Origin of the sequence: Mesorhizobium sp. Root552 (assembly GCF_001427285.1) — a bacterium.
Lineage (GTDB): Bacteria > Pseudomonadota > Alphaproteobacteria > Rhizobiales > Rhizobiaceae > Mesorhizobium.
The window spans coordinates 1-44567 of the sequence record NZ_LMFV01000016.1; the positions used below are offsets into that span (position 1 = coordinate 1).

Sequence of the window (44567 nt, forward strand, 5' to 3'; positions counted from 1 at the left end):
TCGGCTGTCGGCGCTTACGACAGCAACTGGGAAGAGTTCACCGGCAAGGTTCGCTTGGACGTGAACGCTTCCGAGCAGCTCTCGCTCTTCGTGATGGGTGGCTGGGGTACGTCGGACGCTGTGACCGACGCTCTGAACGGCGGCCAGAACTTCTACAAGAACTGGGGCGGCGATTGGGCTGTCTGGGGCGGCGGCTCCTACCAGATCAACGAGAAGACCGCGTTCAACGTTCAGGCTTCGTATGACGATTTCGAGACTCTCGGCATCGTTGCCAACGTTGCTTACACGGTTGTCCCGGGCTTCGTCGTTACGGCTGAAGTTGACTACTACGACACGCCTGTTGATGACGGTATCGGCGGCATCCTGCGCTTCCAGCGCTCGTTCTAATCAGCTGACAAGCTGATCTGAGTTGCGGCCCGTGATCTTCGGATCACGGGCCGTTTCCATTTGCGCTACACATCATGAAATTTCTCTACCTCGATTTACCTGCTGCGCGGATGCAAGCTCAAACCCTTTCTGACTTCGTCTTCGCAGTGCCGTGCAGGGATGGTCGTGCGTGACGCACTTGGAGCCAAGGGAGGCGACCTGTTAGATAACTTCGAAGCCGCTTAATGCGCGCGATACATACTTCAAGCCGGATAGCTGCGCCTGGTATGAGGTGTTCCAACTAACACGGAGCTCCCAGAAGGCGGTGGAACGGTCATGACGACGCTGATCCAGATGAGCGAATGGATGGCGAAGCTGTCGTGTTATTTGTCGCGACGCATAAGATGCGGCGCGCAGTCGCATGTACTATCGTTAGCAAGATAGCCACCGTAGCTCCGAGACAGATTTTGTTTTGTTGGTATTTTTGTTGGTATTTGAAACAAGTCGTCAAAAAAATATCTTGTAATATCAGTATATTAATTCGTACGTTCGATGCCTCTTCTGGCACCATCTGATCCCGACTGCCAACGGGGTCGACAAGGCAAATCCTTTCACTCCGTCCTGTTCACCCCGCATTTGTCGGGCCTCCTGCAGGCGCGTTCGGCTCTTGCCCGCTCCAGCCAACCGATCGTTTACCATAGGTGAAGCGAAACCAGACGGGTAACGCATGATTGTCTCTCGCCCCTTATGCTAGGCGCGACCTTTCAATGTGAAACGCCGGGTGAAGCGCTCGAAGCATGTGCGGATTTGCTGGTTACGTCGGCCATGTGCATGACGCGGACACGCTGCTGACGCAGATGACCGCGGCGATTGCGCATCGCGGCCCCGACGAGCAAGGCAAATTCATAGCTCCCGGCGCAGGGCTCGGCCATGCGCGGCTCTCCATCGTCGGGCTGGGCGATGGCCAGCAGCCGATGTCGGACCAGACCGGGCAATTGACCATCGCCTTCAACGGCGAAATCTTCAACTATGTCGAGTTGCGCGACGAGCTGCGGGCCAGGGGCCGGCGCTTCCGCACATCCAGTGATACCGAAGTCATCCTGCACCTCTATGACGAGATGGGTGAAGACTGCCTGTCGCTTCTCAACGGCGATTTCGCCTTCGCGCTGTGGGACCAGCGGCAACGGCGCATGATGCTGGCCCGCGACCGCATGGGCGTGCGACCGCTCTTCCATACGCAGCGGGACGGAACGCTCTATTTCGCCTCGGAGATAAAGGCGCTTCTCAAGGTGCCGGGGGTTACGGCCGAAATCGATCCGATCGCGCTCGACCAGGTTTTCACGCTGTGGGCGCCCATCGCGCCGCGCACCGCCTTCCGCAACATCGATGAACTCGAGCCCGGCAGGCTGATGACCGTCGAGCAGGGCCGCACCCGCATCAGGACCTACTGGCAGCTCGACTTTCCGCATCGCGATGCTTCGCCGCGGATCGCCAGCGAAGCCGAGGCGGCAGAGGAATTGCGCGCGCTTTTGACCGACGCGGTAAAACTGCGCATGCGCGCCGACGTGCCCGTCGGCTCCTACCTTTCGGGCGGGCTGGACTCCTCGCTGGTCTCGGCACTTGCCGCCGGCATGACGCCGCAGGGTCTCAAGACGTTCTCGGTCACCTTCGACAGCGCCGAACACGACGAAAGCGCCTACCAGCAGGAGATGGCCGCCGCCCTTGGCGCTCAACATCGAATGGTTGCCTGTCACGAAGGCGACATAGCGCGCGTCTTTCCAGAGGTGATCCGCTTCACCGAACGGCCGATCATCCGCACCGCCCCTGCTCCGCTTTTTCAACTGTCCGGGCTGGTCCGCGACGCCGGGCTGAAAGTGGTCCTGACGGGCGAAGGAGCAGACGAGGTCTTCGCCGGCTACGATGTCTTCAAGGAAGCGCGCGTGCGCCGCTTCTGCGCCCGCCAGCCGGCCTCGCAGATCAGGCCGCACCTGTTCCGCAAACTCTACCCTTACCTGCCGGGCTTGCAGCAGCAGTCGGTCGAGTATCTCGCCGCATTCTTCGGCGCCAACGACGCCGCACCCGACGATCCGCTGTTTTCGCACCGGCCACGGTTCAAGACCACATCCGCCGCCAAGATCTTTTTCTCGGGCGACCTGCGCGAGACGCTGCAAGGCTACGACGCGGCGGACGACCTTGTTGGCCGGCTGCCCGATGCCTTCGCGCATTGGCATCCGCTCAACCAGGCGCAGTATCTGGAAAGCCGCTTCCTCCTGCCGGGCTACATCCTCTCCAGCCAGGGCGACCGCATGGCTATGGCGCACGGCATCGAAGGCCGCTTCCCCTTCCTCGATCACCGTCTCGTCGAGTTCGCCTCGCGGCTCCCGCCCGAAATGAAGCTGAAAGGGCTGGTGGAAAAGCACATACTGCGCAAGGCGGCAGGCGGCCTGCTTCCGCCCCGGATACTCGATCGCACCAAGCAACCCTACCGCGCGCCGGACAGCCAGGCATTCATGGGCAGTGGCGAGCTCGACTATGTGCGCGATTGCCTGAACGAGAAAAGTATCGCGGCAGATGGCCTGTTCAACGCCAAGGCCGTGGCAAAGCTTCATCAAAAATGCAGCACACAGCCGGTGTCGGGCTTCCGCGACAATGCGGCCTTCGTCGGCATCCTGTCGACGCAGCTGTGGCAACGGAATTTCGCCGAAAACGGCAAACGGGCCGAACAGGCGGCCTGAAGCACAAAAGAAGGGAAACGCATGGCCGAGGCAATCAAGGACAGGGTCCGCAATTTCATCGTCGAGAATTTTCTGTTCGGCGACACGTCCTACCAACTGGCGGATGACGCATCGCTGATCGAGAACGACATCATCGATTCGACCGCCGTGCTGGAACTGGTCGCCTTCATCGAGGACAATTTCGGCATCACCATGAGCGATACCGACATCGTTCCTGCCAATCTCGACTCGCTTGCACGCATCTCGTCCTTCATCGAGACGCGCGCAGGGTCGGTCGCGGCATAGTCGGACAGCGATGAGGGCAGGTCGTTGCGCATCGAGCAGTTTCTAACCGACAAGGCCGCAAGCCATCCGCGCAAGGTGGCTCTCGTCACCGATCGCAAACGGCTGTGCTACGAGGAGCTCGACAACCTTTCCAGCCGATTGGCGGGCGCTCTCGCCAAAAATGGCGTGAAACGCAACGATCGTGTCCTGATCTTCATGGACAATTGCTGGGAAGCCGCCGTCTCGATCTTCGCGGTTCTGAAGGCCGGCGCCACCTTCAGCCCGATCAACGCCTCCACCAAGGCCGACAAGCTGGCTTTCATCCTGACCGACTGCGAAGCCTCCGCCATCCTCACCCAGGCAAAGCTGATGCCGGTGGTTGCCGAAGCGGTTGCCGGAAAAGCTCCAATCTTCGTGGCGTCCACGCTCGGGCCCAACGGCCAGTGTCCGGCCGGCGCGGCTTCCTTCACGGACTGCCTCGCAAACGAGCCGCGGGAGATCGACCATCATGGCATAGATGTCGATCTTGCCATGCTGATCTACACTTCGGGCTCAACTGGCCGACCCAAGGGCGTGATGATGTCCCACCGCAATTGTGATGCGGCTTCGGACTCAATCACCACCTATCTGAGAAACACGCCGGACGATATCATCCTCAACGTCCTGCCGTTGGCCTTCGACTACGGCCTCTACCAGCTTTTGATGGCGGTCCGGATGGGTGCAACGCTGGTTCTGGAAAAGTCCTTCGCATTTCCGCAAGCGATCTTCGACCGCATCCGGGAAGAGGGCGTCACCGGCCTGCCGCTGGTGCCTACCATGGCGGCTATGATCTTGCAGATGCGTGACCTTCAGCCGGGCTTCCTGCCCAGCCTGCGCTACATCACCAACACCGCCGCTGCCCTGCCCATTGCCCACATTGAGCGTATGCGGTCGCTTTTCCCCGGCGTGCAGCTCTATTCGATGTACGGCCTGACTGAGTGCAAGCGCTGTACCTACCTGCCGCCGGAAGAACTGGATCGGCGGCCGGGATCGGTCGGGATCGCCATTCCCAACACGGAAGCCTTCGTCGTCGATGAAGACGGCAAGCGGGCCGCACCGGACGTTGCGGGCGAGTTGGTCATTCGCGGACCGCATGTGATGCAGGGCTATTGGCGCAACGAAGCAGCCACGCAACGAATGTTGCGGCCCGGCCCCAATGCTTGGGAAAAGGTTCTCTACACCGGAGATCTGTTCAAGGCCGACAAGGATGGCTTTCTCTATTTCGTCGGACGCAAGGACGACATCATCAAGACGCGCGGGGAAAAGGTCGCTCCAAAGGAAGTGGAGGCGGTGCTGCATATGCATCCAGGCGTCGCGGAGGCAGTCGTCGTCGGGTTGCCCGATCCGGTGCTTGGACAGGCAATCAGCGCCCTTGTCGTGCTGTCGGATCCGGCGCTGACCGAAAAAGACATCATTCGCCACTGCGCTCACCACCTCGAGGATTTCATGGTGCCCAAGTCCATCGAATTCCGGTCGGAGTTACCGAAAACGGAAACCGGGAAGATCAGCCGGCGGCTGGCGGCGGAATCCGTAGGGGCTGCACAATGAGCGTCGATTCATCCGCATTGCTGGCGCTCGACGCGGAAGCCGAAATCGACCGCATCGCGACCGGCCTGCGTGAGCAGTTGCGTGGCATGCGCAAGCGCGGCCTGGTGCTCGGGTTATCTGGCGGCATCGATTCAAGCGTGTCGCTTGCCCTCGCGGTCCGCGCCGTCGGCGCCAGGAACGTGTTCTGCGTTTTCATGCCGGAAGACGATTCCGACCCTGACAGCCTTCGTCTAGGGCGGCTCGTTTCAAAAACCTTCGGTGTCGAGGCGGCGGTGGAAGATATCGGCCCGACCTTGCGCGCGATGGGGTGCTACGAACGCCGCGATACATTCATCCGGGAGCTTGTTCCGGACTACGGTCCGGGCTGGGCGTCAAAGATCGTCATCGCGAATGCGCTCGAAAGCGAGGGCTACAATATTTCTTCCCTCGTCGTGCAGGACCCACAAGGCCGCCAGACAAGACTGCGCATGCCGCCTGCCGTCTATCTCGGCATCGTCGCGGCGACAAACATGAAACAGCGTACACGCAAGCAGATCGAATATTTCCATGCCGATCGCCTGAACTTCGCAGTCGTCGGCACGCCGAACCGGCTTGAGTACGATCAGGGTTTCTTCGTCAAGAACGGCGATGGCGCGGCCGACGTGAAACCTATTGCCCACCTTTACAAGACGCAGGTCTATGCCCTTGCCGCCCACCTCGGCATCCCGGAAGAAATCCGAAAGCGCCCACCTACGACCGACACCTATTCGCTCGCGCAGACGCAAGAGGAATTCTATTTCTCGCTGCCCTACGATCGCATGGACCTATGCCTCTACGGTCTCAACAACGGCATGGCCGCTGAGGTAGTCGGACAGGCAGCAGGACTGACCGCCGAGCAAGTCGAACGGGTCTGGGCGGATATCACTGCAAAGCGCAAGGCGACGCGGTATCTGCATCTCGGCCCGCAACTGATTTCAAAGGTCGAGGAGATCGGAGGATGATCCCAGCCGGTCTATGACTGGCGCGTGTCAGGCAAAACGCCCGCCGATCAGCCTGCTCCACTGTTCACCTGCAATACCGTTCAGGAAGGCTTGCGACCCCGTCATTACCTTCAGCAGTTCTTCATCACGCGAATGGACGACCGTGGAGGCAACCGGCACAAAGGCGATGCGTTTTGACAGCATCGCCTCCATGAGTACCGGCTGCGTACGGCCACGCAGGCCGCACACACCACGCGCCGCTGCATGATCTACAAGGCAATCGATGACATGGCCCGCCTGACCGGGGCGCGCCAGAAGCTGAAGAACGCGGCCGATTCCCCCCGGCTTCGCATAGTAAGCAAAAGCGCCCACCACACTTCCCGACGGCGAAGCTACCGATGCAAAAACAAGTTCGCCGAGATCCGGCTTCTGCCCGGCATCGGCGAGAATCCAGTCGAGGGCGCTTGCTTCCCAGTCCGGCCTGAGAGCGAAGTGGCCGGTCAGAGGTTCCAGAAGCCGGGCAAACTCCATGCTCCCGATTTGCGAGACCTGCAGCGGCAGCGGCGGGCTCTGCTGACCGGCGGCTACCCCTGACCATTTGCGCGTGCCAGGCTTTATGCGTCGGTTGTGGAGCCCATCGACGACTGCTGTCAGTGGAGAAAACATCCGCAGCATGCCGATGCGGCTGGAGGCAAGGCTCGCGGCAAAACCTAGAGGTCGGATCACACGAACCCAGTCGAGGCTGTACTGCGACAGCACGGAACCGCGCAATCGAGTCCATAGCTGCGTGGCAACGTCGTTCGCAGTTTCGCTGAACGAGAGGTCTTGCGGCCCGTCGAGAAACGCCTTGAGCAACCGTGCGCCTGCCATTGGGTCTGTTTCGGGATTCGCGACCATCAGTGACCCGCAGATGGCGGCGCGCAGTTTTCGACCGTTGAACGTCATCGGCAGGACATGCGCACCAACAAAACCAGATACGCTGCTCGCATCATCGACATGGACAAGCGAATTGATCCCTTCCCCGCACCCCGGAGCGTCCAGGTAGAAGCGGCGCATGTAATCGGTGAGCGAGGCTGGCGCAGGCGACGACTTTTTACGCAGCACGCGTTGAAACATCTCAGCGACTGCTGGAAGGTCGGCTTCTTCAAACGCGCGAACCCGGCTCAAGCCACCGTCTCCGAAGACCTGGAAACCCCAAGTTTTCGCGCAATGGCAACGCGTGGCTTGCCATCCGCAAAAGCAAATTCGGGCTCGCCATATGCCTTGGTGCGCGCCAGCAGCGCGGCAACCTGACGATCCTGCCCTGCGCCAAATTCGAACAGCAGCCATCCATCCGGTTTAAGGTAATCAAGGGCCTCCCTGATCATGCGCTGCAGGATGGATATTCCGTATGGGCCGCCGTCGAACGCCTCGCGTGGCTCGCTGCTCAGCAGGTGGGCGCTTTCATTCTCAAGGCGTGACGAAGATATGTAAGGGGGGTTGCAGACGACCATATCAACTGCGCTCTTCAGCCCGTCAGCCCCGATTGCCGCAAACAGGTCCCCTTGGCGTATCGTCACCCGATCGGCAAGCGAATGGCGCAGGACGTTCGAGCGCGCCAAAGCGACGGTACTGTCGGTGAGGTCGGCCGCCCATATGCGCGCTTCAACGCAATGGCAGGCGACGGCAACGGCCAGATTTCCAGACCCACAGCACATATCTACAACGACAGGCGCGCCCTCCATCGAACCAAGGATCGAGACCGCATTCTTGCCGAGTAGTTCGGTCTCTTCGCGTGGAACCAGCACATCAGGCGCCAGTTCAATCTCGACGCCCATGAAACGGTGCAACCTCACCTGCGCGGGCATGGCATCATGGGATAGATCGGCGATATCCGGCACTGACAGCCCCATGGTCCTTGGGTGAATCTTTCACGCTTTACCAGTTCGAGGTAAATGGAAGCTGACATTGCCCAATTGCATGCGACGGCCATCGGGTTCCTTCGCGGGCAAGGATATTAGCTGCTCCTTCCAATGCTCGCTCGTATCCATTCACGGACGATTTCCGCTTCTCCGGGAACAAGCTCGTGCCCTGCGTCGATCTTGCGATCATCCAGATCGGCGCCGCATTCGGCAAACCAGTTCGCCAATACCGGCGCCCGCTTGCCGAAAGGATCCTGCGACCCTGTAACCATCAAAACGCGAGCGCCGGCGAGATCCGCCTTTGGCAGCTCGTCCAGCACCGGTATGGCACGCAGCAGGATCGCGCAGCGGATCGTATCGGGATGAAGCGCCATCACCGCTGCGGCGAAATTGGCTCCATTGGAAAATCCGAGAAAGGCAATGCGGGCCGCATCAATACCATAGCCCGCAATCGCGCCTTCGATAAATGCCACGAAGGCCTCAGCCTCGGAACGAATGTCGGCCTGATCGAAGGTCGTCGCAGTGTACCGGCGAAACCAGCGGGCAATGCCTTCCTCATGACTTCGTCCGCGAACGCCCAGCAGCGTCGCTCGGGGCGAGATGCGATGCGCAAGCGGCATGAGGTCGGCCTCATTGCCTCCACTGCCATGTAAAAGCACAATCGTGCTGCCATCCGGATCATCCGGCATATGGAAACGATGCACAAACGGCAGGTCGCGCTGCGGCAGGCGCGGCTTCCCCGGCATGGCAAACTGCGGCAGCATTACCTCGAGATCTTCAGCGTGTCCCCTGTCATGCGGTGGAACAATCAACTTTTCGCCAAGCCGCTCCGGAGCTTCATCGATGGCAAAGCCCGGCCCGTCCGTTGCCAGTTCGAACAGCGTTCCTCCCGGCTCCCGCACATAGAGTGAAATGAAGTAGTTGCGGTCATGGAAATTCGTCGGCGAAGAATTGAGCTTGGAAAACTCCGCTTGGGCAGACCGGACAGCCGCCACATCCGCAGCACGAAATGCGATATGATCGGCTGTGCCACTTCCGGGAATCCCCGCGACATATCCGGTCGCATCCCGTATATCGACCGCATCGGTGTCGGAAAGCATCCGCTGCGTATTTTCCGAACGCGGTCCCGGTCGATAGCCAAATCGCGCGACGAAAGAGCCCGTCTGCTCGGGCGTCTCGGTCAGAATTGTCACCGCCCGCAGCCGTCGCGGCGCGATTGCTGCATCGCCCCACGGCTCGGCTGAGGGCAGGTCGATACCGACCAGCTTTACAATGATGCCGTCTGGATCTTTCAACCGCAACAGCGGTTCGCCAAACTCGCGCGACGGCCCCTCGAAGGATACGCCGTGGTTCAAGGCGCGCGTCATCCATTCGCCAAGGCTTGTCTGCGGCACCGCAAAGGCGACTTCCGAAACCTGGCCATTGCCAACGCGCCCAGGCGCTCCGTCTTCCCAGACCAGAAAGGTAACTAGCGAACCGGGCGATCCCAGGCGGTCACCATAAAAGAGGTGCAGCTGCGTAGCATCCTCGTAGCCGCCCGTCCGCTTGACGAGGCGCAGACCTAGAAACCCCGCATAAAAATCGACATTCCTTTGGACATCCCGCGTGATCAGCGTGACGTGATGGATGCCATGCGCGACGGGATCGTTCATGCGAGGAACCTCGAATATTCGGACGTCAAGTTAACGGGTTCAGGCAGAGCGGCAATCCGCGCCGCGGCTACCAATACAGCAATCGCATCCAATGGCGACAAAACGAACCACAAATAGTATGATCGCCCACGGGGCAGGTTGCGGTTTGGCGTGACCAGTCACGCCGAATGATCCATATGCCGCGACCGGCCCGAAACCGATCGGAGGAATGGTCATGGCAAATTTCCATGTCTACGCGGCTGGTACCGGCAGCACCATACAAGACCCGGCTATCCGCAGGATTGGCATATCGGATGTTTTCGACGCACTCAATCGCGGCATCGAGGATTTCTGGGACAAGCCCTCGCACTATGTCTTCTTGTGCCTGATTTATCCGATCGTTGGCGGATTCCTAATAAGCTGGACCTCCGGCGGTGATGCCCTTCAACTTATCTACCCGTTGATGACCGGCTTTGCCTTGCTCGGCCCCATTGCCGCGATCGGTCTCTATGAGATCAGCCGCCGCCGCGAACAGAACCTCGACACTTCCTGGCGCCGCGCCTTCGATGTCAGGAAATCCCCCGCCATGCCGGCCATTGTCGTGATCGGCATAATGTTGGTGGTACTTTTCGCAGTCTGGATGATGACGGCCCAGGCGCTCTACACCCACCTCTATGGCAACACCGCCCCAGCTTCCTTCATGGGTTTTGTCGAAGACGTGCTGACGACACAGCGCGGATGGGCCCTTATTATCCTTGGCAACGGCCTTGGTTTGATTTTCGCGCTGATCGTCCTCAGCACAACGGTCGTTGCCTTTCCGCTGCTGCTCGACCGGGATGTCGGCGCCTATGCCGCCATCACCACTTCTGCCCGAGCGATGATGATGAATCCGGGACCCATGCTGCTCTGGGGTGTGATCGTTGCCGCCGGACTGGTCATTGGCGCCATCCCGCTTCTGGTCGGGCTTGCCGTGGTCCTGCCGGTTCTGGGCCACTCCACCTGGCACCTCTATCGCAAGCTGGTGGGGCCAATGCCGGAGGCGAACAGAACAAGGCAGCGGATGTAAGTTTAAGTTCGCACGAACCCTTCGCTCGCCTTGAGCAAACGGCGCGTGTAATCCTGGCTGACATCGCGCGTGCCCAGTGCAGACGCGGCGAGGCTCTCAACCGCCTCGCCGTTCTGCATCACCATCAACCGTTCGCACATATGAGCGATGACGGCGAGGTCGTGACTGACCATCAGGAAAGTCAATTTGCGGTCGCGACGCACCTGTTCCAGAAGGTTGAGGACCTCCGCCTGCACCGAGGCATCGAGGGCCGAAGTCGGCTCATCGAGCAAAAGGATCGAGGGTTCCACGATCAGCGCACGCGCAATCGCCACGCGCTGGCGTTGGCCGCCTGACAGCTGATGCGAATAACGGAAGCGAAAACCGGAGCCGAGACCAACCTCGTCCAGCGCCCGGCGGATGCGCTGCTCGCCATCGGGGAAGCCGTGAATGGCCAGCGGTTCCTGCAGCAGGCGGTCGACCGTCTGGCGCGGATGCAGGGAACCGTAAGGGTCTTGGAACACCATCTGCACCTTGCGATAAAATTCCTTGTCACGCTTTCTGCCGAGCACCTGGCCGCCAACGGCAATCTTGCCGGAGGCAACCGGAACAAGCCCGGCAATTGCACGCAGAAGGGTCGATTTGCCAGAACCCGATTCCCCTACGAGTCCAAAAGATTCCCCTTGGGCAACGTCCAGGCTGACGCCCCGCAACGCCCGGAAATGGTCGAACACCACTTTCACTTGGTCGACGCGCAGCATGGATGTCATGCCGCCCACTCCGGTTTGCGATCCAGTACCGGCAATGGGTGACGATCGGCATCGATCCTCGGCATGCAGTCAAGCAGGCCGCGCGTATAGGGATGTTCGGCGCGGCCAAGGTCGGAGGCTTTCAGTTCCTCGACCACCTTGCCGGCATACATGACGATGACCCGGTCGCAGAAGGATGAAACCAGGCGCAGGTCGTGCGAGATGAAGATCAGGCCCATGCCGCGGTCGGCAACCAGCCGGTCGAGAATATTGAGGACATCGAGCTGGACGGTGACGTCGAGCGCCGAAGTCGGCTCGTCGGCAATCATCAATTCCGGATTGGCAATGAGCATCATGGCGATCATCGCGCGCTGGCCCATGCCGCCCGATACTTCATGCGGATGCAGATCGAATACGCGCTTCGGATCACGGATCTGCACCGCTTCAAGCATCTGGAGCGTTCGCTCGCGCGCCTCCGCATTGCCTACCTTCTCATGCGTGCGCAAAGTTTCCACGATCTGCCGTCCGATCGTCATGACAGGGTCGAGGGAATATTTCGGATCCTGCAGGATCATGGCGATGCGGTTGCCGCGCAAAGCGCGCCGCTGCTTCGCGGGCAGCGACCTCAGGTCGACGCCATCGAAGGAAAGCTTGGCGGCAGAAATGCGCGCCTGCGGCGGGGTGAGGCCCATGATGGCCCGGCCCGTCTGCGATTTGCCCGAACCCGACTCCCCAACGATGCCCAACCGCTCCCGCCCGAGCGAGAACGAAACGCCCCGCACCGCTTCAATCACGCCGGTTCGGGTCGGGAAGGTCACGCGCAGGTCTTCGATCTCAAGGAGCGCACTCATTGGTCGCCGCTCCTTGGATCGAGCGCATCGCGAAGGCCGTCACCCAAAAGATTGAAACCGAGGCTGACAATCAGGATCGCGAAACCGGGAGCACCGGCCACCCACCATTGGTCGAGGATGAAACGCCGACCCGAGGCGATCATCGCACCCCACTCAGGCAAGGGCGGCTGCGCGCCAAGACCGAGAAAGCCAAGGCCGGCGGCAGTCAGGATGATGCCCGCCATGTCGAGCGTAACCCTGACGATCAGCGAGGAGATGCACATCGGCATGATGTGTCGCAACACGATGCGCATCGGCGACGCGCCCATCAACTGCACTGCCTTGATGTAGTCGGAATTGCGCACGGTCAAAGTTTCGGCCCGGGCAATGCGTGCATAAGGCGGCCAAGACGTGACAGCAATTGCCAGCACCGCATTCTCGATGCCCGGCCCCAGGGCGGCCACAAAGGCCAATGCAAGCACAAGCTTCGGAAAGGCAAGGTAGATATCGGTGACGCGCATCAGGACTGCATCGATCCAGCCGCCGGCATATCCGGCCACCGTTCCAACCAAAAGTCCGATCGGTGCCGCGATCACGGCAACCAGCACCACCACGAACAATGTCCAGCGCGAACCGTGGATGACGCGCGAAAGGATATCGCGGCCGAGGTCGTCCGTACCGAACCAGTGCTGCGCACTGGGCGGAAGCAACCGCGCATTCTTCAGATCGCCGATGGTCGGCGAATAAGGCGCCAGCACATCGGCCAGCGCCGCGACGACCAGCAGGGCTATGATGATGAAGAGGCCGACCATGGCGAGCCGGTTGGCTGAGAACCGACGCCATGTGACGTAGGCGCGTCCGAGCCTGGCCTGCATCCGCGACGCGGGGCGTTCCGACAAGAGCCATTCGCGTCGTGTTTCGGCAACGGTGCTCATTCGTCCTTCGTCCTTGGATCGAGCATACGGTAGAGCAAGTCCGACAGGAGGTTGATGCCGATGAAGACCGAGCCAATGACGATTGTGCCGCCAAGCACGGCGTTCATGTCGGCATTCTGGAGCGAATTGGTGATGTACAGTCCGATGCCGGGCCAGGAAAATACCGTTTCGGTCAGCACCGAACCTTCCAGAAGGCCTGCGTATGACAAGGCGATGACCGTCACCATTGGAACGGCGGCATTACGCAGCGCGTGGCCCCAGATGATGCGGGTTTCCGACAGTCCCTTGGCGCGCGCGGCGACGATGTATTCCTGCGACAGTTCATTGAGCATGAAGGAGCGGGTCATGCGGCTGATGTAGGCGAGCGAGAAATAGCCAAGCAGCGAAGCCGGCAGGATGATGTGACGCAACAGGTCCCAGAACACATCCCACTGCCCCTGCCATGCCGCGTCGAACAGATAAAAGCCGGTGATCGGCGAGAACGTATATTCGAAGACGATGTCTATGCGCCCGGGATAGGCCACCCACTGCAATTGCGCATAAAACAGCACCAATCCGAGCAGGCCGAGCCAGAAGATCGGCACCGAGTACCCAACCAGACCGATGATGCGCACGATCTGGTCGACAAGGCTGCCGCGCTTGACGGCCGCCAGAACGCCAAGCGGAATGCCGATGACCGAGCCGATAAGCGTTCCCAAAGTCGCTAGTTCAATGGTCGCGGGGAAGACCCGGCGTATATCCGTCATCACCGGATTGGTCGTGAGCACGGACGTGCCGAAATCACCGCTCAGGGCGCTTTTCAGATAAATGTAGAATTGCTGGATCAGCGGCAGGTCGAGACCCATTTCACGCCGCACCCGCTCGACCACGTTAGAAGGCGCCCGGTCACCGAGCACCGCCAGAACAGGGTCGATCGGGATAACCCGGCCAATGAAAAATGTCACCGCAAGCAGACCGAGATAGGTGGTCGCCGCAATGACCAGGAAGCGGCCGATCGACATCCCAATGCCAACGGCGCGCCGTCGACGCGCCGTCGCTTCAAATTCGGCCACGCTCACGCGAAGCGTCCTTTTCAGTTATTCCTTCGAGATCTGGCCGACGAAGTTGGTGTCGAAACTCGGGCCAAGCTTGAAGTCCTTGAGATTGGCCCTCAAGCCGGCAACCTCCGTCTGCTGGAAGATGATGACAAACGGGCCTTCGTCCAGGATCGTCTTCTGGAGTTCCTTGTAGAGCTCGGCCCGCTTGCCCGAATCCTTTTCGAGCAGCGCTGCCTCTGTCTTCTTGGTCAGTTCCGGCACGTCCCAGGCATTTCGCCATGCCAGCGTCTTGCTTTTGCCTTCATCCGAATTGTCCGGGTTGCTGGCGAAGGTCTGGGCGTTCGAGTTGGGATCGAAATAGTCCTGCCCCCACTGACCGATATAGATATCGTGGTTGCGGGCACGGTACTTGGTCAGCGTCTGCTTGCCGTCGCCGGGGATGATCTCAAGCTTGATGCCGGCTTGGCCAACCGTTTGCTGGATAGACTCGGCGATACCCGTCACGGGTTGCGTGTTGCGCACGTCCATAGTGACATTGAACCCGTCCTTCAGCCCGGCCTTCTCGAGCAGTTCCTTGGCTTTGGCCACATCAAACTTGAACGGGTTCTCGTCGACTGCGCCCAAATCGCCCTTGGGCAGAAACGATTGATGGATTTCGCCGATGCCCTTGATCAGGGTAGAACCGATCGCATCGTAGTCGACCAGATACTTGAATGCCTGCCGCACCTCCGGCTTGGCGAGATTCGGATTCTTCTGGTTGAGGCTGATGTAATAAACCGTGCCCTTCGGCGCGCTGGTCGTCTTGAGATCAGTGTTCTTGGCCACCGCGTCAAGATCGTTCGGCTCGAGGTTGCGCGCCACGTCGATGTCACCGGCCTCCAGCGCCAGGCGCTGGCCGGAGCTTTCCTTCATATGACGATAGATGACGCGGGCGAGCTTGGCCTTTTCGCCGTGGTAGTTGTCGTTACGCTCCATCACAACGGCTTCGTTGGCGCGCCATTCGCGCAGCTTGTAAGCGCCCGAACCCGCGGAATTGGTCTTCAGCCAGTCGTTGCCGAAGTCGTTGTCGAACTTGTAGTCGTCGCTTGGCGTCACCGGCTTGACGTGCTCGAGAACAGCCTTCTTGTCGACCACGGAAGCAACTGTCGCCGACAGGCAGTTGAGCACGAAGCTCGGCGCATAGGCTTTGTCCACGGTGAAAACAAAAGTCGTCTCGTCGGCAGCCTTGGCCTTTTCGGCGACATTGTCACCGGTCAAGCCGAACTGCGACAATATGAATGCGGGGCTCTTGTCGAGCTTGACGGCCCGCTCGAACGACCATGCAACATCCTCGGCGGTGATCGGGTTGCCGGAGGCGAACTTCATGCCCGGCTTCAACTTGAAAGTATAGGTCAGGCCGTCGTCGGAAACCGTCCAGCTTTCAGCCAGGTCGCCATTGACCTTTGACGTGTCGGTCAGGTCGAGGCGGACCAGAAGGTCGTAAGTGTTTCCGGTGACTTCCGCAGTCGAAAGCTCGAAAGCTTCGCCGGGGTCCATGGTGATGATATCGTCAATTGCAAAACCTTCGACCAGCGTGTCGGCAGGTGTGACCGCGAAAGCCGGCATTGCACCAACCAGAACTGCCGACATGGCCGCACCGGCCAGCCACAGACGAGAGCGGAGCGCAATCTTTTCCATCATCATGTTCGTGTTCCCTGTTTTTTGTTGGCCTGGATTGCTGAGGTAGCAAAGTGGCATCGAGGTGCAGTCGCGCAGCGCCACAACCTCGATTTCGGTCAACCATATCCGCCCGTTTTCGACGCGGCAACGGGGATTTTGCGAATAGCGTTCGACTGGGTTCAGATCGGTTTCGAACCGCTGTCGATGAGGCGATTTGCAGCCGTTCGGGCGATCGCTTCAGGCAGAGCAAGGTGCCATTGAGTGCCGCAATAGGAGCGAAAATCGAAGCAGGGCAAGCCTGGGCAAACCTCAAATTCAATCAGGTGCAAGGTGTCGTCTGGCTCAACACGGAGATCGAGTGAGAAAACATCGTGCAGGCCCAGGCTGCGCATCAACTTACCCGTCAGTTCCCGTATTTTCCGGTCGGCGCCGGGCTGGCTGTCGATAACCGCCTCAAGTAACGGCTCGGCATAGATGCCTTGCGTTTTGGCCGCTTCGCCCGTTTCACCGTAGAGGGCAAGGCTGTCATCCATTGTCTGGAAATCCGACCCTGAGTCGACAAAGGAAATGCCGAGAGCTTCAACCCCGGCACGCCGTTCCAGACCCAGGAAGCTTGCCCTGACATTTCGACCGGGAACATAAGGCTGGACCAGCGCGTCGTCGCGGTAAGCGCCAAAAATGCGCCGGCTAATCTCAAGTGCGGAGCCAAGATCGTGGCAACGAGAATCCGGCCAGATACCGATCTTCGCTCCCAACCGATTAGGCTTGACGAACCAGCCGCTTCCAGACGACGGCGGCTCAACTAGCCACTCGCCGTTACGGGCCAACCCGGCCGACGGCACGGGCAAGCCGTGCGCGCCAAGAACCGCGCCGGAGCGAAACTTGTCCTGACAAAGGGCAAAAAGGGTGTCGTCTGCGCCGATGGTTCGCAATCCATTGAGACGCGCCAGAGCAGGCGCGGCACCGCCTCGAAAATATGCAATGCCGTCGGTCAGCGTCCAAACCAAAGTCCGCTCCGGGTTCTGGCCAGCCAGCGCCGCTGAGGCATCATCGAGTTCGACCGGCCGGAAAGTGAGCCCATGCGCCTTGCAGGCTTGCGACAGGTCATCGAACTCGACGGCAAGATCGGTCGATTGCGCCAGATAGGACGCGATTTCCGCCGCGTGTCCTTTGTCAAATCCCTCGGCCAACAAGCGGCCCAAGCATGCGGCCTCCGGCTCATGGACCAGGATGAGGGTGGGAACCGGCATGGCTAGCAATCCTGGATGGCTGTTCGATTTCGCCTCGCAGTTTGGCATCCGCAAAGGTGGATGTTTGCAACGAAACCGACACCGCTTCGACGCCGGAGCGACAAGCTCAGATCAGGACACGCGGTTCGAAACGGCCCCGCACCGGCAGATCGAGGAGGAAGGTCTTGCCGGCATCCGGTTGTGCGGCGCGCTGTGTTTCATCCAGTCCTGCCCAGGCAGAGGTCACGGCCAGCCGGTCGGCATTTTTACCGACAAAGGCCGGGCATGTCGGCTGGCCCACCGGCATTGCGATCGAGCGCAGCAGCCTGCCGTCCGGGGCATAGGCGGTGACGCGGCCCTCGCCCCACCGGGCGTTCCACAGCGTGCCGTCGAGGTCCACGACCGAACCGTCATGGTCGCCGGTTCCCCCGCCTCGGTCAGCAAAAACCATTGGCTCGCCAAGCGGCAGACCGGTCCCAGGATCACAGGCTGTTCGCATTATCAAGCCTGTCGCGGAATCGGTGAAATAAGCCATGGCTCCGTCAGAAGAGAAGGCGATCGAGTTTGGTATGGAGATGCCGGAAAACAGTGTGCGCAACTCTCCCTTGAAGAACCAGTAGATCGCGCCGGCTCCCTTCTGGGCCTTCTTGCCCATGGTGCTGACCCAAAGCGCGCCGCACGGGTGGACGCGCGCGTCGTTCGAGCGCGTTGCGGTGTTGTTCGCCTCGATCGGCGTGTGCAGCGTCAGCTTTCCGGTAGCGATGTCACGCACATGAAGACCGGTTTCAGCGGCGATCAACTGCCGGTCACCGTCAATGACGGCAAGTGCGCTGGCCATCTGGCCGAGTGCGTGAACCGTTGCCGCGCCACCGGACAAAGCCTGTTCGATCAGCCTGCCGTTGACGATGTCGAACCAGAACAAGGTGTCATTGTGCGGGTCGTATGTCGGCCCTTCGCCAAGCTCGCAAACATGGTTGGAAAGTGTGGAGACGCCGACATGCTCCATCAAGAAGTACCCGTTGCAGCATCCCAGCCCGCGACAGCCGCCCGCGCCCGCTCTGCCACTTCATCCGGCCGCATGCCGGGCTTGAACAGGCTGGAACCAAGTCCGAATACGGAGACCCCGGCCGCGAGATAGTCGGGGAAATCTTTCTCCGAGACGCCGCCCACGGCCCCGACTTTCGCATCGCGCGGCAGGACCGCGCGCATGGCTGCGATGCCAGCGGCGCCGAGCACATTGGCCGGAAAGAATTTCAGCGCGGATGCGCCGAGCTTGATGGCCTGGAAAGCTTCAGTCGGGCTGAACACGCCGGGCATCGTCACCATGTTGTGATAGGCAGCGCGGCCCATCACGGCGGCGTCTATGTTGGGGCTGACCAGAAGACGGCCGCCCGCCTTGGCAAGGTCGTCGACATCCGTTGTGGTCAGCACCGTGCCCGCCCCCACCAGCACGGTTTCGGGCAGTTCCGAAACCAGGCGGGCGATGGACGAAAACGGATCGGGCGAATTCAGCGGCACCTCGATCGCCTCGATGCCGGCCTCATAAATGGCCCGGCCGACTTCCACCGCCTCCTCGGGTTTCAAGCCGCGCAAGATGGCAACCAGCCCGCGCTTCAGGGGTGGGAACGGTGCAGTCTGCGTCACGATGCTTTTCCTTCGGCAACGATCATCTGGTTTTGCCGCGCCGCCTCCAACAGTCCGGAGCGCACAGCCCGGTCGGCATCGACTTCGTTGACCGGAATGCCGGCAAGGCCAAATGCAGCCGCATAGAGCCTGCCCAGCGAACCAGAGGCGATCAGCACCACCGGTGCGTTTGCGTGCCGGTAACGGCGACGGGCAGACGCAATTTCACCGCCGATCAAAAGTCCCGACAGGCAAGCTGCGGCATCGCCCTGCTGTAGGTCATGCAGAAGCCCGGCGGCGCGAATCGCAAACAGCTTCGATGTCACATCGCCGCCCTCATTGAGGGCAGAAACGCACCAGTCGCGGAAGAACTGGCTGTCGGCAGCAACCGGCACCGGGTTTTCACCGAGCGAATGACGCAGGATCGAATGCGAGGCAAGCACCGAATAAAGTTCCCCGGTCGGCCAAGTGCCGAAGCCCGCCACCGCGCCGTCCTCGACCTCGACCCATTTGGAGTGGGTGCCGGGCATGCATACCAGGTGCTTTCCCGCGGCGGGCAGGCCCGCGCCGGCAAGCTGGGTTTCTTCCCCACGCATGACGTCAGGAAGCGCCGCCGTTCTTTGGGCAAGGCCCGGCACGATGCGAATGTCGCGACTGGGCCCGGCGACGCGCACCGCACCTTTGAGAATGGCGGTGATCGGCGCCGGCGTGTCGACATAGGATGCTTCCACCCATCCTTGCCGCGACCCCGCCATGCCGCAGATTACGACCGGCAGTGTCGACGGCGCGCCAAGGGCTGCCAGATGGCGTTCCAGCACATCGGCAAACCCTTTTTCGCGAGCGGTGATCAGCCCATCGTCGCCTCTTCGTTCGCCTAAAGGCTCGCCAGCGTGATCGAGCAGCCAGGCACGAAGTCGCGTCGTGCCCCAGTCCACTGCGGCAACAGCAGGAGTACCGCTCACAGCATGCCCCCATCGACGATCAATGTCTGGGCGGTCAGCATGGCCGAAGCGTCAGAGGCCAGGAACAGGCATGGCCCCACCATGTCGTCGGCAAGCATGATCCGTGGAATGGACTGGCGGCCAATATGGGCGTCGAGCTTTTCGTCCGTCACCCATAATTCGCGTTGCCGTTCGGTGATAACCCAGCCCGGCGCGATCGCATTGGCCCTGATGTTGTTCTTGCCGTAGCGCCCTGCCAGTGCCTTGGTCAGGCCGATGATGCCGGCCTTGGCCGCCGTATAGGCCGGCATGTCGCCGATGTTCAACATGAAGGATGTCGAGGTGAAGTTGATGATGCTGCCGTGACCAGCCTTGAGCATTCCGTCGAGCACAGCCTGGACGGTGAAGAAATGTGGCCGCAGATTGATCGCCTGATTGTCGTCCCACGCGGCGGGCGTGACATCCTCCACCGCATGCCGCACGTCGTTGGCGGCGTTGTTGACAAGCACCGTCACCGGCCCGTGCGCCGAGGCTGCCTTGGCCACGGCATCGCGCAGTGCCTCGATATCGCGAAGGTCGGCCTTCAGGTAAAGCGGTCGTGCGCCGGTCGTGCGTTGAAGTTCATCGCACAGTGCCAGGCCCGGCTGGTCGGCAATGTCGATGAACGCGACCTTGGCGCCCTGCAGTGCAAAGCCCTCGGTCAGCTTTGCGCCAATTCCAGAACCGCCCCCCGTGATGAGTACGGAGGCACCTTCGAGATCAGCGAAGCGCGCCGATGGCATCATGTGCGAGACCTTTCCGCCGATTTCGCTTTTGTCGGCGGCGCATCCTATCCGTCAGCCACATATGGGCAAGCGCAAATATCGAGTATTTGCTATTTTGTCAGACAAAAGAGAAATTGGGCGGTAATTCGCCGTTAGATTCCGGCGGCGCGTTGCGCACCACGGAACTGATCGCGCAGGTAACCCAGTGTGGCGTCGGCATCGACCGGTTTGCCAAACAGGAAGCCTTGCCCGCCACCACAACCGAATTCCACAAGGCGATCGGCTTGCGCTTCTTCCTCAATGCCTTCGGCCACCACATCCATGCCAAGCCCCTCGCACATGGCGAGTATGGCGCGGATGATATGTTCGGAGGGGCGGTCCTCCAGGATCGAGGACACGAATGCCCGGTCGATCTTCAGCTTGTCGAAATGGAACTCACGCAAACGCCCCAGCGAAGATTGTCCAGTGCCGAAATCGTCGAGCGCGACGCGGATGCCCACCCGGCGCAGGTCTTCAACGATTTTCTCCGCCGAAGCGGGGTCGTTCATCAGGCCGGTCTCGGTGATCTCGATCTCAAGCCGGCGTGGATCGAAGCCGGTCCGATCAAGGATGGAGAGGATGTGGAGGCCGGTGTTCTGGTCGACCAGTTGTGACGGCGACAGATTGAAGGACAGGAACAGGTCCTTTGGCCAGTTGCGCGCAGCTTCGGTCGCCTTGCGCAGCACCAGTTGCGAAAGCGGCCCGATGATGCCGCGCTCCTCGGCTATAGGAATGAAAACGACGGGCGAAACGGGCCCAAGATCACGATCGGTCCACCGTGCCAACGTTTCAAATCCGATCGTGCGGCGCGTCCCGAGATCGACGATGGGCTGGAAATGCGGTTCCACCTCTCCGCCTGAAACAGCGCGGCGCAAGGCCTGCTCGATGCGGGTCACGCGCTTGGCGGCCTCCTCCATCTCGCGCGTATAGACAACGACTTTGCCACGCCCCGAACGCTTGGCGTGATAGAGTGCCGTTTCAGCCTTGTTGACGAGGATTTCGGTCGTTTCGTCGCCGGAATAAAACAGCGAGCAGCCCGTGGAGGCGGAAAGCCGCGCAGTGCGTTCGCCGACATCGTAAGGGGCCGACAATATCTCGATCAGCATGCGAGCGCGCTCGGCGGCAGCTTCCTCGCTGAAGACCATCGGGTAGAGAAAGGCGAATTCGTCTGCACCAATGCGGCAGACTGTAGAATAACTGTCCATCGAGGCACGCAGGCGCATTGCCACCTGCGCAAGAATATCATCGCCAGCCTTGTGGCCGAAAAGATCGTTGATCGGCTTGAAGCCGTCGAGATCGAGAATGCCAATTGCAAAAGGCGCCGGATCGTCGGCCCGGTCGCTGATCAACCGGTCCACCTTGTCGAAAAAACGGCGATGGTTGCCCAGCCCGGTCAACGCATCGGTAAAGGCCAGGTCGCTGCCGTCCCTGCTTATTTGCCCGGTGCTAAACGGCGTTTGCATCGGTTTTCCTGTTCTAACGCAAAGTATGGCCCGACAGTGGCATGAAACCCTTTAGGAAACGTATCTTGGGAGAATGATTTCCTGCGCGGAGCATGGATGATCCGACACCGATTTCCTGACGTTCCATGTCTGCCGGTGATGGCCTGGGCAACCGCATTGGCAGGGTGCGGCAAGTCCCGTATATGACACGCGTCATGACTTCGGAGAGCCTTTGCAATGCCGCTCAAGATCGCCGTCCAGATGGACCATATCTCCACCGTGTCGATTGCCGGCGATACGACGTTTGCATTGTCCCTCGAGGCACAGCGGCGAGGCCACACGCTCTACCACTACACGCCTGACCGGCTGACGCTCGCCAACGGCAAGGTCTTTGCACGCATCGAGGAGATGACCGTGCGCGACGAGAAGGGCAACCACTTCTCGCTCGGCGAACCTGTGCGCACCGATCTTTCGGAGATGGACGTGGTCTTGCTGAGGCAAGATCCACCCTTCGACATGAACTACATCACCACGACACACATCCTGGAACGCATCCACCCGAAGACGCTGGTGGTCAACGACCCGGCATGGGTGCGCAACAGCCCGGAAAAGATCTTTGTCACCGAGTTTGCGGATTTGATGCCGGAAACCCTGATCACCAAGGACCCGCAAGAGGTCGCAGCCTTCCGCAAGGAATTCGGCGACATCATCGTCAAGCCGCTCTACGGCAATGGCGGCGCAGGCATTTTCCACCTGCACGAGGCGGACAGGAACCTCGCCTCGCTGCTTGAAATGTTCTCGCAGCTGTTTCGCGAGCCATATATCGTCCAGCGCTACCTGAAGGAAGTTCGCGCCGGCGACAAGCGCATCATCCTCATCGACGGCGAACCGGTCGGCGCTGTCAACCGAGTGCCCGCTGAATCTGAATCGCGTTCCAACATGCATGTCGGCGGCCGGGCTGAAAAGACCGAGCTTACAAGGCGCGAGCGCGAGATTTGCGAGGCGATTGGGCCATCCTTGAGAGACCGCGGCTTCATCCTCGTCGGCATCGACGTGATCGGCGACTACATGACCGAAATCAATGTCACTTCCCCGACCGGTATCCGCGAAGTCAAGCGTTTCGGTGGCGCTGATATCGCCGCCTTGTTCTGGGACGCCGTAGAAGCAAAGCGACGCTAAAAAGCTGCACGGCCGGCCTTTTGTTCCGCTCTTGCAACTCTACACAACCGAATTGCAGCCTATGCTTTAGATTGTTCCCTAAATGTTCTTGATTTGATCGGGCGCCTGTGATTAGCTCCTGAACGGGGCGTCAAGAGTAGCTGCCATCGCGCGGATACTGGACGTTTCGGGGGCATGATGGTTTCACGCGTTCGCACAGTGGCCTTCCAGGGCATCGAGGCCGTTCCGGTCGACGTTCAGGTCATGGTCGCGCCCGGCAAGGTCGGCATGTCGATCGTCGGCCTTCCGGACAAGGCGGTGGCCGAAAGTCGCGAGCGCGTGCAGGCAGCCCTTCATGCATCAGGGTTGTCGATGCCGGCAAAGAAGGTGACGGTCAACCTCGCGCCAGCCGATCTGCCGAAGGAAGGCAGCCATTACGATCTTCCCATCGCGCTTGGGCTTATGGCGGCGCTGGGCGCGATACCGGGAGATATGCTGGCGGCTTATGTCGTACTGGGTGAATTGTCGCTCGACGGCACCATCGCCGCCGTTGCCGGCGCCTTGCCCGCCGCCATCGGTGCCAACGCCGACGGCAAGGGTTTGATCTGCCCCCATGCCTGCGGACCCGAGGCCGCCTGGGCAGGGAGCGAGATCGACATCCTGGCGCCTCGAAGCCTGATTGCAATCGCCAACCATTTTCGCGGCACGCAGGTGCTGTCACGACCTGAAGCAGGTGTCCGTGCGGCCCCCAACGATCTTCCTGACCTTGCCGACATCAAAGGCCAGGAGAGCGCCAAGCGCGCGCTCGAAGTCGCGGCGGCGGGAGGCCACAATCTCCTGATGGTTGGTCCGCCCGGGTCCGGCAAGTCGATGCTGGCGCAGCGCCTGCCCTCGATCCTCCCGCCGCTGGCGCCGAAGGAACTGCTCGAAGTCTCGATGATCGCCTCTGTTGCCGGAGAATTGGCCGAAGGCCGCTTGACGGATCGGCGACCATTCCGCTCGCCACATCATTCGGCCTCGATGGCGGCGATGGTCGGCGGTGGATTACGCGCTCGTCCGGGCGAAGTCTCGCTGGCGCATCACGGCGTCCTGTTCCTCGACGAATTCCCGGAATTCTCGCCGCAGACACTCGATGCCTTGCGCCAACCGCTCGAAACCGGCGAGTGCATGATCGCGCGGGCCAATCACCGCGTCACCTATCCGGCGCGTATCCAGCTGGTTGCGGCGATGAACCCGTGCCGCTGCGGCATGGCCGGGGAACCGGGCTACCGATGCGCGCGCGGCGAGCGCTGCCGCACAGACTACCAGGCGCGCATCTCCGGACCCTTGCTCGACCGCATCGATCTCAGAATCGAGGTTCCGGCTGTCTCGGCCGCGGACCTCATCCGGCCCGGCAAGGCCGAAACCAGTACCGCCGTGGGTGAGCGCGTGGCCATGGCCCGGACATTGCAACGCGAGCGGTTCGAGCGGTTGGGCGCTGGAGGCACTTCAACCAACGCGCATTGCCCGCAGGCGCTGATCGAGGAGATCGCCATGCCCGACAAGGCCGGCCTCGCCCTGCTGCACGATGCCAGCGAGAGACTCGGCTTCTCGGCCCGCGCCTATCATCGTGTGTTGAAAGTCGCCCGTACCTTGGCCGACCTCGACGGCAGCGAAACGGTCGGCCGCATTCATCTGGCGGAGGCGATTTCGTACCGCATGACCAACGAGCGGATGGCTCAGGCCGCCTGACGGTTGGCTCACCTCCCTCATCCGTCGCTTGGCATTACAAACCGGATCGGGCAAGCCGCCTCACTCTAGGAAGACTTCGGCTAAGCTTTCACTAGTTGTCCGTCAATGACGATCTAGCCGGGATAACAACCGCGCTGGATGGCAAGACGCCGCACCAGCGCCAGTACCACGTCGATGGTCGGCGTCGGCCGACCCGTCAGCTGCCCAAGCTCCTGCACGGCAGTCACCAGCGCATCGATTTCCATCGGCCGGCCACGTTCCAGGTCCTGCAACATCGAGGTCTTGTGAGCGCCGACTTCGCCCGCTCCCTTGATGCGTCGATCAACGGCAATCGGAAATTTCACACCGAGGCTTTCACCGATCGCTTGCGCCTCAAGCATCATGGTGCGCGCCAACGCACGCGTTGCCTCATCGGAAACTATCTCGGCAAGCGTGCTGCCGGTCAGCGCCGAAATCGGATTGAAGCAGAGATTGCCCCAGAGTTTGATCCATATCTCGCTGCGGATGTCTTCACGCACCGGCGCCTGAAGTCCGGCAGCGATCATCTCCGCGGCAAGCTGCGTCACCCGCTCGCTCTTTTCGCCGGACGGCTCGCCCAGCGAAAAGCGTGTGCCATCGACGTGACGAACGATACCTGGCACATCGACTTCCGCCGCCGGATAGACGACAGCACCAATCGCCCGCTCGGGGCCTATGCGATCCCAGATAGCTCCGCTTGGATCGACTGCTGCGACGCGCGCGTCTTCCAGCGGCCCGGCAAGCTTGTGGAAGTACCACCACGGCACGCCGTTCTGCATGGTGACCACAGAGGTGTGTTCGCCAAGAAGCGGCACGATCTGATCGAGAGCGCCACTAAGCGAATGCGCCTTGAGCGCTATGACGACATAGTCCTGAACCCCAAGTTCGCGCGCATCCGCTGCGGCTCTTACCGCATAGGCGCTCTCCTCGCCGTCCTCGATCAGCCTCAGCCCGTCCTTGCGGACGGCCTCAAGATGCCCGCCGCGCGCAACGATCGACAGATCGGCGCGGCCGGCAGCGGCGAGCTTCGCCGCCACATAGCCGCCGATCGCCCCGGCGCCGAAGACCGCAATGCGCATCAGCCAAGGCCGAGCTTGGCTGCGAGGCCGATGCGCTGCAGCTTGCCGGTGGCGCCCTTCGGGATTTCTTCCAGAATAACGATGCGCCGCGGCACCTTGAAATCGGCCAGCCGGCCGGACGCGAAATCGCGGATTTCGCTCTCGTTGGCGGTGTTACCGTCGCGCAGCACGATTGCCGCCGCCACCTCTTCGCCTAGCTTGTCATGCGGCATGGCAAAGGTCACCACCTGCGCGACGGCAGGATGGTCCATCAGCACCTCGTCGACCTCGAGCGGCGAAATCTTCTCGCCGCCCCGGTTGATGATCTCCTTCAGCCTACCAGTCACCCGCAGATAGCGGTCTTCGTCCAGCACGCCCTGGTCGCCGGTGTGGAACCAGCCATACGCAAAGGCGGTTTCGTTGGCGCCCGGGTTTTTCTCGTAACCGGCGGTGACGTTGGGGCCGCGAATGACCACCTCGCCGATCTCACCCGGCCCCAAAAACCGCCCGTCCGCCGCCATTACTGCAATCTCCGGCCCGGCCGCCGGGCCAACGCTGCCCGGCTTGCGCTTGCCGGGTGGCAACTGGTTCGATGCCATCTGGTGGGCGGCCTCGGTCATGCCGTAGGCCTCGACCACCGGGCAGCGGAAGGTGGCTTCCAACTCGGCCATCACTTGCGCCGGCAACGATGCGGACGACGAGCGGATGAAGCGCAATTGAGCCTCGGCCACCGCCTCCTGATTGCGCGCCGCCCGTGCCAGGATCGCCTGATGCATGGTCGGCACCGCCGTATACCAGCTCGGCTGCGCCTCGCTCAGCCACTGGAAGAATTTCAGCGCATTGAAGCCCGGCGTGCAAAAGACGCTGGCGCCGGCAGCAAGCGAGGACAGCACCGCCGCGACCAGCCCATGGATATGAAACAAGGGCATGATGTTGAGGCAGCGGTCAGTTTCGCTCAGCTTGAGCGTTGCCCCGATATGTGCAGCCGAAGCGGCGAGATTTTCGTGGCGCAGCGGCACCAGCTTCGGCCGCGAGGTGGTGCCCGACGTGTGCAGCAAAAGTGCGGCATCCTCAGCCCGCGCAAGATCCGGTGCGGCAGCCGGCCCGACCGCATTACCCTCGACCCGGAAACTGCCCGCAGGTGCATCGCGTAACGTAACCAGCCGAAGAACGCCGATTCCCAGCCGTTCGGCTACGGTGACGGCCGGACCGGCCTCGTCTTCGGCGACAAGGATCGCCTTGGCGCCGATATCGGTCAGGTAGAAATCGAGTTCCTCGGCCCGGTAGGCAGGATTGAGCGGCGCGGTCGTGGCGGCGGCGGCGACGCTCACGAAAGCCGTCGCCATTTCCGGGCCGTTCGGCAGCACGATGGCGACACGGTCGCCGCGCCCGACGCCGCGCGCATGCAACTGGTCCGCAACCTCCGCCATCAGCCGGCGCAGGCTGCCATGCGTCAGCGTGGCCCTGTCAGGGGCCGAAACGGCAGGGGCATCATTGTGCCCGCGCACCAGCCGCTCAATGATCGATCCTGTTTCAGACAACGCGAACCTCGATATCGCCAACACCGTCGACATGGCCGTGCAGCACGTCACCGCGATTGACCGGGCCGACGCCTGCCGGCGTTCCCGAAAGGATGACATCGCCCGGCATCAAGGTAAACAGGCCGGACAGATAGCTGATCATTTCCGGCACCTTCCAGATCATCTGGTTGAGGTCACCGGTCTGCTTGCGCTCGCCATTGACGTCGAGCCAGACCGCGCCCTGTGTCGGATGGCCGAGCCTGTCGGCCGGCACCAGCGCGCCACAAGGTGCGGATGCCTCGAAGGCCTTGCCCACTTCCCAGGGCCGGCCCATGTCCTTCGCCTTGCCCTGCAGGTCGCGCCTCGTCATGTCCAGGGCGACGCCGTAGCCGTAGACACAGTCGAGCGCCTTATCCAGCGCGATATCCGTGCCGCCACTTTTCAGCGCCACCATCATTTCGATCTCGTGGTGGACGTCGCTTGAAGCCGATGGGTAGGGAAACTTGCCGCTGACGTCGAGATTGTCTGGATTTTTCTGGAAGAAGAACGGCGGTTCCTTGTTGGGGTCATGCCCCATTTCCACGGCGTGCGCCGCATAGTTACGGCCGACGCAATAAACCCGGTGGACAGGAAACAGGCGGTCGGAACCGACCACCGGCACCGCAGCTATCGCGGTGGGTTCGATGACATAGTTGGAGGCCACACCCTGAATGTTCATTATCTTACTCCTGCATAGAATTCGACTTTCGCCTCGGCCCGCTCAATCAGCGCTGAAACCACGAGCGCGAAGGCAAACAGAATGATGGTCAGCGCCCAGAACTGGGACATGCGGAAATTGCGCGAGAAGGTCTCGAACAGTGCGCCATAGCCGACGATTGCCACCAGCAACTGGCCGATAACCACGCCCTTAACGCCCCTGATCAGGCCAAGTCGTATGCCGGCCAGGATTTCAGGTAGCGCCGCCCACACAATGATCTTGCCGTAAAGTGCCGGCCGCGAGGCGCCGTAGGAGCGCGCCATTTCGATGAGCGAAGGCGAGATGTGGCGCACACCGGCGCGGGTATCGAGCACGATGATCCAGATCGCGAACAGGAACACCGCCGCGATGATGGTGTTCTCGCCGAAACCGAACAGGATCATCAGCACCGGCACGATGGCTGAGAGCGGCGCGCTGGAAAAGATGTTGACCCACATGCCGAGCAGGTCGTCGGCGATCTTGACCCGGCCCATCAGCATGCCGAGCGGAATGCCGACTGCAATGGCCAGCAGCATGCCGATCAGAAAGGCTCGCAGCGTCGTTACCGTTGCGCTCTGCCAAGAAGGGAGTTGAACCAGATCGACCGCGGCCGCCAGCACGTCGCTGAACGGCGGAAGGATGAACATCAGGTCGAGCCTGCCCACGATCTCCCAAAGCACGCACCAGACCAGCAACGAGGCCATCATCGGCACGCGGTAACCGAATAGGGTCATCGTGGGCTACTCCACATATTGCTTCAGTCCCTGCCAGATTTCCTCGACCGTATCGAGGTAGTGCTTGTCGCGATGGATACGGTCTGGATCCCCGGAGCGGTCGATATCAGGCTCGATGATCCGCGAAACACGGCCCGGGCGTGGCGACAAGAGCACGATGCGGTCGGAGATATAGACTGCTTCCTCGATTGAGTGCGTAACGAAGATGAAGGTCTTGTTCTGGTTGGTGCGCAGCCGGATCAGGTCTTCCTGGAATTTACGCCGGTTCTGTTCGTCCACTGCCGAGAACGGCTCGTCGAGCAGAAGCACGTCGGCATCCACGCAGAGCGCCCGCGCCAGTCCGACACGCTGGCGCATGCCGCCCGAAAGCTCATGTGGATATTTATCCTCGAACCCGGCCAGCCCGACATCGGCGACGTAGCGGCGGGCAATCGCCTCGCGCTCCTCTTTTGCCGTGCCGCGCAGCTCCAGCCCGAAGGCGACATTGCGCAGCACCGTCGCCCAAGGCAGCAAGGCGAAATCCTGGAACACGAATGCGCGCTCCGGGCCCGGCGCGCTGACCTTCTTGCCATTCACCGCAACGGTGCCACGATCGGCATCGATCAAGCCGGCAATGATCTTGAGCAACGTTGTCTTGCCGCACCCGCTCGGCCCCAGCAGGCTGGTCAGCTTGCCGCGCGGAAAATCCAGGTCGACGTCGCGCAGCGCCTCGACGCCGCCATAGGTCTTCGAGATGCCGCGCACCTCCACGATTGCATCGGCTGCGGGTTCGTTCATGACGGCTTCATTTCGAACAACTGCGGCGCGCATCTTCAGCCTCCCCTTTTTTCCGGCCTGAAGACACGGACTTCGATCCACTGCAAAGCCACCAGCGTCACGGTCGAAAGCGCAATCACCGAGGCGATCGTGGCATACATTCCTGCATAGTCGGCGCGAGAGCGCGCAAAGGTTATCAAGTCGCCGATGCCGGTTGGCGTAATCAGAAGTTCAGCCAGCACGACGCCGACAAATCCAGCGGCGACACCGAGGCGCAAGCCGGCAAAGATCACAGGACTGGCATCTGGCAGGACTATCTTGAACACCTCCTGCCAGCGCGTTCCCATGAACGACCGGCTCATTACCAGCAGCGAGCCGTTGACGTTGCGCACGGCCTTGTAGGTGTTGAGCACGATGACCGGCAAAGCGAGGATGATGACGGCAAGCGTCTTGGCCGTCATGCCTATGCCATAGATGAAGGTCACCAGCGGAATGAACGCGGCAACAGGGGCCGCCTGAAGTACGATAAAGACGGGAATGAGCAGCCACTCGCCCGGACGCCACAGGCCGCACAGCGTGCCGATGCCGACGCCGGCAAAGGTTGCCAGGACCACTCCCAGAACAAGCGGCTGCAATGTCGAAACATAGGCCGCAGGCAGGCTGCCGTCGGCCATCATGCGGACGAAGGCGGCCATTGTGCTGGAAAAGGTCGGGAAAGCGAAGCTCACCGGAATGAGCCCCGCAATCTGCCATGCCGCGGCAAACAACCCGATCGACAGCAGTCGCAGGACAACAGGCTTCTCGAACAGCCGCCCTGCCTGCGCGCTTCGCGACAATGACGCGACGCCTGCTGCCCGATCCACTTCCGTTCCTGCCGCCATCGAGCCTTCGCCTACTTCTTACCGATATTGGTCAGCACTCGGTCGATCGAGGCAGTATCCCAGAAGTCGTCGACCTTGAGCGAGGCCGGGTCGCCTTCGATCTGGCCTGCAGCGCCGAAGAAGGCAAAGTCGCCGGCAGCAGCTTCCGCACCGCCGCCATTCAGCGCAAGGCTGCCGGCTTCCGCCGTCTCCTTGTAGTAGGCAGCGATTTCAGCATCGGCTTCAGCGCCAAGGTCCGGCAACAGCTTGTACTTGTTGCGCAGTTCAACGGCAGCGTTCGGGTTTTCTGTGATTTCGCGCCCGGTCTTCATCAACTCCTCGACCAGGATATCGACGTCGGCCGCGTTGTTCTTCAGGTAGTCTGCCGTCGCGAAAACGGCTTCGTCGGTCGCGCTGACATTTTCGACCGGAAGCACGGTGAACTTGCCCGGCGCCTCGGTTTCCAGCGCGCGGCGATTGGCGGCGTCGACGATAGAGGCCTTGATGGTTCCCTGGATCAGCGCGTTGCGGCGAACTTCGGAGCCGGGCACATAGCTGACCTTGCCATAGGAGATGCCATTGTTCTTTGCCATCAGCATCATCACCGCCTCGGTGCCCGAGCCGCGCGCCTGAACAGCGATCTCCTGACCGTCGAGGTCCTTCCAGGTCTTGTAGGCTTCGGCGTTGACCACCGGGAAGAAGCGCTGCGTCGAGATCTGCGCGAATATGCGGATCGGCACCCCGGCCTTCTGGATCAGCGTATATGGCGAGCCGATACCGACATCGGCCTGCCCGCCAACGATGGCCTGCGCGGCCAGGTCTTCATCGTTAAGGATGATCAATTCAACCCCAACGCCGCGCTCCTTGGCGCGCTCGATCGCCGCAAGCGTCTGGATGGATTCGATGCCGGGGAGATCGCCAAAGGCAATCTTCATCTCGCCCGCGCTCGCCGCCGGCAGCGTCGTTGCGCTTCCCAGCGCGGCAACCAATGCAGCACCCAAAACGGTGCGTCTGGACAGTCCGATCATGTCACTTCCTCCATAACCAATTTCATGATTGGTTTAATTTTCAAACAGGATTGGTCAAGAACGGTGTGGTGTCAACCAAAAACTTTAAACCTGAAACCTCATAATTTCAGGCCTGTTGACCGATTCCGGCATTCGCATTATTAAAATTGCGTGTGAGGGATTCCCGATTGGTCGAACCAATGGACAAAATTGGAAATGGCGGCCATGCAGCTCTGGTGCAGCTTCAGGCCTATCTGGCCCAGATAGACCTGCCGAGCGATGGCAGGCTGCCATCGGAGCGCGAGCTCTGCGAAAGCCTTGGCGTGTCGCGCGGCGATCTTCGCAAGGCGCTGGACGTGCTGGAAAAGGACGGTCACATCTGGCGCCATGTCGGCAAAGGCACCTTCGTGGGCAGCGGACCGGTCGAGGAAACCATCGGGATTTCGGAAATCGCCGGCCGCACCAACCCAGCCGACGTGATGCGTGCGCGCCTGATCATCGAACCGGAAATCGCACGCGAGGCCGCCTTGCACGCCACGCTTGCCGACATTGCCGCCATGCGCCACTCGCTTGCACAGACACGCGAAGCCGCGACCTGGCGCCAGTATGAAAACATCGACAACCTGCTGCACCGGCAGATTGCCCAAGCCAGCCGCAACAATGTGCTGCTCGGCCTGTTCGATGTCTTGAATGCGATCCGCCGCACCGTGGTCTGGGGCCGCTTACGGTCCGAAGGCGCTCGCCCGCCCGCAGATCATCACAGCTTCGAAGACCATGAAAAGATCGTTGGGGCGATTGCCGAGCGCGACCTTGCGGGAGCTGCCGCCGCGATGCGGCATCACCTTCAACAGGTGGAGCAGCGCCTCATGCCGGTACGGCAAGCGGCAGAGTAATTTCCCCGGCAGACAAGCGCGCAGATACCTGCGGCTAGTCTGTTGCGTCCACGGCATCACGCCAAGCGCGTGCATAGGCGCTCCAAGCCGCGGGCAAGGTTTTCGGCTTCGGGTCGCTAAGCCGACCTTTGCGGTACGCCCCAGCCAACATGGCAGCACCGATGCTGGTCCCGGTTGCCTGAGCGGCCTGCGGCAAGACCGGGCGTCCAGTGGCAGCCTGCAACATGTCGCAATACTGCGCGTTCAGCGCAAACGGGCCTTCGACAACCGTAGCGCCATCTGCTCCGATCAGGTCGAGGCAGGTCGCCGTCATCATCGCAAGGTAGAAGGAGATTGCGATAGCGCGCTCCTCTTTGGAGGGCTCGCCAACCCAGTGCGACTGCGCAAGCGGGAAAGGCCCGGAGCCCTGCTGGACCGAGGGCAGCAACATGATCCTACGATCCACAACCGATCGTATCGCGTTGTCATCTGCCATCGCAGTCGCGCCGTCGGACAAAAGCTCGAACTCGCGCCCTCCCATGAACCGGGCGGAGCGAACCGGGTCGCCCAGCGCGTTGACGTTGACCAACGTGTCGCGCGCCGGGTCAAGGTCGATTTCGCGCCCGCCAATTGCCATGGAAATGACCCAAGTGCCGGTCGAAACGACCGAAAACGGGCCCTTCCGCTGCAAAAGATGCGGCAGGAGCGAAGCGTTCGAATCGTGAATGCCGCAGAAAACCGGTATCGACGAATCGATGCCGATGCGTTCCGCAATGGCGGGTCGAACAAAACCCAATCGCTCACCGGCGGTCCGTATCGGCGGGAAGAGACTACGCCAACCCATGCGGTCGACGAGTGTGGAAAAGTCCTTGGTAACAGGGTTCCACAGATCCGTGTGACAGCCGAGCGAGGTTACCTCGCTTGCCGCGACACCGGTCAGCCGCCAGCTCCAATATTGCGGGTAGGTCAGGATATGGGACACCTGGGCAAATGCTTCGGGATACGCCTGGCTTTGCCAGAAAAGCTGGGCTCCAAGATTCAAGCCAAGTGGCAAGCATGGCGAGCCGGTCTCTTCGAAACCCGGTCTTACCGCGTCATAACGCTGGCGCAGCCCGTCTGGGCCGTCGTCCTCGTAGTCGAGAACCGGCAAGGTCAGCTCGCCTCTGGCGTCGATCAAGACGGCAGTTGCCCCATGTGTGGTAACGGATATCGCATCAATGCGCTGTTCTCCCCCCAGCGCTTGAAGGCTCTCGAGAATGAAAGTCCAGATGGCTTCGACGTCGTGGTGGCGATAGGCGCTACCAAGGAGTGGCCGGTTGGGTGTTTTTCTGACCCCAGTTTCCGACAGACTGTCCAGATCAACCATCGCCAGCTTGGCGTTGGTCTTGCCGATGTCGATGACAGCGACGTGACGGATGGCGGCCATCGTCATTCCATATGGAAAACGGTTTCGAGCTGCACTGCCACCGGCTCATTGTCCGGCTTCGTTTCCATCAGGTCAGCCATATGCGCCCACCAGCGCCGCATGACGGGGTGACGGTGCAGCTCGTCCATGCCATGGCCGGCCTTGCGCCACAGCACACCGAACAGGCAGTTTGTTTCTTGGTCGAGATGGATGGAGTAGTCGGAGACACCGGCATCTCGCAACAGGATCACCAGTTCCGGCCAGATTTCGTCGTGCCGGCGCTTGTATTCGGCTTTCATGTCTGGGTTGAGCCGCATGCGGAAAGCGTATTTCTCGGCCATCACGCAACTCGCTCCCGCCGCATCCGCCGCCATACAATCGGCAAAGCAATCACCACGATGAGCAGCAGTCCGACAAAGATCGACATGACGATGCCGGGCACATTGAGCAGACCAAGGCCAAAAGTCACCAACCCCATGATCAGCGCGGCGAGTACCACGCCAAGGATGCTGCCTGCACCGCCAAGGATGTTGACGCCGCCAAGCACCACCATGGTGATGATCTCCAACTCGTAGCCCTGCGCAATCGACGGACGCGTCGATCCGAGCCGCGAGGTGATCAATACCGCCGCTATGCCCGACATCAGGCCGGTAAGGCAAAACAGGATGAATTTGATGCGCCCTACGCGTACGCCGGAAAATTGCGCGGCAACCGGATTGTTGCCTATGGCGAAGACGCGCCTGCCGAAGCTCGTCCGGTGCAGCAGGGCCCAGTATGCCACGGCGGCGAAGACAAACAGCAAAAGTTCGAAGGAAACCACCCACCAGACGTAACCCTGCCCGAAGAAGGCGAAGCTTGCTGGGTAGCCCTTGTAGGCCTGGTCGCCAAGGATGATGAAGGCGATGCCGCGATAGAGCGTCATGGTTCCGATGGTCACGACAATCGATGGCAGGCCAAGGCGCGTCACCAGCAGGCCGTTGAACGCCCCGCAGGCAAGGCCGATTGCGATTCCGATTGCGACCAGGCCCGCCGTGCCGACGCCTACCTGTGCGGCCATGCCCATAAGCGTCGAAGCCAAAGCGATGATTGCAGCAACCGAAAGATCGATCTCGCCGGCAATGATGAGGAGCGCCATGGCGAACGCGACGATCGCCTTTTCGGTGAAATTGAACGTCAGGTCCGAAAGCGACCACGGATCGAGGAAATACGGCGAAGCCAGGCTGTTGGCGATGAAGATGGCAACCGCGACGGCTGCCAGCAGCGCTTCCCAGGAAAACACCGCGGACGTAAACGGCTTGTCGAGCCGGTCGGGTATGCGGCGTGGCGCAGGCGTGTCGGTCATGTCGCTTCCGCCTTCTTCAGGATGATGCGGCCTTGGCGACGCTCGCCACGCGCGTTGAGCACAACGGCTAGAATGATCGCCGAGCCGGAAATGGCCATTTGCCAGAACGGCGAGATGTTGATGACCGGCAGGGCGTTGGCGATGATCCCGAGGAAAAGTGCTCCGAGCACCGCCCCGCCGACAGAACCGATACCACCGGCAATCGAAATGCCTCCGATCACGCAGGCGGCGATGATGTTGAGCTCATAGCCGCTCGCCACCTCGACCGACGCGATGACGTATCGGGACACCCACAGATAGCCGCAGAGGCCGGCAATCATGCCGGAAATGCAGAAGGCAAGGAACTGCGTGCGGCCGACATCGATGCCCGTATAGACAGCCGCCGTCGGGTTCACGCCGGCGGCATGGACCGAACGCCCAAGCGGCGTGCGCGTCATCAGAACGAAGAACAGCGCTATGACGCCTATGGCGATCCACGACAGCACCGGAACACCGAGGAATGCCGCGCGCTGGAAGCCGATGAAGGCCGGGCTCATCTTGTCGGCATTGACCCATGCGCCGCCCGACAGGACGAATGTGGCGCCGCGATAGATCGTCAGTGTGCCGAGCGTGACGACAATCGAGGGAATATTGAGGCGCCACACCAGCAGGCCGTTGATGGCGCCAAGCACCAGCCCCACCGCGAGTGCGATCAAAATCAGGATCACGACCGGAATGCCGGGATGGGCCGCGTTCAACATCGCAACGACCATGCCGGTGAAGCACAGGTTCGATGCCATCGAAAGGTCGATGCCACGCGTCAGGATCACCACCATCTGGCCAAGCGCAAGGATCATCAGGATCGAGGTGTCATTGAAGACCTGGGCCAGATTTCCCGGCCGTGCAAATGCCGGAAACCGGGTGGAGATCAGGCCAACCACGACAGCGATTGCCAGCAGCAGCCAGGCCTCGCGATATCTGAGCAACATCTTCATGCGGCAATCCCCGCAGCGGCCCGCACCAATGTTTCGGCGTCGAGCGCCCCGTTGTCATAGACAGCAGCAATGCGTCCTTCGCGCATGACGACGACACGGTCCGACATACCGAGAATCTCAGGCAATTCAGAAGAGACCATGATGACGGACAGGCCTTCGGCGACCAGTTCGGCCATGAAACCATGCACGGCGGCCTTCGAGCCGATATCGATGCCCTTGGTGGGTTCATCGAGAATGATGACCTTCGGTTGCGTGGCCAGCCATTTGGCGATGACCACCTTTTGCTGGTTGCCGCCGGAAAGCGTGCCGACCTCCTGGCTAAGCGACGATGCCCGCAAGTCCAGCCGTTCGGTATAGGTGCGCGCCAGAGCAAACTCTTCCGCGAGCCTAAGCAGGCCGGATTTGCTGGTTCGCTTCAATGAAGGAAGCGACACGTTCTGGAAGATCGGCAGGCCGATCACCACGCCTTGCTTGCCGCGCTCCTCTGGCACGTAGACGATGCCGGCCTCTATGGCGTCGGCAGCAGATGTCGGCGCGATCTGTTGGCCTTCCAGGGCAATCTTGCCGCCGCTGGTGCGGGTAATGCCGGCAATCGCCTGCATCACCTCGCTGCGCCCCGCACCGACAAGCCCGTAAAAGCCGAGGATTTCGCCTTTGTGCAGCTTGAAGCCGATATCGTCGAACTCCGTCGGGTGCGACAGGCCATCGACCGTCAGTATGGGTTCTCCAACCGAAGCTGTTCGTTCCGGAAAGATGTGGTCGATCGAGCGGCCAACCATCAGCTTGACGATTTCGTTCTGACTGGTCTCACCGAGCAGGCCTTCGCCCACCATCTCGCCGTCGCGGAACACGGTGTAGCGGTCGGCGATGCGGAATAGCTCATCGAACTTGTGGCTGATGAACAGGATCGCCTTGCCCTGGCTCTTGAGGAATTCGATCAAAAGGAAAAGCTCCTCGATCTCCTTCATCGACAAGGCTGCCGTCGGCTCGTCCATGATGACGATACTGGCATCGATCGACATGGCGCGCGCCACCGCAACGAGATGCTTGTTGGCAATGCCAAGATCCTTGAGGCGCGTATCGGGGTCGATATGGCCGGCCTGCATGGTGGTCAGCACTTCACGCGCATTGGCGCGCATTGTCGACCAGTCGATCAGCCCCAGGCGCGTGCGCGGGGCATGGCCGAGGAAAATGTTTTCCGCCACCGAAAGATCGTCGAAAAGAACCGTTTCCTGGTGAATCGCGGTGATGCCGTTGGCAAAGGCCGCATGGGCGCTTGCCAATGATACCGGCCCGCCGTCCACAGTGATTGCACCACTGTCCGGCTGGTAGATGCCGGTCATGATCTTCACCAGAGTGGACTTGCCGGCGCCGTTTTCGCCGATCAAGGCGGTCACTTCACCCGGGTAGAGCGACAGGGAAACATTGTGCAGCGCGCGCACGCCGGGAAAGCTCTTGCCGATGCCGGAAAGCGTCAGGCGCGGCGCAGCCCTTGAGGCTTGCGATCCTCCCGTTCCGTTGCGCTGGGCTGTCGTGTCCATCTTCGTATCAAGCCCTGGTGGTTGGGGTGTGGAGGCGACGGACAGGCCGCCGCCTCCTTCTCGATCAATAGATCTTCGAGAACTCTTCGATGTTCGACTTGTCGAACTGGAACGGAGGAGCCATAGCAGCCGAATTGGTGTCGTCGAGCGTCACCTTGCCAACGCGACCGATGGACAGCGTCGCACCCGGCTTTGCCTCTTCCTTCTTCACGGCGAGATCATGCGCGAGGTAGATCGCCGAGTAGCCGAGATCGATCGGGTTCCACAGCGCAACCGCCTGGCTGGCACCGTTGTCGATGAATTTCTTGAACTCCGAAGGCAGCGCAAGTCCGGTTACGTTGACTTTGCCGATCAGGCCTTCGTCGGTCACCACCTGGGCGGCGGCGACCACGCCGACGGTGGTCGGCGCGATGATTGCCTTCAGGTTCGGATAGGACTTCAACAGGCCCTTGGCTTCATCGGTGCTCTTGGCCGAGTCGTCATCGCCATAGACGGTTGCGACCAGATTGATCTTTGGGAATTTCTCCGGCAGCACCTTCTTTGCGGCATCGATCCAGGCGTTCTGGTTGGTTGCCGTCGAAGCAGCGGACAGGATGGCGACGTCGCCACCTTCAGGCAAATAGTCGGCAGCGAGCTTGATGATGGTCTCGCCGATCAGGTTGGTGTCGGACGGGTTGAGGTGAAGCTGGCGGCCTTCCGGAGCAACACCGGAATCCCAGGAGATAACGGTGATACCGCGCTCCATCGCCTTCTTCAGCGCAGGGACAAGTGCGTCAGCGTCATTGGCCGAGATGGCAATTGCATTGACCTTCTGGGCGATCAGCGAGTTGACCATTTCGATCTGGGCCTCGGCGGTCGCCTTGGTCGGGCCGGTATAGATCAAGTCGACATCGCCCAGTTCCTTGGCCGCTTCCTCGGCGCCCTTGTTGGCGGCGTCGAAGAAACCGTTGCCCAGCGACTTCACCACCAGTGCAATCTTGACGTTGTCTGCGTAGGCCGCGTTGACGACCATGGCGGCCGAAAACGCTGCTGTCACCAGCAGTTTTTTCCAGATGCTCATCGAAATACCTCCCTTGAGCGTTACATTCCCATCAGCACCGCGGCGTGAAAAAGATCAGGCCTGCAGCGAAGATTCTTCCCGTGCGGCCGCGCCCTTGCTGGCAACCACCAGCGTCACACCCGCGCTTTCCAGCATGGCCGCTTCACGATCCTCGATACCGTCATCCGTGATCACGGTTGCGATGCGCGACAGGCCGCACAAAATCAGGCTTGAGCGCTGGCGGAACTTCGACGAATCCACCAGCACGACCAGCTCATCTGCCTGGTCGATCAGCTTCTGCTCCGCTTGGATCAAAAGGGGATCGCCCTCCATCAAGCCGAGCGGGCCGAGGCCCTGCGCACCCATGAACATGCGCCGCGCGTAGAAATTGCGCGTCACGTCGTTTTCAAACGGCGACAGGATGATGTTCTGCTCGCGATAGATGGTCCCGCCCGACAGCATCACCGTATTCTTGGAATGCTTGAGCAGATGCTCGGCAATCGGAAAGGAATTGGTGAAGATCGGCATGCGCCGATTGATCAGGAAGTGCACCATCTGGAAGGTGGTGGTGCCGCCATTGATGATAATCGGCTCGCCATCTTTGCAAAGCTCGACCGCTTCGCGAGCGATCGCGCGCTTCTGCGCAGCGTTGATGGTTTCATTGACGGAGAACGTACGACCCGCCAAACCAACGAATGCCGGAGGGGAGATAGCTTCTGCACCTCCACGCACGCGCCTTAGCCGCTTCTGAACATGCAGCGCGGCGATATCGCGCCGGATCGTCGCCTCGGACGCATCGGTCAGATCGACCAGTTCCTGTACCGTCACGACGGGTTTTTCCTGGACGGCGGACAGAATGATCCTGTGGCGTTCTTTCTCGTGCATGGTTCCTCCCTGCCCTCTCATCTACGCATGCACCTCGCTCAGTGTCAATCATTTTCAATCAAATAATTTCATTGTGCAGCGCAATATGATCGTATTTGATTGTTTTTGATTGACGCGGGCGGACAATCGTGGAAATTTGCAGTGTATGTTGTGCGGCAATCCGCGCGCTCCTTGGGAGGATTTGAATCATGCTCGACAAGCGCACCGGCTCGCGCCTCGCGAATTTGTGGGATGATGCCAAGGCTGCCGCGATGTCAGAGGCGGAACGGCTCGTCTATCGCTCCAACATCCTTGGCTCAGACAAGCGCGTCACCAACTACGGCGGCGGCAACACCTCTTCGAAGATTGTGCAAGCGGACCCGCTGACCGGCGAACAGGTCGAGGTGCTGTGGGTCAAGGGCTCAGGCGGCGACAGCGCCTCCATCAAGCTCGACGGCTTTGCCACCCTCTACATGGAAAAGCTGAGGGCGCTGAAAGGCCTCTATCGTGGGATCGAGCACGAAGACGAGATGGTCGGCTATCTGCCGCACTGCACCTTCAATCTGAACCCTCGCGCTGCGTCCATCGACACGCCGCTTCACGCCTATGTGCCCCATGCCTATGTCGATCACATGCACCCGGACGCAATCATCGCAATTGCGGCATCGAAGGACTCCAAGACGTTGACCAAGGAGATTTTCGGCGACGATATTGGCTGGCTGCCGTGGAAGAAGCCCGGCTTCGAACTCGGTCTATGGCTGGAAAAATTCTGCCTCGAAAACCCTGCGGCGAAGGGCGTGGTCCTTGAGAGTCACGGCTTGTTTACATGGGCCGACACGCCGAAGGCCTGCTACGAAACGACCATTACGGTGATCAATCAGGCAATCGACTGGTTCGAACGCAAGACTGAGGGCAAGCCGGCATTCGGCGGCGCGGTTGTGAAGTCCTTGGACCAGGCTCAACGCCGGGCCGTCGCGGCCAAGTTAATGCCGGCCATCCGCGGCCTCATATCCGAGAAGTCCCACAAGGTTGGGCATTTTGACGATTCCGACACGGTACTCGAGTTCGTAAATTCGAGGAATCTGCGCGACCTGGCGGCGCTCGGCACCTCGTGCCCGGACCACTTCCTGCGCACCAAGATCAGGCCACTGGTGATCGAATTCGATCCGGCTACCGGAGACACGGATACCATTTTGGCCCGCCTTCCCGACGACATCGCCGCATATCGCGCCGGATACCAAGCCTACTATGCGCGCTGCAAACATGCCGACTCTCCGGCCATGCGCGATCCCAATGCCGTGGTCTTTCTGGTGCCCGGCGTCGGCATGTTCACCTTCGCCGGCGACAAGGCGACGGCCCGCATTTCCGGCGAATTCTACGTCAACGCCATCAACGTCATGCGCGGCGCGTCGAGCGTCTCCACCTATGTCGGCCTGCCCGAGCGGGAAGCCTTCAATATCGAATACTGGCTCCTGGAAGAAGCCAAGCTCCAGCGTATGCCAAAGCCCAAGGCGCTTGCCGGCCAGATCGCGCTCGTCACCGGTGGCGCCGGCGGCATCGGGCGCGCGACCGCGGCGCGCCTTTTGCGCGAAGGTGCCTGCGTGGTGCTAGCCGATATTGACGAGGCCGCGCTCGCCAAGGCCCACGATGAGCTTACCGCCGCGCACGGCAAGGATTTCGTGCGCCCCGTGCGCATCGATGTCACCGCCGAACAACAGGTGGCAGACGGCTTTGCCGATACAGCCGTTGAATTTGGCGGCATCGATATCCTGGTGTCGAATGCCGGTCTTGCCTCATCGGCACCGGTTGAAGAGACAACGCTCGCCCTGTGGAACAGAAACATGGACATCCTGGCGACCGGCTACTTCCTCGTCAGCCGTGAAGCCTTCAAACTGTTCCGCGTCCAGAAAATCGGCGGCAACGTCGTCTTCGTAGCCTCGAAAAACGGGCTTGCGGCGTCGCCCAATGCCTCGGCCTACTGCACGGCCAAGGCCGCTGAAATTCACCTTGCCCGCTGTCTCGCCCTTGAAGGGGCGGAGGCACAGATCCGGGTCAACGTCGTCAATCCCGACGCCGTGTTGCGCGGCTCCAAGATATGGACCGGCGAATGGAAGGAACAGCGGGCGGCAGCCTACAAGATGTCCACGGACGACCTTGAAGAACATTATCGTTCGCGCTCGATGCTGAAGCGTTCGGTCTTTCCCGAGGACATCGCCGAGGCCGTCTACTTTTTCGCCTCCGACATGTCGGCAAAATCGACCGGCAATATCGTCAATGTCGATGCAGGCAACGCCCAGAGCTTCACGCGGTAGAACGGCGAAGCGGGAGGAAGCATGATGAGCGAGCAGATCATCCCGGCCGCGGTCGTAGAGAAAGCCAACAACGCCCGTGAAGCTGACCTCAAGCGTGACTACGAAGCGCTCGGCGAGCAATTGGCGAGGCGTGGCATCGCGATAGACACCATTCGCGACAAGGTTGCCTCGTTCCACATCGCCGTCCCATCCTGGGGCGTCGGTACGGGTGGCACGCGTTTCGCGCGCTTTCCCGGTGCGGGTGAACCGCGCGATATTTTCGACAAGATCGAGGATTGCGCCGTCATCCAGCAACTTACGCGCGCCACACCGAAGGTGTCGCTACATATTCCTTGGGACAAGGCTGATCCCAAGCGGCTGAAGCAGGCCGCCTCCCGCTTCGGGCTTGGCTTCGACGCTATGAACTCCAACACTTTTTCCGACGCTGCCGACCAGAAGCTTTCCTACAAGTTCGGCTCTCTCAGCCATGCCGACAGGGCAGTGCGGGAACAGGCGGTTGAGCACAATCTGGAATGCATCGAGATCGGCCGCGACATCGGCTCCAGGGCCCTTACGGTGTGGATCGGTGACGGCTCGAACTTCCCCGGCCAGGTCAATTTCGCACGCGCCTTCGAGCGCTATCTCGACGCCATGCGTTCGATCTATGCCGGGCTGCCCGACGACTGGAAGCTGTTCACCGAACACAAGATGTATGAGCCGGCTTTCTACTCCACGGTCGTCCAGGACTGGGGCACCAACTACATCATCGCCCGTGAACTGGGCGAGAAGGCCTTCTGCCTCGTCGATCTCGGCCATCACGCGCCCAACGTCAACATCGAGATGATCGTGTCGCGCCTGATCCAGTTCGGCAAGCTCGGCGGCTTCCATTTCAACGATTCCAAATATGGCGACGACGACCTCGACGCCGGCTCGATCGACCCCTACCGGCTGTTCCTGGTCTTCAACGAACTCGTGGACGCCGAAATCAGCGGCGCCGGGGGCTTCGACCCGGCCCACATGCTCGACCAGAGCCACAACGTCACCGATCCTATCGAAAGCCTCATGCTGTCGGCGGTCGAAGTGCAACGCGCCTACACCCAGGCCCTGCTGGTTGACCGCACGGCTCTCGAAGGTTTCCAGGATGCCAACGATGCCCTGATGGCCACGCAGACGCTGAAGGCCGCCTACCGCACAGATGTCGAACCTATCCTTGCCATGGCGCGTCTGAATGGCGGCGGGGCGATCGACCCGGTCGCCGCCTACCGCGCCGCCGGCTATCGCGCCAAGGTGGCAAGCGAACGCCCTGCAGTCACGGGTGGCGGCGGCGGGATTGTGTGATCTTTTCGCAGGAAATTTTGACCGTCAGGCTCGGGCTGGTCAGTCAATCTGCGGCCGTGAGCCGACGGCAATTGTCCATGCGCTTCGCAACGAAATGCCAACACCCTGTAGGACCCTGATACCCGGGGACAATCGGTTGCGGAGCGGCTAAATTAATTCCGCTTGCGCAGACCGGAGAAAGTATCGCGGACGGCTGGCCTAAAGCGGCAAACCCGCCTTGATATAGCCGTCGAGGAAATGCTGCAGGTCCTCATCGCGCGTAAAWGGCTGCGTAGCTGCCCAACGAGACGCCAGGAAGCCGGGATTGATCTCGAGGAACCGGCAGGCTTCCTCGTGGGCTTCGGTAAGCTGGCCGAGCTGCGCCAAGCTCGCAGCGAGGATGCGTTTNGAGACGCCAGGAAGCCGGGATTGATCTCGAGGAACCGGCAGGCTTCCTCGTGGGCTTCGGTAAGCTGGCCGAGCTGCGCCAAGCTCGCAGCGAGGATGCGTTTTGCCGGTAGSCGGCCAACCTCTTCCTTGCGGAGAACCCTGACAGCCTGGGTATAGCGGCCAGCAGCATAGTACGCGAACCCGAGGTCCCAGTAGTACCAACCCGGCGGNCGGCCAACCTCTTCCTTGCGGAGAACCCTGACAGCCTGGGTATAGCGGCCAGCAGCATAGTACGCGAACCCGAGGTCCCAGTAGTACCAACCCGGCGGATAGGGGTTGAGCCGGAGAGCATTCTCAGCCAGTTCGATAGCATCATGGGGCCGGCCTTGCAGGACCCTCAAATTCGCCATGTTCACCATCGTGTCGGCATGGTTCGGGTTGATCCGCAGCGCCGCTTGGAATGCGGACTCGGCCTCCTCGAGTAGGCCCTCGCAGAGCCGAGCAAACCCAAAAACGCTATGCGCCATAGGATCGCTCCTATCGAGCGACATAGCCTTCTGAGCGTAAGCGAGCCCGAGAGCCTGGTTCGCGTCAAAGTCTTCCCCGTACTGGGTCGCCGCGTTGTAGTGCGAGACGGCGAGCCATGCGTAGGCCTCCGCCAGATTCGGATCGAGGTCGGCCGCCTTGGCGAGGAGAGTACGAGCCAGATCGTTTCCGGCAGGCGACTGCATGACAAGAACGCGTCCGCGAACGAGGAAGTCATACGCTTCTATCGTCGTCCGGCGCCGGGGCGCATCACCGAGCACTGGTCCAAGTGGCAGCACGTTAGCCAACGCAGCAACGACCTTGCTCACCACTTGGTCCTGCAGGCGAAAGACGTCGGCCAGATCGCCATCAAAGCGCTCGGCCCAAAGGCATCTATTCATCGTCGCCTCAGTGAGACGAACCCCAATTCTGACCTGGCCTGCGACGCGGCGCACGCTGCCCTCGACGACATAGCGGACGCCGAGTTCCTTCGCGATAGATTGCGTATCGGCGGAGCTTGCTTTGAAAGCGAACGATGAATGGCTTGCGATCACCAGGAGACCCGGCACCTTCGACAGGTCGGTAATCAGATCGTCCACCAAACCGTCGGCGAAATGCGCCTGCTCCGGATCAATGCTCATGTCCGCAAAGGGCAAGACRGCGATAGAGGGGCCGCTTCGAACGCCCGACCGG

The 44567-nt window shown here is 61.0% G+C and carries 39 protein-coding genes and 3 pseudogenes; 11 read left to right on the top strand and 31 right to left on the bottom strand.

The window, feature by feature from the left end; all coding sequences use genetic code 11:
• From ASD50_RS09340 to nadE, 5 genes are all read left to right on the top strand, one after another.
• Positions 1-387, top strand: a 387-nt coding sequence (locus ASD50_RS09340; protein WP_200952389.1) for a porin, incomplete at its 5' end; no start/stop codon positions are given.
• A 776-nt stretch (positions 388-1163) separates the two neighbouring features.
• Positions 1164-3101: an asparagine synthase (glutamine-hydrolyzing) gene (gene asnB, locus ASD50_RS09345; RefSeq protein WP_056239538.1), complete on the top strand. Its 1938-nt coding sequence runs from the start codon at positions 1164-1166 to the stop codon at positions 3099-3101.
• Positions 3102-3122: 21 nt separating this feature from the next.
• Entirely contained in the window at positions 3123-3386 is a 264-nt protein-coding gene (locus tag ASD50_RS09350) for an acyl carrier protein (RefSeq protein WP_056239541.1), read from the top strand.
• 24 nt (positions 3387-3410) lie between these two features.
• Entirely contained in the window at positions 3411-4952 is a 1542-nt protein-coding gene (locus ASD50_RS09355) for a class I adenylate-forming enzyme family protein (protein ID WP_056239547.1), read from the top strand.
• The gene (gene nadE / locus ASD50_RS09360; RefSeq protein ID WP_056239553.1) at positions 4949-5932 is read left to right on the top strand and encodes an NAD(+) synthase; all 984 of its coding nucleotides are present in this window, start codon (positions 4949-4951) and stop codon (positions 5930-5932) included. Before ASD50_RS09355 ends, nadE begins: the two co-directional genes overlap by 4 nt.
• A gap of 27 nt (positions 5933-5959) precedes the next feature.
• Here nadE and ASD50_RS09365 read toward each other — a convergent pair whose 3' ends face one another.
• From ASD50_RS09365 to ASD50_RS09375, 3 genes are all read right to left on the bottom strand, one after another.
• Positions 5960-7078, bottom strand: coding sequence for a hypothetical protein (locus ASD50_RS09365; protein WP_056239556.1), 1119 nt, complete (start codon positions 7076-7078; stop codon positions 5960-5962).
• Entirely contained in the window at positions 7075-7803 is a 729-nt protein-coding gene (locus tag ASD50_RS09370; RefSeq protein WP_056239559.1) for a N5-glutamine methyltransferase family protein, read from the bottom strand. The genes ASD50_RS09365 and ASD50_RS09370 overlap by 4 nt, the downstream gene beginning before the upstream one ends.
• 104 nt (positions 7804-7907) lie before the next feature.
• Positions 7908-9464, bottom strand: a complete 1557-nt coding sequence (locus ASD50_RS09375; protein WP_056239562.1) for a VOC family protein — start codon at positions 9462-9464, stop codon at positions 7908-7910.
• Between the two features lie 214 nt (positions 9465-9678).
• On the opposite strand from ASD50_RS09375, the gene ASD50_RS09380 reads away from it, so the two are divergent.
• Positions 9679-10509, top strand: a complete 831-nt coding sequence (locus ASD50_RS09380) for a DUF2189 domain-containing protein (protein ID WP_056239645.1) — start codon at positions 9679-9681, stop codon at positions 10507-10509.
• A 2-nt stretch (positions 10510-10511) separates the two neighbouring features.
• On the opposite strand, the gene ASD50_RS09385 is transcribed toward ASD50_RS09380, so the two are convergent.
• From ASD50_RS09385 to ASD50_RS09435, 11 genes are all read right to left on the bottom strand, one after another.
• Positions 10512-11258, bottom strand: a complete 747-nt coding sequence (locus ASD50_RS09385; protein ID WP_056239648.1) for an ABC transporter ATP-binding protein — start codon at positions 11256-11258, stop codon at positions 10512-10514.
• Positions 11255-12088, bottom strand: a complete 834-nt coding sequence (locus ASD50_RS09390) for an ABC transporter ATP-binding protein (protein WP_056239565.1) — start codon at positions 12086-12088, stop codon at positions 11255-11257. Before ASD50_RS09390 ends, ASD50_RS09385 begins: the two co-directional genes overlap by 4 nt.
• Positions 12085-13002, bottom strand: coding sequence for a nickel transporter permease (nikC, locus tag ASD50_RS09395; RefSeq protein WP_056239570.1), 918 nt, complete (start codon positions 13000-13002; stop codon positions 12085-12087). Before nikC ends, ASD50_RS09390 begins: the two co-directional genes overlap by 4 nt.
• Positions 12999-14003, bottom strand: a complete 1005-nt coding sequence (locus tag ASD50_RS09400) for an ABC transporter permease (protein ID WP_056239573.1) — start codon at positions 14001-14003, stop codon at positions 12999-13001. The genes nikC and ASD50_RS09400 overlap by 4 nt, the downstream gene beginning before the upstream one ends.
• Positions 14004-14078: 75 nt before the next feature.
• Positions 14079-15722: an ABC transporter substrate-binding protein gene (locus ASD50_RS09405; RefSeq protein WP_056239651.1), complete on the bottom strand. Its 1644-nt coding sequence runs from the start codon at positions 15720-15722 to the stop codon at positions 14079-14081.
• Positions 15723-15877: 155 nt separating this feature from the next.
• Positions 15878-16948, bottom strand: coding sequence for a D-alanine:D-lactate ligase-like protein (locus tag ASD50_RS09410; RefSeq protein ID WP_056239575.1), 1071 nt, complete (start codon positions 16946-16948; stop codon positions 15878-15880).
• A 106-nt stretch (positions 16949-17054) separates the two neighbouring features.
• Positions 17055-17933: an SMP-30/gluconolactonase/LRE family protein gene (locus ASD50_RS09415; protein WP_056239578.1), complete on the bottom strand. Its 879-nt coding sequence runs from the start codon at positions 17931-17933 to the stop codon at positions 17055-17057.
• Positions 17933-18571 carry a 2-dehydro-3-deoxy-6-phosphogalactonate aldolase gene (locus ASD50_RS09420; protein ID WP_056239581.1) on the bottom strand — a complete coding sequence of 213 codons (639 nt, stop codon included), beginning with the start codon at positions 18569-18571 and terminating at the stop codon, positions 17933-17935. Before ASD50_RS09420 ends, ASD50_RS09415 begins: the two co-directional genes overlap by 1 nt.
• A complete protein-coding gene (locus ASD50_RS09425) occupies positions 18568-19512 on the bottom strand; it encodes a 2-dehydro-3-deoxygalactonokinase (RefSeq protein WP_056239586.1) in 945 nt (314 codons plus the stop codon). Before ASD50_RS09425 ends, ASD50_RS09420 begins: the two co-directional genes overlap by 4 nt.
• Entirely contained in the window at positions 19509-20276 is a 768-nt protein-coding gene (locus ASD50_RS09430) for an SDR family NAD(P)-dependent oxidoreductase (protein WP_056239589.1), read from the bottom strand. The genes ASD50_RS09425 and ASD50_RS09430 overlap by 4 nt, the downstream gene beginning before the upstream one ends.
• Before the next feature lie 131 nt (positions 20277-20407).
• The gene (locus ASD50_RS09435; RefSeq protein WP_056239591.1) at positions 20408-21757 is read right to left on the bottom strand and encodes a putative bifunctional diguanylate cyclase/phosphodiesterase; all 1350 of its coding nucleotides are present in this window, start codon (positions 21755-21757) and stop codon (positions 20408-20410) included.
• Positions 21758-21973: 216 nt separating this feature from the next.
• Here ASD50_RS09435 and gshB point away from each other — a divergent pair, with 216 nt between their 5' ends.
• Positions 21974-22915, top strand: a complete 942-nt coding sequence (gshB, locus tag ASD50_RS09440; RefSeq protein ID WP_056239594.1) for a glutathione synthase — start codon at positions 21974-21976, stop codon at positions 22913-22915.
• 177 nt (positions 22916-23092) lie between these two features.
• Entirely contained in the window at positions 23093-24625 is a 1533-nt protein-coding gene (locus tag ASD50_RS09445; protein WP_056239654.1) for a YifB family Mg chelatase-like AAA ATPase, read from the top strand.
• A gap of 113 nt (positions 24626-24738) precedes the next feature.
• Here the strand turns inward: ASD50_RS09445 and ASD50_RS09450 are convergent, their stop codons facing one another.
• Genes ASD50_RS09450 through ASD50_RS09480 form a run of 7 tightly spaced genes read right to left on the bottom strand, consistent with a single transcriptional unit; the run spans position 24739 to position 31335 of the window.
• Complete coding sequence (locus tag ASD50_RS09450) at positions 24739-25722, bottom strand: 2-dehydropantoate 2-reductase (protein ID WP_056239597.1); 984 nt, start codon at positions 25720-25722, stop codon at positions 24739-24741.
• Complete coding sequence (locus tag ASD50_RS09455; RefSeq protein WP_082549559.1) at positions 25722-27275, bottom strand: acyl--CoA ligase; 1554 nt, start codon at positions 27273-27275, stop codon at positions 25722-25724. The genes ASD50_RS09450 and ASD50_RS09455 overlap by 1 nt, the downstream gene beginning before the upstream one ends.
• Positions 27235-27939, bottom strand: coding sequence for a fumarylacetoacetate hydrolase family protein (locus ASD50_RS09460; RefSeq protein WP_056239604.1), 705 nt, complete (start codon positions 27937-27939; stop codon positions 27235-27237). Before ASD50_RS09460 ends, ASD50_RS09455 begins: the two co-directional genes overlap by 41 nt.
• On the bottom strand, positions 27939-28691 hold the full coding sequence (locus ASD50_RS09465; protein WP_056239608.1) for an ABC transporter permease: 753 nt from the start codon (positions 28689-28691) through the stop codon (positions 27939-27941). The genes ASD50_RS09460 and ASD50_RS09465 overlap by 1 nt, the downstream gene beginning before the upstream one ends.
• A gap of 6 nt (positions 28692-28697) precedes the next feature.
• Positions 28698-29468, bottom strand: a complete 771-nt coding sequence (locus ASD50_RS09470) for an ABC transporter ATP-binding protein (protein WP_244484472.1) — start codon at positions 29466-29468, stop codon at positions 28698-28700.
• Positions 29469-29503: 35 nt separating this feature from the next.
• Positions 29504-30328 (bottom strand): ABC transporter permease, encoded by an 825-nt coding sequence (locus ASD50_RS09475; RefSeq protein ID WP_082549560.1) that lies wholly within the window; start codon positions 30326-30328, stop codon positions 29504-29506.
• 11 nt (positions 30329-30339) lie between these two features.
• The gene (locus tag ASD50_RS09480; protein ID WP_056239614.1) at positions 30340-31335 is read right to left on the bottom strand and encodes an ABC transporter substrate-binding protein; all 996 of its coding nucleotides are present in this window, start codon (positions 31333-31335) and stop codon (positions 30340-30342) included.
• A gap of 179 nt (positions 31336-31514) precedes the next feature.
• On the opposite strand from ASD50_RS09480, the gene ASD50_RS09485 reads away from it, so the two are divergent.
• On the top strand, positions 31515-32207 hold the full coding sequence (locus ASD50_RS09485; RefSeq protein ID WP_056239617.1) for a FadR/GntR family transcriptional regulator: 693 nt from the start codon (positions 31515-31517) through the stop codon (positions 32205-32207).
• A gap of 34 nt (positions 32208-32241) precedes the next feature.
• Here the strand turns inward: ASD50_RS09485 and ASD50_RS09490 are convergent, their stop codons facing one another.
• The 7 genes from ASD50_RS09490 to ASD50_RS09520 all read right to left on the bottom strand — a co-directional run bounded on the left by ASD50_RS09490 (position 32242) and on the right by ASD50_RS09520 (position 39372).
• Positions 32242-33612: an FGGY-family carbohydrate kinase gene (locus ASD50_RS09490; protein WP_056239619.1), complete on the bottom strand. Its 1371-nt coding sequence runs from the start codon at positions 33610-33612 to the stop codon at positions 32242-32244.
• 2 nt (positions 33613-33614) lie between these two features.
• The gene (gene rhaM / locus ASD50_RS09495; RefSeq protein WP_056239623.1) at positions 33615-33932 is read right to left on the bottom strand and encodes an L-rhamnose mutarotase; all 318 of its coding nucleotides are present in this window, start codon (positions 33930-33932) and stop codon (positions 33615-33617) included.
• Positions 33932-34933 (bottom strand): ABC transporter permease, encoded by a 1002-nt coding sequence (locus ASD50_RS09500; protein ID WP_056239626.1) that lies wholly within the window; start codon positions 34931-34933, stop codon positions 33932-33934. The genes rhaM and ASD50_RS09500 overlap by 1 nt, the downstream gene beginning before the upstream one ends.
• Entirely contained in the window at positions 34930-35907 is a 978-nt protein-coding gene (locus ASD50_RS09505; RefSeq protein WP_056239629.1) for an ABC transporter permease, read from the bottom strand. Before ASD50_RS09505 ends, ASD50_RS09500 begins: the two co-directional genes overlap by 4 nt.
• Positions 35904-37448, bottom strand: a complete 1545-nt coding sequence (locus ASD50_RS09510; protein WP_056239633.1) for a sugar ABC transporter ATP-binding protein — start codon at positions 37446-37448, stop codon at positions 35904-35906. The genes ASD50_RS09505 and ASD50_RS09510 overlap by 4 nt, the downstream gene beginning before the upstream one ends.
• Positions 37449-37512: 64 nt before the next feature.
• Positions 37513-38508, bottom strand: coding sequence for a rhamnose ABC transporter substrate-binding protein (gene rhaS, locus ASD50_RS09515; RefSeq protein WP_056239635.1), 996 nt, complete (start codon positions 38506-38508; stop codon positions 37513-37515).
• Between the two features lie 54 nt (positions 38509-38562).
• The gene (locus tag ASD50_RS09520; RefSeq protein WP_056239637.1) at positions 38563-39372 is read right to left on the bottom strand and encodes a DeoR/GlpR family DNA-binding transcription regulator; all 810 of its coding nucleotides are present in this window, start codon (positions 39370-39372) and stop codon (positions 38563-38565) included.
• Between the two features lie 188 nt (positions 39373-39560).
• Between ASD50_RS09520 and ASD50_RS09525 the strand changes: the two genes are divergently transcribed.
• A complete protein-coding gene (locus tag ASD50_RS09525; RefSeq protein ID WP_056239639.1) occupies positions 39561-41663 on the top strand; it encodes a bifunctional rhamnulose-1-phosphate aldolase/short-chain dehydrogenase in 2103 nt (700 codons plus the stop codon).
• A 24-nt stretch (positions 41664-41687) separates the two neighbouring features.
• Positions 41688-42980, top strand: coding sequence for an L-rhamnose catabolism isomerase (rhaI, locus tag ASD50_RS09530; RefSeq protein WP_056239660.1), 1293 nt, complete (start codon positions 41688-41690; stop codon positions 42978-42980).
• Between the two features lie 198 nt (positions 42981-43178).
• On the opposite strand, the pseudogene ASD50_RS23670 reads toward rhaI, so the two are convergent.
• The 3 pseudogenes from ASD50_RS23670 to ASD50_RS24240 all read right to left on the bottom strand — a co-directional run.
• Positions 43179-43367, bottom strand: a pseudogene (locus tag ASD50_RS23670) (adenylate cyclase); the annotation flags it as partial.
• A gap of 1 nt (position 43368) precedes the next feature.
• A pseudogene (locus ASD50_RS24235) lies at positions 43369-43579 on the bottom strand (adenylate/guanylate cyclase domain-containing protein); the annotation flags it as partial.
• A 1-nt stretch (position 43580) separates the two neighbouring features.
• A pseudogene (locus ASD50_RS24240) lies at positions 43581-44515 on the bottom strand (tetratricopeptide repeat protein); the annotation flags it as partial.
• Between the last annotated feature and the right edge of the window lie 52 nt (positions 44516-44567).

Bases quoted from the DNA above. Each gene is read 5' to 3' on its own strand.
- asnB (WP_056239538.1), top strand. From the start codon at position 1,164: ATGTGCGGATTTGCTGGTTACGTCGGCCATGTGCATGACGCGGACACG.
- ASD50_RS09350 (WP_056239541.1), top strand. From the start codon at position 3,123: ATGGCCGAGGCAATCAAGGACAGGGTCCGCAATTTCATCGTCGAGAAT.
- nadE (WP_056239553.1), top strand. From the start codon at position 4,949: ATGAGCGTCGATTCATCCGCATTGCTGGCGCTCGACGCGGAAGCCGAA.
- ASD50_RS09370 (WP_056239559.1), bottom strand. From the start codon at position 7,803: ATGGGGCTGTCAGTGCCGGATATCGCCGATCTATCCCATGATGCCATG.
- ASD50_RS09375 (WP_056239562.1), bottom strand. From the start codon at position 9,464: ATGAACGATCCCGTCGCGCATGGCATCCATCACGTCACGCTGATCACG.
- ASD50_RS09380 (WP_056239645.1), top strand. From the start codon at position 9,679: ATGGCAAATTTCCATGTCTACGCGGCTGGTACCGGCAGCACCATACAA.
- ASD50_RS09385 (WP_056239648.1), bottom strand. From the start codon at position 11,258: ATGACATCCATGCTGCGCGTCGACCAAGTGAAAGTGGTGTTCGACCAT.
- ASD50_RS09390 (WP_056239565.1), bottom strand. From the start codon at position 12,088: ATGAGTGCGCTCCTTGAGATCGAAGACCTGCGCGTGACCTTCCCGACC.
- nikC (WP_056239570.1), bottom strand. From the start codon at position 13,002: ATGAGCACCGTTGCCGAAACACGACGCGAATGGCTCTTGTCGGAACGC.
- ASD50_RS09400 (WP_056239573.1), bottom strand. From the start codon at position 14,003: ATGTCGATCGGCCGCTTCCTGGTCATTGCGGCGACCACCTATCTCGGT.
- ASD50_RS09405 (WP_056239651.1), bottom strand. From the start codon at position 15,722: ATGATGATGGAAAAGATTGCGCTCCGCTCTCGTCTGTGGCTGGCCGGT.
- ASD50_RS09410 (WP_056239575.1), bottom strand. From the start codon at position 16,948: ATGCCGGTTCCCACCCTCATCCTGGTCCATGAGCCGGAGGCCGCATGC.
- ASD50_RS09415 (WP_056239578.1), bottom strand. From the start codon at position 17,933: ATGGAGCATGTCGGCGTCTCCACACTTTCCAACCATGTTTGCGAGCTT.
- ASD50_RS09430 (WP_056239589.1), bottom strand. From the start codon at position 20,276: ATGATGCCATCGGCGCGCTTCGCTGATCTCGAAGGTGCCTCCGTACTC.
- ASD50_RS09435 (WP_056239591.1), bottom strand. From the start codon at position 21,757: ATGCAAACGCCGTTTAGCACCGGGCAAATAAGCAGGGACGGCAGCGAC.
- gshB (WP_056239594.1), top strand. From the start codon at position 21,974: ATGCCGCTCAAGATCGCCGTCCAGATGGACCATATCTCCACCGTGTCG.
- ASD50_RS09445 (WP_056239654.1), top strand. From the start codon at position 23,093: ATGGTTTCACGCGTTCGCACAGTGGCCTTCCAGGGCATCGAGGCCGTT.
- ASD50_RS09450 (WP_056239597.1), bottom strand. From the start codon at position 25,722: ATGCGCATTGCGGTCTTCGGCGCCGGGGCGATCGGCGGCTATGTGGCG.
- ASD50_RS09455 (WP_082549559.1), bottom strand. From the start codon at position 27,275: ATGTCGACGGTGTTGGCGATATCGAGGTTCGCGTTGTCTGAAACAGGA.
- ASD50_RS09460 (WP_056239604.1), bottom strand. From the start codon at position 27,939: ATGAACATTCAGGGTGTGGCCTCCAACTATGTCATCGAACCCACCGCG.
- ASD50_RS09465 (WP_056239608.1), bottom strand. From the start codon at position 28,691: ATGACCCTATTCGGTTACCGCGTGCCGATGATGGCCTCGTTGCTGGTC.
- ASD50_RS09470 (WP_244484472.1), bottom strand. From the start codon at position 29,468: ATGAACGAACCCGCAGCCGATGCAATCGTGGAGGTGCGCGGCATCTCG.
- ASD50_RS09475 (WP_082549560.1), bottom strand. From the start codon at position 30,328: ATGGCGGCAGGAACGGAAGTGGATCGGGCAGCAGGCGTCGCGTCATTG.
- ASD50_RS09480 (WP_056239614.1), bottom strand. From the start codon at position 31,335: ATGATCGGACTGTCCAGACGCACCGTTTTGGGTGCTGCATTGGTTGCC.
- ASD50_RS09485 (WP_056239617.1), top strand. From the start codon at position 31,515: ATGGACAAAATTGGAAATGGCGGCCATGCAGCTCTGGTGCAGCTTCAG.
- ASD50_RS09490 (WP_056239619.1), bottom strand. From the start codon at position 33,612: ATGGCCGCCATCCGTCACGTCGCTGTCATCGACATCGGCAAGACCAAC.
- rhaM (WP_056239623.1), bottom strand. From the start codon at position 33,932: ATGGCCGAGAAATACGCTTTCCGCATGCGGCTCAACCCAGACATGAAA.
- ASD50_RS09500 (WP_056239626.1), bottom strand. From the start codon at position 34,933: ATGACCGACACGCCTGCGCCACGCCGCATACCCGACCGGCTCGACAAG.
- ASD50_RS09505 (WP_056239629.1), bottom strand. From the start codon at position 35,907: ATGAAGATGTTGCTCAGATATCGCGAGGCCTGGCTGCTGCTGGCAATC.
- ASD50_RS09510 (WP_056239633.1), bottom strand. From the start codon at position 37,448: ATGGACACGACAGCCCAGCGCAACGGAACGGGAGGATCGCAAGCCTCA.
- rhaS (WP_056239635.1), bottom strand. From the start codon at position 38,508: ATGAGCATCTGGAAAAAACTGCTGGTGACAGCAGCGTTTTCGGCCGCC.
- ASD50_RS09520 (WP_056239637.1), bottom strand. From the start codon at position 39,372: ATGCACGAGAAAGAACGCCACAGGATCATTCTGTCCGCCGTCCAGGAA.
- ASD50_RS09525 (WP_056239639.1), top strand. From the start codon at position 39,561: ATGCTCGACAAGCGCACCGGCTCGCGCCTCGCGAATTTGTGGGATGAT.
- rhaI (WP_056239660.1), top strand. From the start codon at position 41,688: ATGAGCGAGCAGATCATCCCGGCCGCGGTCGTAGAGAAAGCCAACAAC.